This window comes from Blautia sp. RTP21359st1_E11_RTP21359_211015, from assembly GCF_040910705.1.
Taxonomy (GTDB): domain Bacteria; phylum Bacillota; class Clostridia; order Lachnospirales; family Lachnospiraceae; genus Blautia_A; species Blautia_A fusiformis.
On the sequence record NZ_JBDGAB010000027.1, the window covers coordinates 7732 to 49302 of the forward strand.

A 41571-nucleotide genomic window follows, 5' to 3' on the forward strand; every position below is an offset into this window, starting at 1 on the left:
GGCTATCGCTACTCTTCTGATTGCTACATTTGCGATCAAGAGCTCCGGTAAAACAGGTATCGACGGAATGACAGCAGCGATCGCTGTTGGTTCTGTTATCTGTATCATCGCAGCGATCGCCGGTGATACCTCTCAGGACCTTAAGACAGGATACCTTCTCGGTGCTACACCTAAGAAGCAGCAGATGGGCGAGATGCTCGGTGTTGTTGTTTCCGGTCTTGCTATCGGCGGTGTTCTGTATCTTCTGGATGCAGCATGGGGCTACGGTACAGCAGAGATCCCTGCGCCACAGGCTCAGCTTATGAAGATGATCGTTGAGGGAATCATGGGCGGAAACCTTCCATGGGGACTTGTATTTGTAGGTGTATTCCTTGCAATCTGCCTTGAGATCCTCCGTATCCCGGTAATGCCTTTCGCAATCGGTCTTTACCTTCCAATCTACCTGAACGCAACCATCATGATCGGTGGTATCGTTCGTGGATTACTTGACAGCAGAAAAGGTGTTGACGAAAAAACCAAGACAGCTCAGGCCACAGATGGTACTCTGTACTGTGCTGGTATGATCGCCGGCGAGGGTCTTGTTGGAATTCTTCTTGCGATCTTTGCAGTTGTCGGTATCAGTCTTGATATGTCCGGCGTTGTAAACCTTGGAAATATCGGCGGTGTTGTGCTGATGATCATCATGATCCTGTCACTGCTTAAATTCTCTATCTGGAGAAAGAAGAAAGCCTGATGAGAAAAAACAAAAAGGATAAGAAACAGGATATCAACTATCTTGATCTGATCCCGGAAACAAACCAGTCGATCCGGTGGCACCGGGACCTGAAGCAGCGGATCATTCTTGAGATAGAGAATAAGGGTATGTTCAATACCATCGCGCAGAAGGTTTTTGGCAAGCCAAGGTTTTCCAAGGTTCATCTTGATGAAATGGGAACTTTTATCTGGCCTGAGATCGATGGAGCCAAAACCGTGCAGGAGCTTGCCCTGCTGGTGAAAGAGCATTTCGGAGATAAGGCAGAACCGCTTTATCCGAGAATCGTAAAATACTTTCAGATAATGGAAAGCTATGAATTTGTTCATTTTATAAATAAAAAGACAGAAAAATAGCATGGAGAACGGGAACGGACGCAGAATAGTGTACGGTCCCGTTCTTTTTATGACACGTCAGTGCGGGAAACTGATGCAGTTGTCATATGATACTATAGCATTTTCGGAATTTTCACAGCGGAATAGAAATATTGAGGACATTTCAAGACAGAAATTCCGGGAATTGCTGTAAAAAATGAAAGGAGCACTTTATGAGTCTTGTGAAAAAAAAGGACTGGTATCTGGATTATCTTCTGATCATAGTAGGAACCGGGCTGATGGCACTTGCCATCAATTCCGTTTTTGATGCAACCGGGCTGGTAACAGGCGGCTTTTCCGGTATAGCGATCCTGGTGAAGCACTGGACCGGTGAGATCATAGATGGCGGGGTTCCGCTGTGGCTTACCAATATCACGCTGAACATTCCGCTGTTTTTTCTGGGATGGCGGATCAAAGGCTTTTCCTTTGTAAAAAAAGCTCTGGTCGGTGAGATCTCCCTCTCAACCTGGCTTGCCATTCAGCCGGTGTGGAATATTGCGGGAGATGATCTCCTTCTGGCTGCTGTATACGGTGGTGTGATCCTAGGAATCGGCATTGGAATGGTTTTCCTTGGACAGGGAACCACAGGCGGAACGGATATGATGGCAGCACTGATCCAGAAGTATATGCGTCATTATTCCATCGCACAGATCATGCAGTTTATTGATGGGCTTATTGTGATCGTAGGAATGTATGTGTTCGGTATCCAGCGGGCCCTGTATGCCATCATTGCGGTTTATCTGGTAACAAAAGTATCCGACAGTCTGATCGAAGGTCTGAAGTTTTCCAAACAGACATTTATCGTCACGGAGAAGCCGGATGAGGTTGCCAGAGTCATTATGGAAGACCTGGATCGCGGAGCGACAGGGATCTGTGGCAAGGGGATGTATTCCGGTCAGGAGAAGACGATCATCTTCTGTGTGGTAAACAAAAAGGAAATTGTGAAGCTGAAAGAGCTGGTAGATGATATTGATCCCAACGCTTTTGTGATCGTTTCCGATGCAAGAGAAGTTCATGGAGAAGGTTTTATAGAGAAAAATTAGGCGGATTTCAACAAAAATTTGTAAATTTTTTCAGTTTTACTCTTTCATTTTTGGTGATTTTGTATTAAAATAGCCATAGATAGAGAGGGAAAGACAGAAGATAAGCATACACATAAGTGAGAAGGGATTGAACGGAATGATATCGAATCAGGTGTTACAGAATACGCTCGAGGGACTTAAAGAAATATCAAGGACGGAATTTTGTGTCATTGACACAGACGGCAAGGTACTTGCGTCTACCTTTTCTGATTTTGAGATCCAGCCGGCAGATATCCAGGCTTTTGTAGAATCCCAGGCGGACAGCCAGCTTGTCAAGGGATTTCAGTACTTTAAGGTCTGTGATGATTATCAGTTGGAATATGTCCTGGTAGCCCACGGAGATGATGAGGATACTTATATGGTAGGCAAGCTTGCAGCCTTCCAGATCCAGAATCTGATCGTTGCGTACAAGGAGCGTTTTGACAAAGACAGCTTTATCAAGAATCTTCTTCTTGATAATCTTCTTCTGGTGGATATTTACAACAGAGCGAAGAAGCTTCATATTGAAGCAGATGTCCGTCGTGTAGTTATGATCCTGGAACTGAACCAGGAGAAAGATCACAGCTCTGTAGAGAGCGTGAAAAGCCTTTTTGGCGGAAAGAGCAGAGATTTTATCACTGCTGTTGATGAGAAGAGCATCATTATAGTCAAGGAACTGGAAGAGGGAGAGGGCTATCCGGAGATGGATAAGCTGGCTCATACGATTATGGATACTCTGGATCTGAATAAAGATGGTGAGGATGTCCACATGGCATACGGTACCATTGTCAATGAGTTGAAAGAAGTTTCACGTTCCTACAAGGAAGCGCGTATGGCCCTTGATGTAGGCAAGATCTTCTTCGGAGACAGGGAAGTTATCGCATATAGCTCACTTGGAATCGGACGCCTGATCTATCAGCTGCCTATTCCTCTGTGTAAGATGTTTATCCGCGAGATCTTTGACAACAAATCTCCGGACGATTTCGATGAGGAGACACTTGTCACTATCGATAAATTCTTTGAGAACAGTCTGAACGTATCTGAAACTTCACGTCAGCTGTATATCCACAGAAATACGCTGGTATATCGTCTGGATAAACTCCAGAAGAGTACAGGTCTTGATTTGAGAGTGTTTGAGGATGCCATTACATTTAAGATCGCGCTGATGGTTGTTCGATATATGAAATATATGGAGACATTAGAGTACTAATAGCATTCGGAATGCAGGATGATAGTTTGATATATTAAGGCAACATATTAGAACTTTTAAACTGCCGCTTATTCCTTCCCGGAATAGGTGGCAGTTTTTGTATGAGCGTTTTTCATCATGGAATATTGTTGTAAATGTCCCTCCTGTTTGGAAGCATTCACGAAGTGTGTTACTGAGAACGGAGTGAGCAGTAACGAATTCACATGAACTTCACAGATAACATCCATAACTCTATTGTAATTTTGGTATTTTTACGTTAAAATAAATAATTTGAAGAGGGCTGTTGCTTACTGTTCACTGGTAATATTCCGCGGAGCGCATTACTGAGAATGGAGTGAACAGGTTACTGTTCACTGGTAATGTCCCGCGAGGTGTTTTTTGTGAGCGAAGGCCACAGAAAACCCGAGACATATCGCGCGAATTTATGCGATCAGCATAAATTCTGTGCATCGCGAAGCGTGTTACTGAGAACGGAGTGAACAGTAACGTGAACAGTAACAGTTGTAGGGCACGGGAAATTTATTCTTGCATTTAAACAGAAAATATATTACAATAATGTTACAAAAAAATTAAGAAAATTATGCTTTTATAATATAGAGGAGGATATATATGATCGATCTTGTAGATGTGAGCAAATCTTACGGCCCGGGTCTTCCGGCTGTGAATCATGCGAACTTACATGTTGATAAAGGGGAATTCGTATTTGTAGTAGGAAGCAGTGGCTCCGGTAAATCCACACTGATCAAGCTGCTGATGAAAGAACTGGATTCTACCAGTGGAACGATCACAGTCAGCGGGGAACGTCTGGAGAAGATGAAACACAGACGCGTTGCCAAGTATCGCAGAAAGCTTGGGGTAGTATTTCAGGATTTCCGTCTTTTAAAAGACCGTAATGTATATGAGAATGTAGCATTTGCGCAGCGTGTCATAGGAAGACCTACCCGTGTGATACGCAAACGTGTGCCGGAGGTTCTCCAGGAGGTAGGACTTGCAGGAAAGTATAAGGCATACCCGGATGAGCTTTCCGGTGGTGAGCAGCAGAGAGTTGCTCTTGCCAGAGCACTGGTAAACCGCCCAGACATCCTTCTGGCAGATGAGCCGACCGGAAACCTGGATCCGAAAACCTCTGAAGAGATCATGGCTCTGATGGAGCAGATCAATGACAGAGGAACCACAGTTCTGGTAGTTACCCACAATAAGGACATCGTCAATGCCATGCGCAAGCGAGTAGTCACCATGCACAACGGCAAGATCATCAGCGATGAGAAAGAGGGAGGATATCATGAGGCCTAGTACGATCTGGTATACCCTGAAGCAGGGCTTTAAGAATATAAAAAGAAACTGGATGTTTTCCCTGGCATGTATCATCACGATGGCAGCCTGCATTTTTCTGGTAGGCATTTTCTATTCCATCGTGAACAACGTCGGTAATATTGCCCATAAGGTGGAAGAAGAAGTACCGATCACAGTATTCTTTGATGAGGGCACTTCAGAGGAAGAAATCCAGGCGATCGGCGATGCTATTCAGTCCAGGCCGGAAGTGGCCAGGATGGACTATCAGTCCGCAGATCAGGCATGGGAAGAATACAAACAGAAATATTTTGGAGATGAAGATGCGGCAGATGGATTTAAAGATGATAACCCTCTTGCCAATTCATCCAATTATCAGGTATATCTTAATGATATTACCAAGCAGACAGAACTGGTGAATTATATCCAGGGACTGGAACATGTCCGGAAGGTAAATCAGTCTGAACAGGCATCCAGGACACTTGGTTCCATTAACAAGCTGGTTTCTTATGTGTCGATTGCCGTGATCGCAATCCTTTTGATCATTTCCATATTCTTGATCAGCAATACAGTATCTATGGGTATTTCTGTCCGCAAGGAAGAAATCGGAATTATGAAATACATAGGAGCTACAGATGCTTTTGTACGACTGCCATTCCTTCTGGAAGGTATGATCCTCGGTGTGATCGGTGCGGCTATACCGCTGATCTGCCTGTTTTTCCTGTATAATTCCGCTGTAGAGTTTATTCTGACAAAATTCAATGTATTGACAGGAATCGTGGATTTCATTCCAATCTGGCAGATTTATGAGGGTCTGGTTCCCATGGGACTTGGACTTGGTGTGGGAATCGGTCTTTTGGGAAGCTTTTTCACAACAAGAAAACATCTCAGAGTATAACCAAATAGCAGAGAATCTTATGTATCCGCATGATGTGTGATCATAAGATATACAGCGGCTGTCGGAATATCGGCAGCCGTTTTCGGTATATAGAAACCGAACGGCGCACAGAGGAGTACAGAAAATCTGTGATCTTATCGGCTTTGCCGGCTGTGCAGAAGAAAGGAAAAATATGAAAAATAAAGAATTCAAAAAAGGTATAGCCATTGGAGTGGCAGCAACGCTGGTTGTGACAGGCGCTGTTTTTACCAGCTATCAGAAAGTACTGTTTCCAAAAGGCAATGCGCTTTCCGATGTGAAAACGGTTCAGAAGCTGAATTACCTGGAAGAACTGATCGATGAAGAATATCTGGATGAAAAAGACGAAAGCAGCCTGCGTGAGGGGCTTTATGCTGGCCTGCTTGCCGGCCTGAAGGATCCGTACTCCACCTATTACACTGCAGAACAGTATAAAGAGCTGAATACTTCCAATGAAGGCTCCTACGTAGGGATCGGTGCCGTTCTTCAGAAGGATGACACCGGAGGGGCAAAGATCATACAGCTTTATGAGGGTGGTCCTGGAGAACAGGCGGGACTGAAAAAGGGAGATGTGATCAAGGCAGTAGATGGAGCTGATGTTACAGACAAAGAAACTTCAGATATTGCTTCCATGGTCCGTGACAGTGAGAAAGATTCCGTAATGCTGACCATACAGCGGGAAAACGAAGAGAAACCCCGGGATGTTAAAGTGGAGATCCGGGATGTGGAGATCCAGACCGTTTCCCATGAGATGCTTTCCGAAGACACCGGCTATATCCGGATCTCCGAATTTTCTGAGGTGACCAGCGATCAGTATAAAAAAGCATTTGCAGATCTGAAGGAACAGGGAATGAAGAAGCTGGTTGTGGATCTCCGTGATAATCCGGGCGGTCTTCTTACTGCAGTCTGCGGCGTGCTACGCCAGATTCTTCCGAAAGGGTTGATCGTCTATACAGAGGACAAAAACGGAAAGAGGGAAGAGGAGACCTGCGACGGAAAAAATGAACTGGACATGCCGCTGGCTGTTCTGGTAAACGGAAACAGTGCCAGTGCATCGGAGATCTTTGCGGGGGCGGTAAAGGACTACGGGATTGGAACGATTGTAGGAACAACTACCTATGGGAAGGGCGTGGTGCAGACCATCCAGCCTCTTACCGATGGCAGTGCGGTAAAGATCACCATCGCAAAATATTTTACGCCAAAGGGCAATGATATCAACAAAAAAGGAATCACTCCGGATGTGGAAGCAGAGCTTTCCGGAGACATCACAGACTGGACAGAACTTACACATAAAGAAGACACGCAGCTTCAGACAGCCCTGAAAGAGATCGGACAGAGCTGACGCGTTCGGAGGGGAGAAAAAATGATAACTTTACAATTATTGCAGCAGATCATCGTATTTTTTCTGATGATGTCCTGTGGATTTACAGTGGTAAAATGCGGACTTATCGATGCAAAAAGCAGCAGGACACTTTCAGTCATCTGTATCTACATCATCATGCCCTGCGTAATGATCAATGCTTTTCAGATCGAATATTCCAGAAGCATCCGAAATGGCTTCCTTCTGGCAGTGGCAGCGGCCATCCTGATCCATATTTTTCTTCTGGTATTTGTACAGATCATCGGCAAGCCACTGAAATTAAGTGTGGTAGAAAAAGAATCCATCATCTATTCCAATTCCGGAAATCTGGTGATCCCTCTTGTAACGGTAGTCCTTGGTGAAAAATGGGTGATCTATGCCAGTGCTTTCCTGAGTGTGCAGATGATCCTGATGTGGACCCACGGACAGTCACTGATGGAGGCGAAGGCCGGCATCAACTGGAAAAAAATCCTCTGCAACATCAATTTGATCGCTATTATCCTTGGAATCGTTCTGTTCTTCACGCAGATCAGATTGCCGGTGATTCTTGGAAACACCATGAGCCAGATTTCAGCCACCCTGGGACCTGTATGTATGATCATGCTTGGAATGACCATGACGGAGGTAAAATGGAAAGATATTTTCAGCCATTCCAGGATCTATCTGATCACGATCTTGAAAATGGTGGTGACTCCGCTGCTCATACTGTTGTTTTTGAAGTATCTGCCCTTGGCTTCAATGGTAAAGGATGGAAAAACCATTCTGCTTATCAGTCTGATGGCAGTGATCACACCGTCGGCAACAACGATTGTACAGCTGGCACAGCTCTACGATCAGGACCCGGTCTATGCCAGCACCATCAATGTAATGACAACGCTGGTAAGTATCATAACCATGCCACTGATGGTCATGTTGTATCTTGCCTGAGCATCTCAGGGAATCGTTACGGATAACTTTGTGTCAGGCAACATGCTTTGCGGAATATTATCTGGTTACTGTTCACTGGTAATATTCCGCGAGGTGTTTTTTGTGAGCGAAGGTCACAGAAAACCCGAGACATACCGCGCGGATTTATGCGATTAGCATAAATCCTGTGCATCGCGAAGCGTGTTGCTGAGAACGGAGTGAACAGTAACATTACCTGTGAACAGTGATCGGAAATCCTACCCTCATAATTGTAAAAACAAAATAAAAGTGATAGAATCAAATCATATGAGAGCAGAAGAACTATATCTGCTCATAGTGGAAAACATAGCACAGGATCATCAAAACAGGAGGATAGCATAAATGGAACGACATGCTTTTGCAATGAAAGTAAAAGAAGGAAAAATGAATGATTACCGTAAGACCTTAGGCGAGATCTGGCCGGAGCTTACTGCATATCTTGACCGTAACGGCATTCATAATTTCAGCATCTGGAATGCGGCAGACCTGATCTTCGGATATTACGAAAATGCAGACGGAGAGGTGATCTCTCCGGAAGAGGAGAAAGTAAAGGCAGCATTGACTGAAAAGATCGGAGATACCTTTACCTGGATCTCTACTCCTGGAAAAGACATGCGCCTGATGTATCATAATTTTGGTGTTGTGAGAGAAAACAAAGAGCTGATCCGCCACAGAATGTTCATGACAAAATTAAAAGACGGCTGTGAGGAAGAATATAAAGCTCGTCATGACGGACTTGTGGCGCAGAGAGGCGAAACAATAGATCCGGGCCCGGACAGCAACTTCAGTATCTGGAGTGCGGGCGGATATATTTTTGGATATGATGAGATCGACACAACCATGGAAGTGGAAGAAACACCGGAAGCAAGAGAGGCAACCATCGCATGGGAGACACGCCAGCTCGGGATCATGGACTGGATCACCAACGATGTGGACTGGATGACAAAAGAAGTACATCCGTCCAGTGTACGTCTTGCATGGCATAATTAAAAAATGGGAAAATAAAAAGGAAGGAGGCCGGGGCTTTGTTTGGAGGTAGCCCCGGCAGTATGAAAAAGAAAAAAGTGTTATCAAAGGTAGTACCCTTTGCACATCTAATAATATACTCATATTTTGTGGTCATTCTGTGACGTCATTCTGAAAAAAGTATGAACAAAAAAGAAAAAATAACTGAACTCAAATCTTAACAATTCTTAAACTTTCCATATTTAGTTGAAACCGTACGCCCCGACTGTTATACTGTGACTAGCAGATGTTAGCAGGAGAAGAATATGTTTTATTCCTGATATCAATAAAATAATGAGGCGTGAATTTATGAAATGTTTTTGGAAATATGTAACAGGGATCGTACCTGCGTACGGGCTTTTTCCCCTTGTTTTTTCATTTGTATTTAACTGTCTTGTATATTCCGGTTCAAGGGCGATCGCAGGCGGTTGGTATCATCACAATATAGAAAGTAATCTTGATCTGCGGCTCCCGTTTGTGCCGCAGTTTTTGATTATCTATTTTGGCTGTTATGTATTCTGGGCAGTGAATTATATCCTTGCGGCAAGGCAGGAGCGGGAACAGGTTTACCGTTTTTTTACTGCGGATATTATATCCCGTTGTGTGTGTCTGATCATATTTCTGGCATATCCCACTACCAATACAAGACCGGTGATCGAAGGAAACGGAATCTGGGATCTGCTGGCCGGCTGGCTGTATTCCATTGATGCGGCAGATAACCTGTTTCCATCTATCCATTGTCTGGTAAGCTGGTTCTGTTTTCTGGGGATCAAGGATCAGAAAAGAATTCCGACATGGTATAAGGGGGTATCGTTTACACTGGCTGTGCTGGTTTTTCTGTCTACCATTTTTACCAAGCAGCATGTACTTGTGGATGTGGCAGGTGGCGTGATCCTGGCTCAGTTATGCTTTATTCTGGGACAGAAAACAAAACTCTGGCATATTTATGAACGGTTTGGAACTAAAATTGAAAAGAAGATCAACAGCTATACAGAAGGTGTCAAGTGATGAAGAGCAGAAAAAAGATCATATTTAACGGAGTGTTCCTGGCAGTAGTTTTTGCCCTGACTATCTACGGCGTTTTTCATGGAGAAGACCTGTCTTCCATGATGGATGCCATACATAGGGCAGATAAACGGTGGCTGCTTCCGGGAATTGCACTGGTAGCATTTTTTATCTGGGGGGAATCCATCATTATCTGGTATATGATGCGTTCCAGCGGGATCCATCTGAAAAAAAGAACCTGCTTTCTGTTTTCGTCTGTAGGATTCTTTTTCAGCTGTATCACACCATCTGCCAGCGGCGGACAGCCCATGCAGATCTACTATATGAAAAAAGAGAAGATTTCCATTCCGGTGTCAACGGTGATCCTGATGATCGTGACGATTACCTATAAGCTGGTGCTTGTGGTGATCGGTATTGGAATCGCGATTTTCGGAAGAGGATTTCTTCACAAATATCTGGAAGGAATCCTGCCGGTGTTTTATCTGGGGCTGATGCTGAATATCTTCTGTGTCACTTTTATGACCATTCTGGTATTTCATCCGCTTTTGGCAAAAGCGATCCTGATGAAGGGCATGAAGCTTCTGGAACGGTTTCATCTGATGAGGAAAAAAGAGGGACGGCTGAAAAAACTGGAAGCTTCCATGGATACTTACCGAAATACTGCGGCATATCTGAAGAATAATCCGCTGGTGATCGTTAAAGTGATAGGGATCACTTTTATCCAGCGTATGGCACTGTTTGCAGTAACCTGGTTTGTATATCAGGCTTTTGGACTCCATGGAACCGGTTTCTGGGATATCCTTTTTCTCCAGGCAGTGATATCGGTATCTGTGGATATGCTGCCGCTTCCGGGAGGAATGGGAATCAGTGAGACTTTGTTTCTTACCATTTTCAGTCCGGTATTCGGTGGCCTGCTGCTTCCGGGAATGGTACTTAGCAGAGGGCTGGGATATTACGGAGAGCTGCTGATTAGTGCGGTGTTTACTGCGGTGGCTCAGCTCACTATCGGAAAAAAGGAATCCTGAAAAGATTTGATCGAATGCAGATCGCGGAGATCTGCTTGACCCAGATCAGGTAAGTCCCCTGTGGGACTGTGAATATAGCCTGACATGAAAAAGAAAAAAGAGGTGTGCAAATGATAGGATTTTATGATTATACGGTAATAATGACTTACATAAGCGTAGTTTCTTCCATGATCGGAATCTTCTGCGCTGTGACGGACCATATTTCAGCAGCGGTGTGCTGTCTTGCATTTTCCGGACTGTGCGATATGTTTGACGGAAAGATCGCAAGAACTAAGAAGAACAGAACGGAGGAAGAGAAATGCTTCGGGATCCAGATCGATTCCCTTGCAGATATCGTCTGTTTCGGGATCCTTCCCATTGTGCTGGGATTTAAGCTTGGAATGTGTCATATTTACGGAATAGCTATTCTTTTATTTTACGGTCTGGCAGGCCTGATCCGTCTGGCATACTTCAATGTTATGGAGGAAAAACGTCAGAATGAAACCTCCGAAAACCGAAAATATTATCAGGGACTTCCCATCACATCCATGTCTGTGGTCCTGCCGCTTCTGTTTGTGGTATCCCTGCTTTTTCCGGAGTATAAATGGTTTGTGGTGCTCCTTCATATCGCAATGCTGACGGTAGGACTTCTGTTTATCCTGGATTTTAAATTCCGTAAGCCCACCAACAGGGAGCTGGTGATCATTGTTGCGGTAGTTGCTGTGGCAGTTCTTCTTGTACTTTTCTACAACGAAGGATGGTGGAAGTTCAATTATCTCTATAAACTTTCCATGGAGAGAGGTGGTAATCTATGATCCGGACAGCGGACAGAATGGGGCATATTACAGAGGAGGATTCCTTTCAGAACAACCTTCTGGAAAAAATCTACGGTTCTGTAGCCGGACGCATGCTGATCCGGCCGCTGGTCACTCCTGTTGTTTCCATTGCCATGGGAAAGCTTCTGGATTCCAGGCTTTCGGCAGCAGCGGTGAAACCCTTTATTCGGTTCAATCATCTGGATATGAGTGATTATGAAAAGCGTAAATACATCTCTTACAATGATTTTTTCAAGCGGAAGATCCGGGAGGGTGCCCGCCATATTGATATGGAACCGGGACATTTTATCAGTCCCTGTGACTGCAGGGTGAGTGTGTATCCGGTAGATGAAAAAGCCCGTCTTCAGATCAAACAGACCGAATATACCATAGAGGAGCTTCTCAGGAATCCTTCTCTTGGAAAAAGATATCAGGGTGGCTATGTGTGGGTGCTTCGTCTCTGTGTTCAGGATTATCACAGATATATTTATCTGGACAATGCGGCGGAGTCCGGACGCATCAGGATCCCGGGGATCCTGCATACAGTCAACCCCGTGGCCAACGATGCCTATCCGATCTACAAGGAAAACAGCAGAGAGTATTCTCTTTTGAAAACAGAGAATTTCCGTACCGTGCTGATGATGGAGGTAGGGGCTCTTCTTGTCGGAAGGATCGAAAACCGGCCAGGGAAAGCATTTGTGAAACGGGGAGACGAAAAAGGGAATTTTGCTTTCGGCGGCTCCACCATTGTGCTGATCACCGAAAAAAATGCGGTAAAGCCGGATGAAGATATTTTAAACAATTCCCGTGAAGGAATTGAAACAAGAGTATTCATGGGAGAAAAGATCGGAGAATCCTTTTAGAGGGTTCTCCTTTTTTGCGGATAAAATTAAAAAAATGAAATTACGTTCACACACACAACACAAACCTGTGATATATTATGAGCAGTAGCAAAGCGGAATGGAAATATCCGCTTTAGAATGAACCGGAAGTAAAAGCTCAGCTTTTTGTAAAGAGGGATGATACAGAGCATTTCGGGCTGTCAGCAGCTGTCCGGAACAGCGACTGAGAAACGGAGGAAGATAGAATGGATGCATTAAAAATTCTTGTAGTAGATGACGAGAGCAGAATGAGAAAACTGGTAAAGGATTTTCTCACCAAAAAGAATTTCCAGGTACTGGAAGCCGGTGACGGTGAGGAGGCCATGGATATTTTTTATAAAGAAAAGGACATTGCGCTTCTGATCCTGGATGTGATGATGCCGAAGATGGATGGCTGGGAAGTATGTCGTGAGATCCGCAAAAATTCCAAGGTTCCCATCATTATGCTGACAGCAAGAGGAGATGAGCGTGATGAGCTTCTGGGATTTGAACTCGGGGTGGACGAATATATCTCCAAACCCTTCAGCCCCAAGATCCTTGTAGCACGTGTAGAAGCCATTCTTCGAAGAACGGGACAGAGCAACCCGGATGAGATACTTTTAGCAGGTGGGATTGTCATTGACAAGGCAGCGCATCAGGCAACGGTAGATGATAAACCGATGGATCTGAGCTTCAAGGAATTTGAGCTTCTGACTTATTTTCTGGAGAATGAGGGAATCGCTCTTTCCAGAGAAAAGATCCTGAATTCTGTGTGGAATTATGATTATTTCGGAGATGCCAGAACCATTGATACTCATGTCAAAAAACTGAGAAGTAAAATGGGCGATAAGGGCGAGTATATCAAGACAGTCTGGGGGATGGGCTATAAGTTTGAGGTAGGAGAATGAAAAAACCGAAGGAAAAAATAAAAAAGATCCACAGTCTCCGCCATCAGATCACAGCATATTTTATCGGTTTGCTGTTTTTATCCATTCTGACTATTACCGTGATCAACGGAGCCTTTCTTGAAAAATATTATGTGACAAAAAAGATCGATGTACTTCTGAATCTCCGAACAACTCTGGAAAATACAGATATTGACAAGATGATGAATAGCAACAGCTCGAAAGGTATGGAGAGTATTCCCGATGAGATCCAGAGAGCCTGCTCCAGAAACAATCTTTCCTGGGTTATCATTGACAGCAGCAATACCAGCTGGCTTTCCTGGGGCGAAAATGAAAAAATGCTTCAGAGCAAGCTGTTCGGATATGTCTATGATCTGGATGAGGACGGAGATAAGAGCCGGACCTTGAAGCAGGGTGACAATTATACCATCCAGCAGTCGCATGACCGTTTTGCGGGAATGGATTATGTGGAATGCTGGGGACAGCTGGATGAGGAACATTATTTTATCATAAGGACACCCCTTGAGAGCATCCGGGAGAGCGCTGATATTTCCAATAAGTTTTACTTTGCGGTAGGTCTGATGATCATAATCTTAAGTGGTCTGGTCATTATGGTCGTGACCAGGAGGATCACCCGTCCCATCAGTGAGCTTACGGAACTTTCAAGAAAAATGTCAGATCTGGATTTTGAGGCAAAATACGAGAGCAAGGTCGGCAATGAGATCGATGTTCTGGGAGATAATTTCAACCGGATGTCCTCACAGCTGGAGACTACCATCAGTGAACTGAAATCTGCAAATAATGAACTGCAGCGTGACATTGAGGACAAGATCAAGATCGACAAGATGCGAAAGGAATTTCTGGATAACGTGTCCCATGAACTGAAAACTCCCATTGCCCTGATCCAGGGCTATGCAGAAGGCTTAAAAGAAAATATTTCTGATGATCCTGAGAGCAGAGAGTTCTATTGCGATGTCATTATGGATGAAGCCTCCAAGATGAATAAACTGGTAAAAAATCTTCTCACACTGAATCAGCTGGAATCCGGCAAAGATGCAGTTGTAATGGAGCGGTTTGATATCGTATCCCTGATCCGCGGCGTGCTTCAGACCATGAATATCATGATCGGGCAGAAGAATGCAAAAGTGATCTTTGAGGCGGAGAAGCCGGTTTATGTATGGGCCGATGAGTTTAAGATCGAAGAGGTTGTGACAAACTATGTAAGCAATGCCCTGAACCATCTGGAGGGAGAGAAAGAAATCGAGATCAAGCTGCAGGATGAGGGTAACCGTGTGAAGATCAGTGTGTTTAACACAGGGACTCCGATCCCTGAGGCAGATGTACCGAATCTCTGGAATAAATTTTATAAAGTTGATAAAGCGAGAACCAGGGAATACGGCGGAAGCGGTATCGGTTTATCCATTGTAAAGGCCATTATGGAAAGCATGAACCAGGAATATGGCGTGCAGAACTTTGATAATGGCGTGGAATTCTGGTTTACACTGGACCGGAAATAATAAAACTTTACCGTGATAATGTGAAAAAATGGGCGGCAGCAGAGAAAAGTCTTTGCAACCGCCTGTTTTTGCGTTATACTAAAGCAATGTAAATCGAAGGTGAGAGAGGAATATCGAGATACAAAAGAGCAGGAGGAAGCATTATTATGATAGGAATCATTGACTATGATGCAGGAAACATCAAAAGTGTGGAAAAAGCACTTCAGTATCTGGGACAGGAGACTGTCGTCTCAAGAGATCCCCAGGTGCTTCTGAAAGCAGATAAAGTAATCCTTCCGGGGGTTGGAAGCTTTGGTGATGCTATGGAAAATCTCAAAAAATACGGACTTGTTCCGGTAATACATGAGATCGTGGAAAAGGGAACGCCCTTTCTTGGGATATGCCTGGGACTGCAGCTGCTTTTTGAGAGCAGTGATGAGACACCGGGAGTGGAAGGTCTTGGAATCCTGAAGGGGAAAATCCTGCGCATCCCGCCAAGTACGGGACTGAAGATTCCGCATATGGGCTGGAATTCCCTGCATATTCAGAACAGCGGAAGATTATTTAAGGGTATTCCGGAAAACACCTACGTTTACTTTGTACATTCCTATTATCTTCAGGCAGAGGAGGAAGAGATCGTGAAAGCGACCACTCAGTACAGCACATGCATCCATGCGTCTGTGGAGAAGGGAAATGTATTTGCGTGTCAGTTCCATCCGGAAAAAAGCAGCCGGTGGGGCTTGAAGATCCTTGAGAATTTTGCGGCACTTGAGTCAGGCACCGGAAAGGAGGCATAATCATGTTTACAAAAAGAATCATTCCATGTCTGGATGTAAATAAAGGACGTGTAGTAAAAGGCGTGAATTTTGTTGATCTTAAGGATGCCGGAGATCCGGTGGAAATTGCCAAAGCTTACGATGCAGCCGGTGCGGACGAGCTTGTTTTTCTTGATATCACTGCCTCCTGCGAGGAGCGTGATACCGTGGTGGATATGGTAAGAGCTGTTGCAGCCAACGTATTTATCCCGTTTACCGTAGGCGGAGGAATCCGTACCGTAGATGATTTCCGGAAGCTTCTCCGTGAAGGTGCAGATAAGATTTCTGTAAATTCCGCAGCTATCGACCGTCCGGAGCTGATCCATGAGGCCGCACAGAAATTCGGAAGCCAGTGTGTAGTAGTTGCCATTGATGCCAAGAGAAGACAGGATGGCGGCTGGAATATCTACAAACATGGCGGAAGACTGGATACCGGTATTGATGCTCTTGAATGGGCAAAGAAGGTGGAAGAACTTGGCGCAGGTGAGATCCTTCTTACCAGCATGGACTGTGACGGAACCAAGGCCGGGTATGATATTGAACTTACAAGAGCCGTTGCAGATGCGGTTTCCATCCCGGTGATCGCCTCCGGTGGTGCCGGAACCCTGGAGCATTTTTATGATGCACTGACAGAAGGCGGAGCAGATGCGGCACTGGCAGCATCTCTGTTCCACTACAAAGAGCTTGAGATCCGGGAAGTGAAGGATTACCTTGCGGAAAAAGGAATTTCCGTGAGAAGATAAGTTAGATGAGAGGTGATAGATATGGCTCCTATAGCAGGAGACTGGCAGGAGGCACTGAAAGGTGAGTTTCATCAGCCCTACTATGCCAAACTTTATAAAACCGTGATGACAGAATACAGAACAAGAAAGATTTTTCCGCCGCCGGAAGATATGTTCAATGCGTTTCATTTTACGCCTCTGCATCAGGTAAAGGTTGTGATCCTGGGACAGGACCCCTATCACAATGACGGACAGGCTCATGGGCTTTGCTTTTCCGTAAAAAAAGGTGTGGAAACACCGCCATCTCTGGTGAATATTTATAAGGAACTTGAGGATGATATGGGATGTTATATCCCAAACAACGGTAATCTGGAAAAATGGGCAAAGCAGGGCGTGCTTCTTTTGAACACAGTGCTGACTGTACGTGCACATCAGGCCAATTCCCACAGAGGGATCGGCTGGGAACAGTTTACTGATGCGGCCATCCGGATCCTGGACCAGGAGGATCGCCCGATCGTGTTTCTTCTCTGGGGGCGGCCTGCTCAGATGAAGGCATCCATGCTTCATAATCCGAAGCATCTGATCCTGGAAGCACCACATCCAAGTCCCCTTTCTGCCTACCGGGGATTTTTCGGATGCAAGCATTTCAGCAAGGCTAATGAATTTTTGAAAGCCAATGGGGTAGAACCTGTTGACTGGCAGATTGAGAATATTTAAGTTAAGGAAAGTAAAATGGGTAAAAAAAATGATAACACACTTGTGAAAAACGCATCTTTTCTTATGGTTGCGGCGCTGATCTCCAAGATCATCGGAATGCTGTACAAGAGTCCGCTTTCAACTACACTGGGAAGTCAGAGCTTTGCACTTTTCCAGTTTGCACAGAATGTATATTTTATCCTGCTGATGATCGCGTCCTTCAGTATTCCTCAGGCTGTATCCAAGATCATGGCGGAGAAGATCGCTTTTCACAGATATAAGGATGCACAGAAGGTATTTTACGGTGCACTGATCTATGCGGCAGTTGCCGGCGGTATCGTGGCGCTGATCTGTGTATTTGGTGCAGGGATCCTGGTTCCGGACAGTATGGCTAACGCCCGTCTGGCACTGCAGATGCTTGCGCCCACAATTTTCATGTCCGGTCTCTGCGGTGTATTCCGTGGATATTTCCAGGCATACCGCAATATGATGCCTACATCGATCTCGCAGATCATTGAGCAGATCTTTGTGGCAACCTTTGCGCTTCTGATGTCACATGTATTTATCCAGCATTTTTCCGCAACAGGAGATATGGATCTGGTCCATCGCTGGGGTGCGGCAGGTGCTACCATGGGTACCGGAGCAGGTGTGGCTTCCGCGCTGATCTTTATGCTGATCGTTTATGGGGTAAACCGTAAGATCATCCGGAAAAGGATCGTCAATGACCGCCATTCTGTAAATGAGAGTATGGGTCATGTAATGAGTAATATCGTGCTCATCATCATGCCGATCATTCTTAGTGCTTTTATTTATAATGTAAACGGATATATCAACAGCTATATGTATTCCGGTATCATGGATATCAAGGGTGCTGCCAAGGACGTGATCCAGACCTTGTATTCCGAGTACGGATATTATATGACACTGATCAATATCCCGCTTACCCTGGCAAGTACAGCACCGACATCTATGATCCCTGAGGTTTCCGCGCATTATGCAATGCACGATATTGAAGGTGCAAATATGAAGACAGACCGTGCCACATGGATCAGTATGCTGATCTCCATTCCGGCGGCAGTAGGTCTTGCAGTTCTTTCCGGACCGATCACGAGACTGATCTTCCCGGGAACCAATGGCGTAGGCGGACAGCTTCTGATCCTGGGAGGAATCACCATTATCCTGAATGGCAACTCCAATATCACCAACGGTGTACTTCAGGGAATCGGCAAGCCGAAGCTCCCGATGATCCATGCAGCCATTGCACTGGTGGCAGATGTGATAGCCATGGCCCTGCTTCTGGTATTTACCAATCTTGGCGTTTATACCATTGTCATCGCCCAGATCGTTTATGCAGTTGTGATGTGTCTTCTCAACGACCGTTCCATCAAGAAATATATGGGCTATAAGAATCCATGGAGAAGTGCTTATTTAAGCCCGTTCCTTGCATCTATCCCGATGGGGGTTGTTGCGGGAGTGGTGTATTACGGTCTGTATGCACTGATTCATTCCAATGTGATCTGCCTAGGTATTTCCGTGATCCTGGCAGCAGTTGTATACTTTATTGTATATCTGTTTGTAAGCAAGCCCGGTGAAGAAGAGCTGGGTATGATGCCTGGTGGAAGATATATGAAGAAGCTGGCGAGAATGATGAAGATCATCTGATCTGTAAGTCCGATCAGTAAACGGCAATACAGTTATTCGGTGCAGAACTCAAAGTGAACACAGCTAGCACAGGAAAAAATACTCACAGATTTGTTCCGGCAGATTTCCAGCCGGAGGATCTGTGAGTATTTTTTATTGTATCAGGTCTCTGGAAATGCAGGCTTTTGAAGAATGGATTCCTTTTAGACTTTTTTCTGTGAAAACAGTCTTATGATCTCCAGAGTAACGTTCACAGCGGCATCCATTCCTTCTGCTGTAATATGCTCATAAGGCCCGTGATAGGCATGTCCGCCGGTTCCGAGATTCGGGCAGGGCAGTCCCATAAAGCTTAACTGTGCACCGTCTGTGCCGCCGCGGATAGGCAGGATCAGCGGTGTGACACCGCAGCTGTGGCAGGCTTCCTCTGCCAGAGATATCAGCCATGGGCAGGTATCGATGATCTCTTTCATATTGCGGTACTGCTGGGTGATGGTAAGAGTTACGGTACCTTCCCCCCATTTTTCATTGAGGATCTCCGTGATATGGGTGAGCGTTTTCTGACGGATCTCAAAAGAAGCGGCATCGTGATCCCGGACAATATACTGAAGCTCAGCCTGGGAAACATCTCCTTTCATGGAACACAGATGGAAAAATCCTTCGTAGTCTTCTGTATTCCTGGGAGTGTCCGCTGCCGGAAGCATGGAGTTAAATTCCATGGCAATGAGGGCTGCGTTGATCATAGTATTTTTGGAAGAACCGGGATGTACATTAACACCCTGGAAGGTTACTTTTGCACTGCAGGCGTTAAAGTTTTCGTACTGGATCTCGCCTTCCGTATCACCGTCCAGGGTATATGCATAATCCGCACCGAATTTTTTTACATCAAAGTGGGCCGGTCCCATGCCGATCTCTTCATCCGGAGTAAAAGCAACGCAGAGAGGTCCGTGAGGTATTTTTTCCGTAAGGATATGCTCCAGCGCAGTGAGGATCTCTGCAATGCCGGCCTTGTCGTCTGCGCCCAGGATCGTGGTTCCGTCTGAGGTGATCAGGGTACGTCCGGCAAGTGAAGCAAGATGGGGGAACATTTCCGGGGAAAGAGTTCTGCCGCTTGTGCCGAGAGGGAGCTCTTTTCCATCGTAATCTTCTGTGATCATCGGTGTGACTGCATGGTCGCAGAAATCGGAAACCGTATCCATATGAGCGATAAAGCCCAGTGCTTTGCAGTGCTCCAGACCTTCGGTAGCAGGAAGATGTGCATAAACGTAACAGTGTTCATCCAGAGACACATCAGAGATCCCAAGGCCTTTCAGTTCCTCCACAAGAAGCCGGGCCAGGTCAAACTGGCACTGGGAAGAGGGGGAAGAAGAGCTTTCTTCATTGCTGGGTGTGGATATTTTTACATAGGATAGAAGTCGTTGGTATGCTTTCATAGAAGAATATTCCTTTCTGAAAAATTCCTTCCGGAACAGACGGCAGCTGTATTTATGGAATCCGCCTGTTTTTCCGGAGATAATAACAGTATACCACACAGTATCCGTATATTTTCAGAAAAAATTTCCCACGATATGAAAACCTGTGCTATAATCTGTGGGATAATAAAAAACAGGAGGATTTGAGAGTGGAAAAAAGAATCATACAGGTCGAAGAAAAAGTACCTGCAAAGATGCTGATACCGTTAAGTATCCAGCACATGTTCGCCATGTTCGGAGCATCCGTACTGGTGCCATTCCTTTTTGGTATCAGTCCGGCTATTGTGCTTCTGATGAATGGTGTGGGAACACTCCTTTTTATTTTCATTACAAAAGGAAAAGCACCGGCTTATTTGGGCTCCAGTTTTGCCTTCCTTTCACCGGCTCTTCTGGTGATCAGCAAGTATGGATATGAGTATGCCCTTGGTGGTTTCGTTGTTCTGGGTATTGCTGGTATGTGCGTGGCATTGATCGTCCGCCAGTGCGGAACAGACTGGATCGATATCGTGCTTCCCACAGCGGCAATGGGACCGGTAGTGGCACTGATCGGTCTGGAACTTGCGGGAAATGCAGCAAGTACGGCAGGACTTCTGGACGAGAAGGTAGATCCGAAGAATGTGATCGTATTTCTGGTCACACTTGGAGTTGCGGTATTCGGGCAGATCCTGTTCCGGGGCTTCCTTTCTGTTATTCCGATCCTGATCGCGATCATTGCGGGATATGTGGCAGCAGGTGCATGCGGGCTTCTGGATTTTACACAGGTAAGGGAAGCGGCATTTTTGGCTCTTCCCAACTTTACATCTCCGAAATTTAATTTTGAGGCCATTATGACGATCTTTCCGGCATTGCTTCTGGTAACCTCCGAGCATATCGGCCATCAGATCGTAACCGGAAAGATCGTTGGAAGAAATCTTCTGAAAGATCCGGGTCTCCACAGATCCCTGTTTGCAGATTTCTTCTCTACCACAGTTTCCGGATGCCTTGGTTCTGTACCGACAACTACTTACGGTGAGAACATCGGTGTCATGGCAGTGACAAAGGTTTACAGTGTACAGGTGATCGGTGGTGCGGCAGTGCTTTCTATCTGCTGTTCCTTCCTCGGTAAACTGGCAGCCCTGATCAGTACCATTCCCGGTCCGGTGATCGGTGGGATTTCCTTCCTTCTTTACGGAATGATCGGAACCTCCGGCCTTCGTATGCTGGTTGACAATCACGTGGATTACAGCAAGTCCAGAAATCTGACGCTGACAAGCGTTGTCTTTGTTGTAGGTCTTTCCGGAATTGCCCTGAAGCTTGGAAATGTTGAGCTTACCGGTATGGTGCTGGCATGTGTGGTTGCCATGGCATTAAGCCTTGTATTCTATATTCTGGACAAACTGAAGCTGACCAACGATCAGTGACAGGAAATATATTGCATAAAAAGCAGATGAAGAGGGAAATCTTTTTATCTGCTTTTTGGCATTCAGAGAGGAAAAAGAAATCATGTATGGGAAGCCTTTTGTCGGATTTTCAGAGATCCTGTCAACAAAAAAACAGAGGGATTTTCAAGTATCTTATTGACAATCATTCCGTTTTATAATACTATGTAATACAGAAAACACGAACAAAGGTTCGGATTAAAGGAAACCTGATTAGAAAGAGAATAAAGAATAGGAGATTACATAATGATCAGTGAAGAGAAGCAGAAGGCGCTGGAAGCGGCTCTTGGAAATATTGAGAAACAGTTCGGTAAAGGCTCTGTCATGAAGCTTGGAGATTCCAGTTCCCATATGCAGGTGGAGGCAGTTCCCACAGGATGCTTAAGCCTGGATATCGCCCTTGGTGTAGGTGGTGTTCCCAAGGGACGTATCGTGGAGATCTACGGACCGGAGTCCAGTGGTAAGACAACGGTAGCCTTACATATGGTCGCTGAAGTGCAGAAGAGAGGCGGAATCGCAGGATTTATCGATGCGGAGCATGCTCTTGATCCTGTTTATGCCAAGAGTATAGGTGTTGATATCGACAACCTTTATATTTCACAGCCGGATAACGGAGAGCAGGCGCTGGAGATCACAGAGACTATGGTACGTTCCGGTGCTGTGGATATCGTGATCGTGGACTCTGTTGCAGCCCTAGTCCCCAAGGCTGAGATCGAAGGAGATATGGGAGACAGCCATGTAGGTCTGCAGGCCCGTCTGATGTCACAGGCACTCCGTAAACTGACAGCTGTTATCAGCAAGTCCAACTGCGTGGTGATCTTTATCAACCAGCTTCGTGAAAAGGTTGGAGTGATGTTTGGCAATCCGGAAACTACAACCGGTGGACGTGCGCTGAAATTCTATGCATCTGTCCGTATGGATGTACGCCGTGTGGAAACATTGAAGCAGGGTGGTGAGATGGTCGGAAACCACACCCGTGTGAAAGTAGTTAAGAACAAGGTCGCTCCGCCATTTAAGCAGGCAGAGTTTGATATCATGTTCGGAACCGGTATTTCCAGAGAGGGAGATATCCTGGATCTGGCTGCAGAATGCTCCATCGTAAACAAGAGCGGAGCCTGGTATGCATATGAGGGGGATAAGATCGGACAGGGACGTGAGAATGCCAAATTATTCCTGCGAGAGCATCCGGAGATCCGCGATGAGATCGAGAAGAAGGTTCGTGTACATTATCATCTGGATCCGGCAGATGAGACAGCAGAAGCAGCAGTACAGGCAGAAGATACAGAGAAGGAAGAGTAATCCATGCTGGATCTGGAAGAACGAAACCGTGCAAGAAAGAAAGCCATGCGGCTTCTGGAACATATGGACCGCACAGAGAAAGGCCTGACGGATAAACTCCGTCAGGCTGAATTTTCACCGGAGGCAGTAGAAGATGCCATTGCTTATGTGAAGTCCTATGGGTACATCAACGATGCCCGTTATGCCAGAACCTATATCTCCTTCCGCATGGAAACCAGGAGCCGTCAGAAGATCCTCTCGGAACTTCAGTTAAAGGGTGTGGACCGTCAGACTGCCCTGGATGCCTGGAATGAGATGGAAGAGCTTATGGAACCGGACGAGCGGGAGGTATTACGCAGGACGATCGAAAAGAAATATGCGCCGGACACAGAGCTTGATGAAGGACAGATGCGAAGGTTGTATGGATATCTGGCCAGACGAGCGTTCCGGTATGAGGATATTTCCCATACCCTGGAAGAAATGAACATCCGGGTGAACCGTGATATGGAATAACTCGTTACTGTTCACCGGTAATGTCCCGCGAGGTGTTTTTTGTGAGCGAAGGTCACAGAAAACCCGAGACATACCGCGCGAATTTATGCGATCAGCATAAATTCTGTGCATCGCGAAGCGTGTTACTGAGAACGGAGTGAACAGTAACAATAACTCTGCGGAGAAAAAGAGCCAGTTTATATATGCTAACCAAAATCTGCTTTTTCATGAGAAAAACTTGACATAAATGTGAAAAACAGCTAAACTTGTATTGTTGTATTTGTACAATGAAAACTAAATAAGGAGGTGCTCCTGTGGCAGGCACAATTATCGGTGTTATTGTCGCTGTGGTAGTCACGCTACTTATTGCAGTTCCTGTTACTTGCAAGGTTGCTGTTGACAAGAAAGTACGCAAGGATGCGGAAATCATAGGTACAGCAGAGGATAAGGCAAGGAATATTCTTGATGAAGCATTGAAAGCAGCAGAGACCAAGAAACGCGAAACTTTACTTGAAGTAAAGGAAGAATCTCTGCGAACTAAAAATGAACTGGAAAGGGAAACCAAGGAACGGAGAAACGAGCTGCAGAGATACGAGAAGCGAGTTTTGTCAAAAGAGGAATCTGTTGACAAAAAAGCCAATGCAGTGGAGAAGCGTGAGCTGGAATGTACAGCGAAATTTAACGAGTTACAAGAAAAAGAAAAACGAGTAAATGAACTTGAGGAAAAAGGAGTACAGGAACTGGAACGAGTTTCAGGTCTTACCTCCGAACAGGCAAAAGAAGAATTACTGAAATCTGTAGAAGATGACGTAAAGGTGGATGTTGCAAGACTCTATAAAGAGCTTGAGAACAGAGCAAAGGAAGATGCCAATAAGAAAGCCAGGGAATATGTAGTCAATGCCATTCAGAAATGTGCAGTGGATCATGTTTCCGAGACAACGATTTCTGTGGTACAGCTTCCAAGTGATGAAATGAAGGGAAGGATCATCGGTCGTGAAGGCCGTAACATCCGTACACTTGAGACACTTACCGGTGTGGATCTGATCATTGATGATACACCGGAGGCAGTGGTACTCTCCGCATTTGATCCGATCAGGAGAGAGATCGCCAGAGTGGCTCTTGAGAAACTGATCGTGGATGGACGTATCCATCCGGCAAGAATTGAAGAGATGGTAGAGAAAGCCCAGAAAGAAGTGGAAGCACAGATCCGGGAAGACGGTGAGAATGCTGCCATGGATGTAGGGGTACATGGAATCCATCCGGAACTTCTGAAGCTTCTTGGACGTATGAAATTCCGTTCAAGCTATGGACAGAATGCTCTGAGACATTCAATTGAGGTTGCACAGCTTTCCGGACTTCTTGCAGGAGAAGTTGGTGTGGATGTGCGTATGGCCAAGCGTGCCGGACTTCTTCATGACATTGGTAAATCCATTGACCATGAGGTAGAAGGTTCTCATATTCAGATCGGTGTAGATCTCTGCAAGAAATACAAGGAGTCCCCGATCGTTATCAACACGGTTGCGTCTCATCATGGTGATGTGGAGCCGGAATCTCTGATCGCGTGTATTGTACAGGCTGCTGATGCAATTTCCGCAGCAAGACCTGGAGCAAGACGTGAGACCCTGGAAACCTATACCAATCGTCTGAAACAGCTTGAGGATATCACCAATGAATTCAAGGGTGTAGAGAAATCTTTTGCTATTCAGGCAGGAAGAGAAATTCGTGTTATGGTCGTGCCGGATCATGTAAGTGATGCAGATATGGTTCTCCTTGCAAGAGATATTGCAAAGCAGATCGAGGCAGAGCTTGAGTATCCTGGACAGATCAAAGTTAATGTGATCCGTGAAAGCAGAGCGGTTGACTACGCAAAATAAGCTTTCAATGGAAGAAAGTTCTGGAAATATCAAAGGCCGGACAGCTTTTTAGCTGGCTGGCCTTTTTTTGTCATGTGGAAAAACGGTCATATTACCGGAAAAACAGGCGTAAACTGGTACAGGGTGAGTAAATGGAGAGTAAGACAGAGAACCGGAAGTGGAAAAATGCCGGACGTTTTCCGGCGGAACTTCTTTTTATGACCGGATTTTTTGCGGGAAATGTGTTGCCGAATCTGATCTGGAAAATGGAGTGGAAGCAGAAAACCTTGGCTTCTTTTTATCTGATCCGCAGCTTTGCAGGAAAAGATATTTCCGGCGGAGCTTATTTCTTGGAAGTGCTGCGACGAAGAGGAGGTTTTTTTCTTCTGTTGTTTTTATGCGGATTTACAATATTCGGAGTGCCTTTGACGGTCGCATATATGCTGTTTTTGGGAATGGAGACAGGAATGATCCTGGCATTATCGGTTCTGGAATTTGGTATTTATGGCGGTGTGGCCGGCGCCGGACTTCTGATGCCGCAGTATCTGGTCTATATTCCGGCGTATTTTTATCTTGCAGGTATCGTATACAGACAATCGTATGGGATCTGGAAAAATTACGGACTTGTGCCGCAGAAAACAGGGGCTTATTTTCGGCAGGGGATCACAGTTTTTCTGCTGTATACAGGAGGAATCCTCTCAGAAAGTTTTCTGAATCCCTGGGTCGTAGAAAAAGTTATAAAGGGCCTGAAATTTTTTTGAGGAAAATTTCCACAATATCTAGTGATGGTTTCCATAAAATCTGCGATATTTGGTGGTTTGTGCCGGAAAGTGTTGAAATTGTGCGGTTTTACGATGAAAAACTGTTTGATTTTATGTAAAATTCACAGTATAATTCAGTCATAAACGAGTATGATTTTAGAGAAACGGGATGCAGAGAAATGGATATAGAGATACGGGAATTTATTACATATTTACATAATAGAAAAAGAACGTCACATAATACAGAAGTATCTTACCAGAGAGACCTGAAGAAGATGGCAGTGTATTTTGCAGATCGTGGGATTTATGATATCCGAGATGTAGGAGAACTGGAGCTGGAAGGCTATCTCAGCTATATGGAGAGAGGACAGTTCGCTTCCTCAACGATCTCCAGAAATGTAGCATCTATCCGTGCCTTGTTTCAGTATCTTTATCAGGAGAACAGGATCGAGAGGGATCCGTCTCTGGAACTGAAGCCGCCCAAGGTTGAGAAGCGGATGCCGGAGATCCTTACTGTGGATGAGGTAGACCGCCTTTTGAAACAGCCGGATCTGAATACACCGAAGGGAATCCGGGACAGTGCCATGCTGGAGCTTTTGTATGCTACAGGAATGCGCGTCAGTGAACTTTTGCGGCTGAATCTGGAGGATCTCAATCTGCGGCTTGGTTATGTAGTCTGTCACGATGAGGATAAGGAACGGGTGATCCCGATAGGAAATGTATGCAAAACAGCCATGGAGAAATATCTGAAGGAAGCCCGTGGAAAATTTGTGAAAGAAAATGAGACGGAGAGTCTTTTTACCAACTGTTCAGGAAAATCCATGAGCAGACAGGGATTCTGGAAAGTTCTGAAGGGATATGCAGAGGAAGCCGGGATTCAGCATGATATCACGCCGCATACACTGAGACATTCTTTTGCCGCACATATGCTGCAGAATGGAGCGGACGTGAAGAGTGTGCAGGAAATGCTTGGACATTCGGATATTTCCACCACACAGGTCTATCTGAATTTTGGCGTTGCGAAAATGCGAGACGTATATATGAAAGCACATCCGAGGCATTGATCTGTAAGAAATAATATAAAAAACGCGTTCAAAAAAGAACCGGCAGCTTCCAAAATGGGAGAATGCCGGTTCTTTTTTTGAACATAAAGTGTAAAAGGATCACAAATGTCTGTTCCCTGAAGTGCAGATCAGACAGAACTTAGCAATTTTCAGCGATCGTGTAAAGCAGCTTCTCAGACTCATCCCAACCAAGGCAGGCATCTGTGATGGATTTTCCGTAGATGTGATCTCCACCGATCTTCTGGTTGCCTGGCTCGATATAGCTCTCGATCATGAGACCCTTTACCATGGAGTGAAGCTCAGGATCTACCTGACGGCTGTGAAGAACCTCACTTGCGATACGAACCTGCTGCTCGTAATGCTTGTTGGAGTTGGAGTGGTTGGTATCCACGATCACTGCCGGGTTGGCAAGGTTCTTTGCATGGTATTTGTCATAGAGAAGACGAAGATCCTCGTAATGGTAGTTTGGGATTGCTTCCCCATGCTTGTTTACCGCACCACGAAGGATTGCGTGAGAGAGTGGATTACCGGTGGTCTCAACCTCCCAGCTTCTGTAAATAAAACGATGAGCGCCCTGTGCTGCAACAATGGAGTTCAGCATAACGCTGTAGTCACCACTGGTAGGGTTCTTCATACCAGCCGGAACATCCATGCCGCTGACAGTGAGTCTGTGCTGCTGATCTTCAACAGAACGTGCGCCTACAGCAACGTAGGAAAGCAGATCAGAGAGATAACGGTAGTTCTCTGGGTAAAGCATCTCATCTGCACAGGTGAAGCCGCTTTCGCGGATAGCGCGCATGTGCATCTTACGGATCGCGATCAGCCCGGCAAGAAGGTTCGGTTTTTTCTCAGGATCCGGCTGATGGACCATGCCCTTGTATCCTTCACCGGTCGTACGTGGTTTGTTTGTGTAAACACGCGGGATGATAAGGACTTTATCCTCGATCTTTTCCTGAACTTTGCGAAGTCTTAAAAGATAATCGCATACGGCATCTTCGTTATCTGCAGAACATGGTCCGATGATAGCGAGGAATTTATCGGATTTTCCGGTGAAAACGTCGCGAATCTCAGCATCGCGTTTCTCCTTGAGCGCCTGAAGTTCAGCATCGAGCGGATACTGATTGCGGATTTCCTCAGGAGTTGGCAGTTTTTTTATGAATTCAAAACTCATAGTACTTTATTCCTCCATAACTATAGACATTTCGATTATTTATTATAAACGATTATTGGCCGATTGTCGATAGGGAAATTTTAGCGCTTTCACGTGTAGAAGAGTAAGCAGCAGCTCACCCAGAAAAATTCCATAAAAATAGCCTCGGATCCCTGTTGCCGGAATTATAAAAACAACGGAGAAAATGCGGATGAGAATGCTGGCAATACTGTGGATCAGGCAGAGCCCCGGTTTTCCAAGTCCCTGCAGGATGCTGGTGAGCATGGTGTTTGTATAAAGAAAAGGACAGATAAAAGACAGGTACCGTATGTAGGTTCCGGCAGTCTGGCTGTGAAAAAGCAATGCTCCGAGGAATGGGCCAAAAAGAAAGAATCCGCTTCCGCATAGAAATCCCAGGAACATGCACAGAAAAAAGGTCTGATCTGTGACACGGCGAATCTGCTTCTGCTTTCCCAGTGCATCAAGCTGTGCGATGGAAGGCATCAGCATTACAGCGGCGGAAGACGTAAGTGTGGAAGGAAACAGGAGCAGGGGCAGTGCCATTCCTGTAAAGATCCCATAGATCTTCAGTGAGTCTGAGGCTGTCATGCCGGAACGCAGAAGCATCTGTGGGATCAGGACCGCTTCTATGCTGCCGAGAAGTGTCAGAAGGATCCTGTTCAGGGAAATGGGAAAAGACAGTGTGAAAAGGTCCTTTATCAGCGGAAAGATCCTGACGGGAGTCTTTTCGTGTACAGGGTGATTTCCGAAATGAAAGGAAACTACCAGCAGCGACACCAGCGAAGCGGCAGTCTCTCCGGCAAGGGAACCTCCCGCTGCGATCAATGCAGTGATCGGACGTCCTTCGGAAAGAAAGATCAGATACAGGATATAGGTAGTGCCGATCCGTGCAGACTGCTCCGAAAGCTGTACGACTGCCGGAACAGAGGCTTTTTTCCGGGCATAATAATAGCTGTTAATGCAGGAATGAATGGCACAGAGAGGAATACTGACAGCTGTTATGCGAAGAAGACCGGAAGTCTGCGGTGTTTTCAGAATTGCGGAAGCAAAAAAATATGCGTGCTGAAAAAGCAGAAAACCGGCTGCAGCAGAAAAAAAGACAGCCATAAGTGTTCCTGTGACCAGCGAAAAACGTGCCTCCTTTTTCTCTTGAAGGGCAAGTCTGGACGCGATCAGGCGTGAAAGGGCAGACTGGATCCCTGTATAGGATAAAGCGGCCATAAGTCCCTGGAGAGGAAGAACCAGCTGATACAAACCAAGACCTTCCGCACCAATGGCATGGGAGAGGAATATTCTATAAAAGAAACCTGCGATACGGCTGATAAGGCCTGTGCAGGCAAGAATCAGGGTTCCTTTGAGAAATATTTTTTTTGACATGGATAACCTTGAGTCTTTTTTGTCAGTATATGAAGAAGTTAGTCTTGACAGAACCATATGTTTCTGATAGAGTAAACATGAAATCCGAGGAAAACACTGGGAATTGAAAAAAGAGGTGAGCGGATGAAACTGTCAACAAGAGCAAAATACGGACTTAAGGCTTTGATAGACCTTGGTCTTTACAGTGAAAAAGAAGCGGTCTCGCTTCAGAGTATTGCGGGCCGTCAGAATATATCAGTCAGCTATCTGGAGCAGCTGATGGCACTTTTGAAGAAAGCGGGCCTTGTGAAGAGTGTCCGCGGCGCAGCCGGAGGATATTTCCTTGGAAGACCGGCAGAAGAGATTTCAGTGGGAGATATCCTTCGTGTCCTGGAGGGTGGCCTGGAGGCTGCAACATGTCCGGGAACAGAAGGTGACGGTGGCTGCCAGGGTTCCGATCTCTGTGTAGCTAAACTAGTGTGGAAGAGGATCAACGACAGCATCACAGATGCAGTGGATACCCTGATGCTCAGTGAGCTGATCGAAGAAAGCCGGAGAATACACGAAAAATAATTATCCTGAACAGGAGGAAAAGAAAATGGGAAAAATGATATATCTGGACAATGCGGCTACCACAAAGACCGCACCGGAAGTTGTGGAGGCTATGCTGCCGTATTTTACAGAGTTTTATGGAAATGCTTCAACCGTTTATGATTTTGCGGCAAACAGCAAGGCTGCCATCGCAAAGGCAAGACAGCAGATCGCAGATGTGATCGGAGCCAAAAAAGAGGAGATCTATTTTACTGCAGGTGGTTCCGAGTCTGATAACTGGGCTCTGAAAGCGACCTTTGAGGCATATAAAAATAAAGGAAACCATATCATCACAACAAAGATCGAGCATCATGCCATCCTTCATACCTGCGAGTACCTTGAAAAAGAGCGTGGTGCCAAGGTCACATACCTGGATGTAGATGAGAATGGTTTCATTGACCTGGATGAGCTTCAGAAAGCCATCACACCGGAGACCATCCTGATCTCTGTTATGGCTGCAAACAATGAGATTGGTACTCTTGAGCCGCTGAAAGAGATCGGACAGATCGCACATGAGCATGGAATTCTGTTCCATACAGATGCTGTTCAGGCATTCGGCCAGATCCCGATCAATGTAGATGAGTTCAATATCGATATGCTCAGCTCCAGCGGACATAAGATCAACGGACCGAAGGGAATCGGCTTCCTCTATATCCGTAAGGGCGTTAAGATCCGCTCCTTCGTACATGGCGGAGCACAGGAGAGAAAACGTCGTGCAGGTACAGAGAACGTTCCTGGTATCGTAGGATACGGTCTTGCAGCAGAGCGTGCAAACAAGTCCATGAAAGAGCGTACTGCAAAAGAAATCGAGATCAGAGATCATATGATCAGCAGGATCCTCACAGAGATCCCGTACGTACGTCTCAATGGAGATAAAGTAAAACGTCTTCCGAACAACGTAAATGTAAGCATCCAGTTCATCGAGGGAGAGTCACTTCTTCTGATGCTTGATAATTTCGGAATCTGTGCATCCAGCGGTTCCGCATGTACATCCGGTTCTCTGGATCCGTCACACGTTCTGTTAGCTATCGGTCTTCCTCATGAGATCGCACACGGATCTCTCCGTATGACCTTAAGCGAGGAGACGACAATGGAGGATGTTGATTTTGTAGTAGATAAGCTGAAAGATATTACTGCAAACTTAAGAAGCATGTCTCCATTATATGAAGATTTTATTAAAAAGCAGAAAAAATAATAAAAATACTTGCCAGGAGGAAAAAATAATGTATAGTGAAAAAGTAATGGATCATTTTCAGCATCCACGTAATGTCGGTGAGATCGAGAACGCAAGTGGCGTGGGTACTGTAGGAAATGCAAAATGCGGTGATATTATGAGAATATTCCTTGATATCGATGACGAAACTCATATTATCAAAGACTGCAAATTTAAAACATTTGGATGCGGTGCAGCAGTTGCAACAAGCAGCATGGCAACAGAACTTGTAATGGGCAAGACCATTGAGGAAGCTATGGAAGTAACCAACAAGGCCGTTATGGAGGCTCTGGACGGACTTCCGCCGGTAAAGATCCACTGTTCCCTGCTTGCTGAGGAAGCAATTCATGCAGCTCTCTGGGATTATGCAGAGAAACATCACATTAAGATCGAGGGTCTTTCCAAACCGAAGTCTGATATCCACGAGGGTGAAGAGGATACAGAAGAGGAGTATTGATTCCTTTTATTTACGATCATAACCGGGGCATGAGCAAGCTTCAGTCGAACAGAACCGTAAGCCATTGAAAGGACAGGTAAGTAAGAAGCATGACAGGACTTACGAACGAAGAAGTTCAGGAAAGAATTGCGCAGGGCCAGGTAAATAATAACGAAAACCCCAACACCAGGACATATAAGCAGATCATTCTGGAGAATACGTTGACATTCTTCAATTTTCTGAACCTGGTGCTGCTGGTTCTCGTACTGCTGGTTGGTTCCTACAAAAACTCCATGTTTGTAGGAATCATTTTTATTAATACCGTGATCGGGATCATTCAGGAGGTCCGTGCCAAGAAGACGATAGACAAGCTGGCCATCCTGACAGAATCCAAGACGGTTGTTCTGCGTGAAGGAAAAAAATGGAAAATTTCTACAGAGAAGCTGGTTGTCGATGATCTGATATTCCTGAAGGCCGGAGAACAGGTTCCGGCAGATGCGAAGATCCTGGAGGGAAGCCTTGAGGTCAATGAATCCCTGCTTACCGGTGAGGCAGACAATCTTCCGAAGAATCCAGGAGATGAGCTTTTTTCCGGAAGCTTTGTGACGGCGGGACAGGCCTGCTGCCAGATCATCCATGTGGGAAGTGACAACTATGCGTCAAGGATCACTAGCGAGGCAAAGGAATTCAAACGCCATAATTCAGAGCTTAGAAATTCCCTGAATGCCATTCTGAAGGTGATCAGTATCATTATCGTACCAATGGGTGCGCTGCTTTTTTATAAACAGTATTATTTTGTGGGAGACAATATCCGGGATTCTGTTGTCAATATGGTTGCAGCGGTCCTGGGAATGATCCCGGAGGGACTGGTCCTTCTTACCAGTGTGGCACTGACTCTGGGTGCGCTGAAGCTGGCCCAGAAGAAGACGCTGGTGCAGGAGCTGTACTGTATAGAAACTCTTGCACGCGTGGATACGCTCTGCCTGGATAAGACAGGAACTATCACAGAGGGTACCATGTGTGTGGAGGCGGTGGAGAGCTATCCGCCGGTGTATGATGAGATTTCAGAGACAATATCCGGGAAAGATCCTGAATCCGGCGAAGGTGACGGCAATGGAACTGAGAGTTCTGCGACTTCTGCAGTTTCAGCAACAGATGCGATCGCAAAGGAGGATGGAAGCGCGAATCTCGTATTACAGGAAAAGTCAGAAGCTGACCCGGAGAAACATAGTCAGGAAGATCCGGAGAAGATCCGGGAGATCGAGCATATCATGGGAAATCTGCTTTCTGTGCTGAAGGATCAGAATGCCACTGCCGATGCACTCAGGGCAAGATTTAAAGTATCTCAGGATATGGAGCTGGATCATGTGATCCCGTTTTCTTCTGACAGGAAGTACAGCGGAGCTGCATTTACAGATACAGGTACTTATCTGATGGGTGCAGCGCAGTTTCTTTTTCCGGAAGGGAACCCGGAGCTGATGGAGTATTGTGGCAGGTTTGCAGAGGAAGGTCTTCGTGTGCTGGTTCTTGCCCATAGTGTAAATGTGAGTGAGGGAGTGGAGCTTCCGGAGGGACTGGAACCTGTCGGACTTTTGCTTATTACAGATGTGATCCGTGCAGAGGCACCGGATACGCTGGCATATTTTGAAAGCCAGGGAGTTGATCTGAAAGTGATCTCCGGTGATGATCCGGTGACGGTTTCTGCCATTGCCAGACGTGCCGGTCTTAAAAATGCAGAGCATTATATAGATGCGACAACGATCACAACCCAGGAACAGATGGACGAGGCAGTTGCAGAATATAGTGTGTTCGGGCGTGTAACACCTCAGCAGAAGCAGGCAATGGTGAAGTCTTTACAGGCTCAGAAGCATACGGTTGCCATGACCGGTGATGGTGTCAATGATGTTCTGGCGCTTAAAGAGGCGGACTGCAGTATTGCCATGGCTGAGGGCAGTGATGCTGCCAAGAATATTGCCAATGTGGTATTGCTGGATTCTAATTTTGCAGCAATGCCGGAAATTGTGAATCAGGGACGCCGGGTTGTAAATAATATCCGTACTGCGGCATCTATGTTTTTGATCAAAACGATTTTTTCCGTGCTGCTGTCACTGATCACGATCTTCTTCGGGGATTCCTATCCCTTTGAGCCGATCCAGATGTCTCTGATCAGTGCCTGCGCTGTTGGTATTCCTACATTCCTTCTGGCACAGGAGAATAATTATGAGAAGATCGACCATACATTTTTGCGTCATGTATTTATGAATGCATTTCCGGCTGCTGTGACCATCACGGGCTGTGTGTTCAGTGTGATGCTGGTATGCCAGAATGTATACCATTCCAATGTTATGCTGAATACAGCCTGTGTGCTTGTAACAGGATGGAATTATATGGCGGCACTTAAGACAGTTTACGCACCTCTGAATAAGTATCGAAAGGTGATCATTTACAGTATGCAGGTGATTTTTTTCGGTGCGGCGGTGGTTCTGCAGAAGCTTCTGACACTGGGATCGCTGGAATTTGGAATGATCATTCTGGTGTTCCTTCTGATGACATTTTCTCCGATCCTGATCGATGTGATCACGGCCTGGCTCAGAAATATTTACAGTCGTTCGCTGGATAGTGGGGAACAGGGGAAATTTGCTGCATTTATTGATAAGCTGAGAAAATAATAATATGAGAAATAAAAAAGGACACTGCCCGTTGAAAATGGCAGTGTCCTTTTTTGCAAATAAACTGTGAAGCAGTTATCCAGTTATCCGGTGCAGAGCTGTGTAGAGAATGCAGATTGTGGATATCCGCCTGACAAAGCTATTATTTTGTGTGCATAAGCCAGATAAATCCGAAGGCCGGGATCTCTACAGCCTGTGCGTCTCTCTGGACTCCTGTGAGAAGATCTGTGTAGGTACCGTCCTGTTCGTTGATCCAGGCTACCTTATCCTGGTCGCTGAAGTTGTAGATGCAGATCAGCTTTTCTTCAGAAGTTTCTCTTACCAGGGCAAGGAGAGCTTTTTCCCAGGTTTCCAGTGTATGTGCAGAAACTTCAGGTGCAAATACCGGATGGCTGGCACGGATGGATTCCAGCTGCTCAAGGCTGTTGAAAATGCGTCCTTGGATCGTTTCGGCATCGGCTCTGTTCCGGGCAAGTGCCCAGTTGAAACGTCCATTGTGGAGCCAGCGGGGATCAGCTGCTTTGGAAATGTCTGTTTTATAGGTGTAGTCATTCAGCTGTCCGACCTCGTCACCGCTTCGAAGTACCGGAATTCCGGGGAGGGAAAGAAGCAATGCATGAAGTGCTACGTCATAGCGGATTCCCCGGCTGACACCCTCCATATTTCCTTCATAATCAAAACGCTCGATTCCTGCAAGAGATGCGGTTGTTCCGCAGAGCTCAGATTCCTCGGTTTCCGGATTTACATAAATTTCACCCCGGGCAAAGGAATCAGGGAAAATACCTGCCAGGAATTCATTCAGATAATCTCTGTGAGGCCCTTCTGTGATAAAGCTTCCTTTCAGGAAATCATAGTCCAGATTCCAGTGTACCGTGTTGCGGTTACGGAGGTAATTCTGGAATACCGGTGCCTGCGGAAGGTTTGCAGCTCTGTCGATTCCCCGGCGGAGAAGGGCAGTGTCCTTTGTGGCAACGGTATGCCAGAGATCGGACATCAGCTGGGTGCTGTTTACAATGTGAAGTTCCGGCATATCGGAAGTTCCGCCAAATGCAGCAGCCTCTGCAGGTGGGCGGTCTGTTTCACCAAGGAGAAGAATTCCGGGGCATACGATCTCACACACCATTCGGGTCATACGCAGCAGAGAGTGAAGCTTCCAGAGATTTTCTTCCGGTATCATCGGAAGGACACCAAGGCTGAATATAGAAGCACCTTCATTTGCAAGCTCCAGGATCTGAAGAAGCATTGCATTGAAATAAGCTGGAGTCTGGAGCACGCATGGCGCACCGGACTGTGGGTCATCCACAGAAAGACTTAACGGGATCTCAAGAGCCAGGCGGATACCTGCTTTCCTACAGTTAGCTGCAAGTGTATGCAGATCTTCGGAGGTTCCAATCTCCGGGATAATGCGAAGGGAGCAGTTGGAGGTTGCCTGGAAAAGATCTGTCAGGTACAGAGTGTCTGCTTTGCATTCACTGATATAGTCCAGTTTATCGGACAGCCCGGAAAGAGTATCTGCGAAGTCAGCAGGATTTACAGCCATTCCGGTGAAAGTAGTCTTACGGAACCAATCAGGATCTGCAGCGCAGTTCTGGTCGGCTTCCTTCATGGAAAGAGAACGCTCACGGTAGATTTCTTTCATCTTTTTTGTGAGGCTTGAGAATGTGCCGGTAACTTCCGGGTGATCGCGGAACAGTTCGCAGTAAAGCCATTTCAGATCATTGTAGTAGTGTTTCAGACGTTTCTCGTAGAGGGCATCGTAAGCTGTGTCCTCCTTGGAAGTTTCGACTTTCAGAGGCTCGGTCTTGGAAGTAGTAACTTTCGCCGGCTCAGTCTTGGAAGTCTCGACCTTGATCGGTTCGGTCTTGGAAGTCTCAACCTTGATCGGCTCGGTCTTGGAAGTCTCGACCTTGATCGGTTCGGTCTTGGAAGTCTCGACCTTGATCGGTTCGGTCTTGGAAGTCTCGACTTTGATCGGTTCAATCTTGGAAGTCTCGACCTTGATCGGTTCGGTCTTGGAAGTCTCGACTTTGATCGGTTCAGTTTTGGAAGTTTCGACTTTAAGCGTTTCCTTCTTTACGGTTTCAAGTTTTTTCACTTCGGCTTTAGCATTTTCAACAGATTTGGCAGCACTGGAACTGGTGCCGGTAGCAGAGGTATTTTTTTTCAGTTGCTTTTCTTTTTTTGCCTGCATGGCAGCTTTCTTTTTCTGGAGTCTTTTTGTTGACATATAGAGTTCCTCCTTAGATAAAATGATATTTTCGGTATAAAAATGTAAACTCTCTCACCGGAGAGAGAAACAGAGCTACAGCTTATGAAAAACAGGACGGCGGTTTTTAAATACAGCATAATAGGAAAAACCACATTCACGGAGAACATCAGCCGCCTTGTCAAAGGCATAGCCGATCTTATCCGGAGTATGGGCATCTGCACCGATGGTGATGATCTCACCGCCAAGCTCACGGTAACGTCGGATAATATTGACACATGGATTCGGTTCACCAAGCCCGTAGTGATAACCGCCTGTGTTCAGCTCGATTCCCACATTTTTGCGGATCAATGTCCGCAGGATCTCGTCCAGGATCTCCTTATATCGTCCGTAAGAATACTGACGGTTCTGATTTGGACCATAACGTACTACATAGTCGATATGTCCGTACACATCCATCTCGTCAAAAGCAGCGATATTTTCCAGGATGGATTCAAAATATTCCATGTAGCATGCGGATTCCTTACGGCCCTCAAAATAAGAAGGATAATAAGGATCGTATCCGTGCACCACATGGGAGGAACCAATAACGAAATCAAAGGGAACTTCTTTCAGAAGATCGGAAAAAGATTCTGCAAGCTGAGGCTGAAGTCCAAGCTCGATCCCGAAGTTAACCTGAATCTGGTCTTTAAAAGCATCCGCAAGACTCTCAAGTTTCTGACGGTATGCAGGGATGTTCAGGGAAAAATCAAGATTTTCCGGAGTATCGGGATAATCCGGATCAAAATGTTCAGTAAAACAGATTCCCGTGAGACCCTGGTCTGCGGCAGTCTGGATCATTTCTTCCATCGGTGTATCGGAATCTGCGGAAAAAGAGGAGTGCATATGGCAGTCCCATAAAATTTTCTGGTCCATTTTGTACCTCCATATTCAAGCCTTTATATTCTGTGACAATGATCGTATCTGCCTGTTATGAATCCGGGAAAGTCAAACTCCCAGCGAGAATATAGATATCCGTTTTGGGAATCAGCAGGACAGAACTTTCTATCAGAGAATTATAGCACATTTTTCAGAAATTTTCTTAATATTTATTTTAATGTTCTTTTTTATAAATAGCTCTTGAATTTTTGTTTGGAATTAGGTACAATATGAAACAGGTTGATGTTTCTTTAACAAAGGAACGATTTAAATCACCATTCAATTCATAGGAGGAATTTATCATGGCAGTAAAAGTTGCAATTAATGGTTTTGGACGTATCGGTCGTCTTGCATTCCGTCAGATGTTTGGAGCAGAAGGATTTGAGATCGTAGCAATCAACGATCTTACATCTCCTAAGATGCTTGCTCACTTATTAAAATATGATTCTACACAGGGAAGATATGCTCTTGCTGATAAAGTAACAGCAGGCGAGGATTCCATCACAGTAGACGGAAAAGAGATCAAAATCTATGCTAAGGCTAACGCTGCAGAGCTTCCATGGGGAGAGATCGGTGTAGACGTAGTTCTTGAGTGCACAGGTTTCTACACATCCAAAGACAAAGCTCAGGCTCATATCGATGCAGGTGCTAAGCACGTAGTTATTTCCGCTCCGGCTGGAAACGACCTTAAGACAATCGTTTACAACGTAAACCATCAGGGTCTTACAAACGAGGACAAGATCATCTCCGCAGCTTCCTGTACAACAAACTGCCTTGCACCAATGGCTAAGGCTCTTAACGATCTTGCACCGATCAAATCCGGTATCATGTGCACAATCCACGCTTACACAGGCGATCAGATGACACTTGACGGACCGCAGAGAAAAGGCGATCTGAGAAGATCCCGTGCAGCTGCAGTTAACATCGTTCCGAACAGCACAGGTGCTGCTAAAGCTATCGGACTTGTTATCCCAGAGCTTAACGGCAAACTTATCGGTTCTGCACAGCGTGTACCTACCCCAACAGGTTCTACAACAATCCTTACAGCAGTAGTTGAAGGAAACGTTACTAAAGAGCAGATCAACGCAGCTATGAAAGCAGCTTCCAATGAGTCCTTCGGATACAACGAGGATGAGATCGTATCCAGCGATATCGTTGGTATGAGATTTGGTTCCCTCTTCGATGCTACTCAGACAATGGTACTTCCACTTGAGAATGGCACAACAGAGGTTCAGGTAGTTTCCTGGTATGACAACGAGAACTCCTACACAAGCCAGATGGTTCGTACAATCAAGCACTTCGGAAAACTTCTGAACGCTTAATTTTCTGCGAACGGGTGTAGAAGAATAGACTCAGAAAGGGTCCGGTCTGAAGAGGACCGGGCCCTTTTTTTCCAAAAGATCAAACAAAAAAATGTCTGAGGAAATGACTGTTAACAGAGCGGACAACAATACCGCTCGCCCTTATTCATCTGCTTTTGCAGAAATAAAAGTTAAGGAGATATAGAGATGCTGAACAAAAAAAGTGTTGACGATATCAATGTAAAAGGACAGAAAGTACTTGTAAGATGCGACTTCAATGTTCCGCTTCAGGATGGAAAGATCACAGATGAGAACCGTCTTGTAGCTGCTCTTCCTACAATCAAGAAACTGATCGCAGACGGCGGAAAGGTTATCCTTTGTTCCCACCTTGGAAAACCGAAGGGAGAGCCGAAACCGGAGCTTTCTCTTGCACCTGTAGCAGTTCGTCTTTCTGAGCTTCTTGGCCAGGAAGTAAAATTTGCAGCAGATCCTGAGGTAGTAGGACCGAACGCAAAAGCTGCTGTAGCAGAGATGAAAGATGGCGATGTAGTTCTTCTTGAGAACACACGTTATCGTGCAGAAGAGACAAAGAACGAAGACAAGTTCAGCGAAGATCTTGCTTCCCTCTGTGATGTATTTGTAAATGATGCATTCGGAACTGCTCACAGAGCTCACTGCTCTAACGTAGGTGTTACCAAATATGTAAAAACAGCAGTTGTAGGATATCTGATGCAGAAAGAGATCGATTTCCTTGGAAACGCTGTAAACAATCCGGAGAGACCATTCGTAGCAATTCTTGGCGGTGCTAAGGTTTCCAGCAAGATCTCTGTAATCAACAACCTTCTTGACAAGGTAGATACACTGATCATCGGTGGTGGTATGTCCTATACGTTCTCCAAGGCTATGGGCGGACATATCGGAACATCCCTCTGCGAGGATGATTACCTTCAGTATGCTCTTGACATGATGAAGAAAGCAGAGGAGAAGGGCGTGAAGCTTCTTCTTCCTGTAGATAACAGAATCGGTGATAACTTCTCCAACGACTGCAACATCCAGGTTGTAAAACGTGGTGAGATTCCGGACGGATGGGAAGGAATGGATATCGGACCGGAGACTGAGAAGCTTTTTGCAGACGCTGTAAAAGATGCCAAGACTGTTGTATGGAACGGACCGATGGGATGCTTCGAGATGCCGAACTTCGCTCATGGTACAGAAGCAGTTGCCAAAGCTCTTGCTGAGACAGATGCAACAACGATCATCGGTGGCGGTGATTCTGCAGCAGCTGTAAATATCCTCGGATATGGCGACAAGATGACACACATCTCCACAGGCGGCGGTGCTTCTCTTGAGTTCCTTGAGGGAAAAGAGCTTCCGGGTGTAGCAGCAGCTAACGATAAAGACTGATAAAAAATAAAGTGTTCCAAGAACACAAAAAAGGAGATAAAACCATGGCAAGAAAGAAAATCATTGCTGGAAACTGGAAAATGAACATGACACCAAGCGAGGCTGTAAAGCTGGTTGAGACTTTAAAACCGCTTGTTGTTAACGACGAAGTTGATGTAGTATTCTGCGTACCGGCTATCGACATCATTCCTGTTGTTGAGGCAGCTAAAGGAACAAACATCCAGGTTGGTGCTGAGAACATGTACTTCGAGGAGAAAGGTGCTTATACAGGCGAGATCGCTCCTGCTATGCTCGTAGACGCAGGCGTTAAGTACGTAGTACTTGGACATTCCGAGAGAAGAGAATACTTCGGTGAGACAAACGAAGACGTTAACAAAAAAATGCTTAAAGCTTTCGAGCATGGTATCACACCGATCATGTGCTGCGGTGAGACACTTACTCAGAGAGAGCAGGGCGTGACAATGGACTTCATCCGTCAGCAGGTTAAGGTTGGATTCCAGGGTGTTACAGCTGATCAGGCTAAGACAGCAGTTATCGCTTACGAGCCGATCTGGGCTATCGGAACAGGTAAGACAGCTACAACAGAGCAGGCTCAGGAGGTTTGCGCTGATATCCGTAAATGCATCGCTGAGATCTATGATGACGCTACAGCAGCAGAGATCCGTATCCAGTACGGCGGATCTGTAAACGCTGCAACAGCTCCTGACTTATTCGCTCAGGCTGACATCGACGGCGGTCTTGTAGGTGGCGCTTCCCTGAAACCAGATTTCGGAAAGATCGTAAACTACAAATAAGATTCACTTAAAAAGGGGCTTCGGCCCCTTTTTTTATATCTTTTTATAAAAAAACCAGAAAAACTCTCCCTGACACGGATAGCACAGCCAACAAAAAAGCTGCATCTGATCACAGTCAGAGAGAGTTTTTCTTATCTTCAGAGTAAGGATTGTTTTTCTCTGAAGCTTTTTCTGTATGTTCGTTCCTTTCGTCAGGCTCGGGAACATGTTCCACAATGTCCTCGATCTCGCAGTGGAGAATGGAACACAGCCTGTCTATGGTATAAATTTCAACATTTTTATTTTTTCGAAGTCTGTCCAGAAGTG

Annotated in this window: 38 protein-coding genes; 32 read left to right on the forward strand and 6 right to left on the reverse strand. The window is 45.7% G+C overall.

Features of this window, described 5'->3' with window-relative positions:
* The 19 genes from AB5026_RS10545 to AB5026_RS10635 form a co-directional block, all read left to right on the forward strand.
* Positions 1–733: OPT/YSL family transporter (locus AB5026_RS10545; RefSeq protein ID WP_368213292.1), on the forward strand; the 733-nt coding region annotated here is incomplete at its 5' end.
* Positions 733–1107: a PqqD family protein gene (locus tag AB5026_RS10550; RefSeq protein ID WP_021650789.1), complete on the forward strand. Its 375-nt coding sequence runs from the start codon at positions 733–735 to the stop codon at positions 1105–1107. The genes AB5026_RS10545 and AB5026_RS10550, both read left to right, overlap by 1 nt.
* Before the next feature lie 191 nt (positions 1108–1298).
* Complete coding sequence (locus AB5026_RS10555) at positions 1299–2168, forward strand: YitT family protein (RefSeq protein ID WP_022426731.1); 870 nt, start codon at positions 1299–1301, stop codon at positions 2166–2168.
* A 136-nt stretch (positions 2169–2304) separates the two neighbouring features.
* A complete protein-coding gene (locus AB5026_RS10560; RefSeq protein WP_015526970.1) occupies positions 2305–3396 on the forward strand; it encodes a CdaR family transcriptional regulator in 1092 nt (363 codons plus the stop codon).
* A gap of 609 nt (positions 3397–4005) precedes the next feature.
* A complete protein-coding gene (ftsE, locus tag AB5026_RS10565) occupies positions 4006–4689 on the forward strand; it encodes a cell division ATP-binding protein FtsE (RefSeq protein ID WP_015526972.1) in 684 nt (227 codons plus the stop codon).
* Positions 4679–5584, forward strand: coding sequence for a permease-like cell division protein FtsX (gene ftsX / locus AB5026_RS10570; RefSeq protein WP_015526973.1), 906 nt, complete (start codon positions 4679–4681; stop codon positions 5582–5584). Before ftsE ends, ftsX begins: the two co-directional genes overlap by 11 nt.
* 172 nt (positions 5585–5756) lie before the next feature.
* Positions 5757–6944, forward strand: a complete 1188-nt coding sequence (locus AB5026_RS10575) for a S41 family peptidase (RefSeq protein ID WP_368213294.1) — start codon at positions 5757–5759, stop codon at positions 6942–6944.
* Positions 6945–6965: 21 nt separating this feature from the next.
* The gene (locus AB5026_RS10580) at positions 6966–7889 is read left to right on the forward strand and encodes an AEC family transporter (RefSeq protein ID WP_015526976.1); all 924 of its coding nucleotides are present in this window, start codon (positions 6966–6968) and stop codon (positions 7887–7889) included.
* A gap of 360 nt (positions 7890–8249) precedes the next feature.
* Positions 8250–8897 carry an L-rhamnose mutarotase gene (locus AB5026_RS10585; protein ID WP_015526977.1) on the forward strand — a complete coding sequence of 216 codons (648 nt, stop codon included), beginning with the start codon at positions 8250–8252 and terminating at the stop codon, positions 8895–8897.
* A 324-nt stretch (positions 8898–9221) separates the two neighbouring features.
* A complete protein-coding gene (locus AB5026_RS10590) occupies positions 9222–9920 on the forward strand; it encodes a phosphatase PAP2 family protein (protein ID WP_368213295.1) in 699 nt (232 codons plus the stop codon).
* Positions 9920–10942, forward strand: a complete 1023-nt coding sequence (locus AB5026_RS10595; protein WP_289000258.1) for a YbhN family protein — start codon at positions 9920–9922, stop codon at positions 10940–10942. Before AB5026_RS10590 ends, AB5026_RS10595 begins: the two co-directional genes overlap by 1 nt.
* A 110-nt stretch (positions 10943–11052) precedes the next feature.
* Entirely contained in the window at positions 11053–11736 is a 684-nt protein-coding gene (locus AB5026_RS10600; RefSeq protein WP_021650799.1) for a phosphatidylcholine/phosphatidylserine synthase, read from the forward strand.
* A complete protein-coding gene (locus AB5026_RS10605) occupies positions 11733–12599 on the forward strand; it encodes a phosphatidylserine decarboxylase (RefSeq protein WP_368213297.1) in 867 nt (288 codons plus the stop codon). Before AB5026_RS10600 ends, AB5026_RS10605 begins: the two co-directional genes overlap by 4 nt.
* A gap of 224 nt (positions 12600–12823) precedes the next feature.
* A complete protein-coding gene (locus tag AB5026_RS10610) occupies positions 12824–13504 on the forward strand; it encodes a response regulator transcription factor (RefSeq protein WP_368213299.1) in 681 nt (226 codons plus the stop codon).
* The gene (locus tag AB5026_RS10615) at positions 13501–15018 is read left to right on the forward strand and encodes a cell wall metabolism sensor histidine kinase WalK (RefSeq protein WP_022426553.1); all 1518 of its coding nucleotides are present in this window, start codon (positions 13501–13503) and stop codon (positions 15016–15018) included. The genes AB5026_RS10610 and AB5026_RS10615 overlap by 4 nt, the downstream gene beginning before the upstream one ends.
* 146 nt (positions 15019–15164) lie before the next feature.
* Positions 15165–15794 (forward strand): imidazole glycerol phosphate synthase subunit HisH, encoded by a 630-nt coding sequence (hisH, locus tag AB5026_RS10620; RefSeq protein ID WP_118368452.1) that lies wholly within the window; start codon positions 15165–15167, stop codon positions 15792–15794.
* 2 nt (positions 15795–15796) lie between these two features.
* Positions 15797–16555: an imidazole glycerol phosphate synthase subunit HisF gene (gene hisF / locus AB5026_RS10625; protein ID WP_059085355.1), complete on the forward strand. Its 759-nt coding sequence runs from the start codon at positions 15797–15799 to the stop codon at positions 16553–16555.
* A gap of 21 nt (positions 16556–16576) precedes the next feature.
* Positions 16577–17251: a uracil-DNA glycosylase gene (gene ung / locus AB5026_RS10630; protein WP_021650805.1), complete on the forward strand. Its 675-nt coding sequence runs from the start codon at positions 16577–16579 to the stop codon at positions 17249–17251.
* Positions 17252–17266: 15 nt separating this feature from the next.
* Positions 17267–18892, forward strand: coding sequence for a polysaccharide biosynthesis protein (locus tag AB5026_RS10635; RefSeq protein WP_021650806.1), 1626 nt, complete (start codon positions 17267–17269; stop codon positions 18890–18892).
* A gap of 182 nt (positions 18893–19074) precedes the next feature.
* On the opposite strand, the gene pepT is transcribed toward AB5026_RS10635, so the two are convergent.
* On the reverse strand, positions 19075–20301 hold the full coding sequence (gene pepT, locus AB5026_RS10640) for a peptidase T (RefSeq protein WP_021650807.1): 1227 nt from the start codon (positions 20299–20301) through the stop codon (positions 19075–19077).
* Positions 20302–20489: 188 nt separating this feature from the next.
* On the opposite strand from pepT, the gene uraA reads away from it, so the two are divergent.
* The 6 genes from uraA to xerD all read left to right on the forward strand — a co-directional run bounded on the left by uraA (position 20490) and on the right by xerD (position 27206).
* Positions 20490–21740, forward strand: coding sequence for a uracil permease (gene uraA / locus AB5026_RS10645; protein WP_021650809.1), 1251 nt, complete (start codon positions 20490–20492; stop codon positions 21738–21740).
* 264 nt (positions 21741–22004) lie between these two features.
* Entirely contained in the window at positions 22005–23057 is a 1053-nt protein-coding gene (gene recA, locus AB5026_RS10650) for a recombinase RecA (RefSeq protein ID WP_015526986.1), read from the forward strand.
* Between the two features lie 3 nt (positions 23058–23060).
* Positions 23061–23549: a regulatory protein RecX gene (locus tag AB5026_RS10655; protein WP_022426695.1), complete on the forward strand. Its 489-nt coding sequence runs from the start codon at positions 23061–23063 to the stop codon at positions 23547–23549.
* A 293-nt stretch (positions 23550–23842) separates the two neighbouring features.
* The gene (gene rny / locus AB5026_RS10660; protein ID WP_021650814.1) at positions 23843–25402 is read left to right on the forward strand and encodes a ribonuclease Y; all 1560 of its coding nucleotides are present in this window, start codon (positions 23843–23845) and stop codon (positions 25400–25402) included.
* Between the two features lie 131 nt (positions 25403–25533).
* The gene (locus AB5026_RS10665) at positions 25534–26142 is read left to right on the forward strand and encodes a stage II sporulation protein M (RefSeq protein WP_118608589.1); all 609 of its coding nucleotides are present in this window, start codon (positions 25534–25536) and stop codon (positions 26140–26142) included.
* Between the two features lie 179 nt (positions 26143–26321).
* On the forward strand, positions 26322–27206 hold the full coding sequence (gene xerD / locus AB5026_RS10670; protein ID WP_015526990.1) for a site-specific tyrosine recombinase XerD: 885 nt from the start codon (positions 26322–26324) through the stop codon (positions 27204–27206).
* A 139-nt stretch (positions 27207–27345) separates the two neighbouring features.
* Here xerD and AB5026_RS10675 read toward each other — a convergent pair whose 3' ends face one another.
* Positions 27346–28377 carry a 3-deoxy-7-phosphoheptulonate synthase gene (locus AB5026_RS10675; RefSeq protein WP_015526991.1) on the reverse strand — a complete coding sequence of 344 codons (1032 nt, stop codon included), beginning with the start codon at positions 28375–28377 and terminating at the stop codon, positions 27346–27348.
* A gap of 42 nt (positions 28378–28419) precedes the next feature.
* Entirely contained in the window at positions 28420–29754 is a 1335-nt protein-coding gene (locus AB5026_RS10680) for a polysaccharide biosynthesis protein (protein WP_118752580.1), read from the reverse strand.
* Between the two features lie 123 nt (positions 29755–29877).
* Here AB5026_RS10680 and AB5026_RS10685 point away from each other — a divergent pair, with 123 nt between their 5' ends.
* The 4 genes from AB5026_RS10685 (at position 29878) to AB5026_RS10700 (ending at position 34642) form a co-directional block, all read left to right on the forward strand.
* Positions 29878–30306: an Rrf2 family transcriptional regulator gene (locus AB5026_RS10685; protein WP_015526993.1), complete on the forward strand. Its 429-nt coding sequence runs from the start codon at positions 29878–29880 to the stop codon at positions 30304–30306.
* 25 nt (positions 30307–30331) lie between these two features.
* Positions 30332–31519 carry a cysteine desulfurase NifS gene (gene nifS, locus AB5026_RS10690; RefSeq protein ID WP_021650819.1) on the forward strand — a complete coding sequence of 396 codons (1188 nt, stop codon included), beginning with the start codon at positions 30332–30334 and terminating at the stop codon, positions 31517–31519.
* 28 nt (positions 31520–31547) lie between these two features.
* Entirely contained in the window at positions 31548–31994 is a 447-nt protein-coding gene (gene nifU / locus AB5026_RS10695) for a Fe-S cluster assembly scaffold protein NifU (RefSeq protein ID WP_015526995.1), read from the forward strand.
* A gap of 89 nt (positions 31995–32083) precedes the next feature.
* Positions 32084–34642, forward strand: a complete 2559-nt coding sequence (locus AB5026_RS10700) for an HAD-IC family P-type ATPase (RefSeq protein WP_173741539.1) — start codon at positions 32084–32086, stop codon at positions 34640–34642.
* A 142-nt stretch (positions 34643–34784) separates the two neighbouring features.
* On the opposite strand, the gene AB5026_RS10705 is transcribed toward AB5026_RS10700, so the two are convergent.
* Positions 34785–36869 carry a hypothetical protein gene (locus AB5026_RS10705; protein ID WP_368213303.1) on the reverse strand — a complete coding sequence of 695 codons (2085 nt, stop codon included), beginning with the start codon at positions 36867–36869 and terminating at the stop codon, positions 34785–34787.
* Between the two features lie 75 nt (positions 36870–36944).
* The gene (locus tag AB5026_RS10710) at positions 36945–37763 is read right to left on the reverse strand and encodes a histidinol-phosphatase HisJ family protein (protein ID WP_022426901.1); all 819 of its coding nucleotides are present in this window, start codon (positions 37761–37763) and stop codon (positions 36945–36947) included.
* Between the two features lie 305 nt (positions 37764–38068).
* Here AB5026_RS10710 and gap point away from each other — a divergent pair, with 305 nt between their 5' ends.
* From gap to tpiA, 3 genes are all read left to right on the forward strand, one after another.
* On the forward strand, positions 38069–39088 hold the full coding sequence (gap, locus tag AB5026_RS10715; protein WP_021652276.1) for a type I glyceraldehyde-3-phosphate dehydrogenase: 1020 nt from the start codon (positions 38069–38071) through the stop codon (positions 39086–39088).
* Positions 39089–39274: 186 nt separating this feature from the next.
* The gene (pgk, locus tag AB5026_RS10720; protein WP_015527000.1) at positions 39275–40471 is read left to right on the forward strand and encodes a phosphoglycerate kinase; all 1197 of its coding nucleotides are present in this window, start codon (positions 39275–39277) and stop codon (positions 40469–40471) included.
* 44 nt (positions 40472–40515) lie between these two features.
* Positions 40516–41265 (forward strand): triose-phosphate isomerase, encoded by a 750-nt coding sequence (gene tpiA, locus AB5026_RS10725; protein ID WP_015527001.1) that lies wholly within the window; start codon positions 40516–40518, stop codon positions 41263–41265.
* Positions 41266–41380: 115 nt separating this feature from the next.
* Here the strand turns inward: tpiA and AB5026_RS10730 are convergent.
* Positions 41381–41571, reverse strand: a 191-nt coding sequence (locus tag AB5026_RS10730) for a helix-turn-helix domain-containing protein (protein ID WP_368213304.1), incomplete at its 5' end; no start/stop codon positions are given.

Excerpts from the sequence above, each read along its gene's own strand:
- tpiA (WP_015527001.1), top strand. The coding sequence starts at position 40,516 with ATGGCAAGAAAGAAAATCATTGCTGGAAACTGGAAAATGAACATGACA.
- ftsX (WP_015526973.1), top strand. The coding sequence starts at position 4,679 with ATGAGGCCTAGTACGATCTGGTATACCCTGAAGCAGGGCTTTAAGAAT.
- AB5026_RS10615 (WP_022426553.1), top strand. The coding sequence starts at position 13,501 with ATGAAAAAACCGAAGGAAAAAATAAAAAAGATCCACAGTCTCCGCCAT.
- ung (WP_021650805.1), top strand. The coding sequence starts at position 16,577 with ATGGCTCCTATAGCAGGAGACTGGCAGGAGGCACTGAAAGGTGAGTTT.
- AB5026_RS10595 (WP_289000258.1), top strand. The coding sequence starts at position 9,920 with ATGAAGAGCAGAAAAAAGATCATATTTAACGGAGTGTTCCTGGCAGTA.
- AB5026_RS10680 (WP_118752580.1), bottom strand. The coding sequence starts at position 29,754 with ATGTCAAAAAAAATATTTCTCAAAGGAACCCTGATTCTTGCCTGCACA.
- AB5026_RS10585 (WP_015526977.1), top strand. The coding sequence starts at position 8,250 with ATGGAACGACATGCTTTTGCAATGAAAGTAAAAGAAGGAAAAATGAAT.
- AB5026_RS10705 (WP_368213303.1), bottom strand. The coding sequence starts at position 36,869 with ATGTCAACAAAAAGACTCCAGAAAAAGAAAGCTGCCATGCAGGCAAAA.
- pgk (WP_015527000.1), top strand. The coding sequence starts at position 39,275 with ATGCTGAACAAAAAAAGTGTTGACGATATCAATGTAAAAGGACAGAAA.
- AB5026_RS10610 (WP_368213299.1), top strand. The coding sequence starts at position 12,824 with ATGGATGCATTAAAAATTCTTGTAGTAGATGACGAGAGCAGAATGAGA.
- hisH (WP_118368452.1), top strand. The coding sequence starts at position 15,165 with ATGATAGGAATCATTGACTATGATGCAGGAAACATCAAAAGTGTGGAA.
- AB5026_RS10700 (WP_173741539.1), top strand. The coding sequence starts at position 32,084 with ATGACAGGACTTACGAACGAAGAAGTTCAGGAAAGAATTGCGCAGGGC.
- AB5026_RS10555 (WP_022426731.1), top strand. The coding sequence starts at position 1,299 with ATGAGTCTTGTGAAAAAAAAGGACTGGTATCTGGATTATCTTCTGATC.
- nifS (WP_021650819.1), top strand. The coding sequence starts at position 30,332 with ATGGGAAAAATGATATATCTGGACAATGCGGCTACCACAAAGACCGCA.
- AB5026_RS10655 (WP_022426695.1), top strand. The coding sequence starts at position 23,061 with ATGCTGGATCTGGAAGAACGAAACCGTGCAAGAAAGAAAGCCATGCGG.
- pepT (WP_021650807.1), bottom strand. The coding sequence starts at position 20,301 with ATGAAAGCATACCAACGACTTCTATCCTATGTAAAAATATCCACACCC.
- AB5026_RS10590 (WP_368213295.1), top strand. The coding sequence starts at position 9,222 with ATGAAATGTTTTTGGAAATATGTAACAGGGATCGTACCTGCGTACGGG.
- AB5026_RS10685 (WP_015526993.1), top strand. The coding sequence starts at position 29,878 with ATGAAACTGTCAACAAGAGCAAAATACGGACTTAAGGCTTTGATAGAC.
- AB5026_RS10710 (WP_022426901.1), bottom strand. The coding sequence starts at position 37,763 with ATGGACCAGAAAATTTTATGGGACTGCCATATGCACTCCTCTTTTTCC.
- recA (WP_015526986.1), top strand. The coding sequence starts at position 22,005 with ATGATCAGTGAAGAGAAGCAGAAGGCGCTGGAAGCGGCTCTTGGAAAT.
- nifU (WP_015526995.1), top strand. The coding sequence starts at position 31,548 with ATGTATAGTGAAAAAGTAATGGATCATTTTCAGCATCCACGTAATGTC.
- AB5026_RS10560 (WP_015526970.1), top strand. The coding sequence starts at position 2,305 with ATGATATCGAATCAGGTGTTACAGAATACGCTCGAGGGACTTAAAGAA.
- AB5026_RS10580 (WP_015526976.1), top strand. The coding sequence starts at position 6,966 with ATGATAACTTTACAATTATTGCAGCAGATCATCGTATTTTTTCTGATG.
- xerD (WP_015526990.1), top strand. The coding sequence starts at position 26,322 with ATGGATATAGAGATACGGGAATTTATTACATATTTACATAATAGAAAA.
- AB5026_RS10605 (WP_368213297.1), top strand. The coding sequence starts at position 11,733 with ATGATCCGGACAGCGGACAGAATGGGGCATATTACAGAGGAGGATTCC.
- AB5026_RS10675 (WP_015526991.1), bottom strand. The coding sequence starts at position 28,377 with ATGAGTTTTGAATTCATAAAAAAACTGCCAACTCCTGAGGAAATCCGC.
- AB5026_RS10550 (WP_021650789.1), top strand. The coding sequence starts at position 733 with ATGAGAAAAAACAAAAAGGATAAGAAACAGGATATCAACTATCTTGAT.
- AB5026_RS10635 (WP_021650806.1), top strand. The coding sequence starts at position 17,267 with ATGGGTAAAAAAAATGATAACACACTTGTGAAAAACGCATCTTTTCTT.
- AB5026_RS10600 (WP_021650799.1), top strand. The coding sequence starts at position 11,053 with ATGATAGGATTTTATGATTATACGGTAATAATGACTTACATAAGCGTA.
- AB5026_RS10665 (WP_118608589.1), top strand. The coding sequence starts at position 25,534 with ATGGAGAGTAAGACAGAGAACCGGAAGTGGAAAAATGCCGGACGTTTT.
- gap (WP_021652276.1), top strand. The coding sequence starts at position 38,069 with ATGGCAGTAAAAGTTGCAATTAATGGTTTTGGACGTATCGGTCGTCTT.
- ftsE (WP_015526972.1), top strand. The coding sequence starts at position 4,006 with ATGATCGATCTTGTAGATGTGAGCAAATCTTACGGCCCGGGTCTTCCG.
- AB5026_RS10575 (WP_368213294.1), top strand. The coding sequence starts at position 5,757 with ATGAAAAATAAAGAATTCAAAAAAGGTATAGCCATTGGAGTGGCAGCA.
- hisF (WP_059085355.1), top strand. The coding sequence starts at position 15,797 with ATGTTTACAAAAAGAATCATTCCATGTCTGGATGTAAATAAAGGACGT.